The following is a 46982-nucleotide window of genomic DNA, read 5'->3' on the forward strand; positions in this document are numbered from 1 at the left end:
AGACATGAACCTCTAGGACATGAACCTCTAGGACATGAACCTCTAGACGGTCCGCATCCGGGTGGTGCCGTACGACGCCCGCACGGCACCACCCGATCCCGGCCGGTCACGGTACGGCGAGGCCGCACGACCGGCGACCGGCTCCGGAGGGTGGTCCCCGGCTCTCCCGCGATGGACCGGATGTCGGTGCGATACGGCACGATTGCCGCATCTGCCGGACGTCCGAGTCCAATGTCTGCATCCGAGGAGTGTCATGACCGCTTCCGCCGAAGCCGGATGGTCCGGCTTCAGCCCGTCCTCCTGGGAGGATCTCGATCTGGTCCGGGCCCGGCTGGACGCGGGCGCCGATCCGAACTCTGGCGTCTACCGCTTCGGCGCCTTCGGCGGAAGGCCGCTGCACCTCGCGGCCGAGTGGGGATCCCCCGAGGTGGTGGCCGAACTGACCGGTCGCGTCGACGACGTCGACGCCGAATTCGACGACCGCACCGCCTTGTGGACCGCCGTCTTCGCCGGTCGTCCCGACGTCGCCCGCATCCTGGTCGCCGCCGGAGCGGACCCGTGGCGGCCCATGATGGCCGGATGGTCCCCCGGACGGCTCAGCCTCGCCGGCCCGACACCGGACCTCTTCCCGCTCCCTCCGGGCGAACCCGGCCTGTCCGCGGCCGAGGCCGCCGCCGTGGCGGAGGCCCGGCGCCTGATCGCGGCGCTGGACGGCTTCGGCGACGAGGAGGACGGCTTCAGCGTGGCGTGCGTGGCGGGCGTCACCGCGGCCGAGGCCGTGCGGCGCCTGGGAGCCGAGCCCGCCGACGACGCCGACATCGAAGCGATCATGGATGATCCCTGGTCCGACCTCGACGGCAACCTGAGAATCGTCGGGATCACCGACGTGCCCGGCGGATGCGTCATCATCCAGCCCTGGGGAGGTGCCGCCTGCGACTCCGAGCCGATCACGCGCGTGTCTGCGGGAACCGTCTGCCACAGCATGTGTGCCAACCCCAAGAGCGGGAACCAGGGCGCCGTGGTCCGCGACGGCGTCGTCGAGGACTGGGACACACATCCCGGTGGCGGCGACGCCGGGGGGCATATGACGGCCGACGAGATCCTCGCCGAGTATCTCTACCAGGGCCGGGCCGTGGCCTACTGCTGCGCCGCCGCCGGGCTCCGGCTGCCCGACGCCCGGCCGGTCGCCGGTCCGCCGGACAGCTGGGTGCGCCTCACCGCGTGAGCGCGCACCGCCGCTTTCCGGCTCAGTCCACCTCGACGTCGTCGAGGAGGCGCAGGAGGCGTGAGAGCACGCGGACGCAGGCGGCGATCTCGGCCTCGGTGAGGTCGCCGCCGGCCTGGCGCAGCACCGCGCGCTCGCGGTCGATCACGGCGGTGATGGCGGCCCGGCCCCGCGGGGTCAGGCGGATGAGCGAGGACCTCTTGTGCGCCGGGTTGGGGACGGACTCGACCAGGTCCTGCGCGGCCGCGTCGTTGACCGTGCGCTGCACGAACTGGCGGCTCAGCGCCTGGGTCCGGCCCATCTGGGGGACGGTCATGGACCCGTGCTCACGGAGCATGTTGAGCACCGCCCGCACCCCCACCGACAGGCCCTCGATGGGCGCGTCCTGCTCCACCTTGCGCTGCGCGCGCCGGTACAGCGGGCCCACCAGGTCGAACACCTCGATGAGCCGGTCGGCCGGTTCTGCGGGCGCCGGCTCGCGGTCTGTCTCGCTCACCCCATCATGATGACACCTAAGTTGTCATTCCGCGCCAACAATGACACCTTAGTTGTCATGACTGATCTGTTCTGGCTTGACGCAGGCACCGGCCGGCCCATCGTCCTGCTGCACGGCGGCTTCGTGGACCACGGCATGTGGGAGGACCAGATCCGGACCCTCTCCCCGCGTCACCGCGTCATCGCCCCCGACGCCCGCGGCCACGGCCGCTCCCCCAACGCCACCGGGCCGTACCGGCCAGCCGACGACCTGGCCGCGCTGCTGAGGCACCTGGACACCGGGCCCGCGGTCCTGGTGGGAGTCTCCATGGGGGCCTCCATCGCGGTCGACACCGCGCTGGAGCATCCCGATCTGGTCGGTGCCGTGGTCGTCAGCGGCGCAGGCACCAGCGAGCCGTACTTCACCGACCCCTGGACCACCCGCGCTCTGGCCGCCTGGCACGCGGCGATGGCCGCTGGCGATCTGGAGGCCTCGATCGAGGGCTTCATGGCCTTCGCCGCCGGTCCGCACCGCACGCTGGACGATCTCGATCCCGAGGTCGCCGCCCGCCTGCGCCGGATGGCCAGGGCCACCATGTCCAAGCACGGCGCCGGCGAGGCCGACCCGATCGTCCCGGTGCGCGACACCTGGGAGCGCGCCGCCGAGATCGGCGTTCCCGTGCTGGCCGTCAACGGCGCCCTCGACTCCCCCGACCACATCGGCATGGCCGAACGCCTGGCCCGCACCGTCGCCGGCGGCCGGGTGACCTCGATCGAGGGAACCGCCCACTATCCCAATATGGAGCGCCCGGACGTCTTCGACGACATCCTCGAGGACTTCCTGCGCACCGTGTGACCGCCGGTGACCGGACACCCCTGCGAACCGGCCGCCGGCGGCGGATCTCACCCGCTCTCATCGCCCCCACCCGGTCTCACCCGGGGAACGGTGACCGGTGAGCCGGGTCAGAGGGTGCCCCACTGCGCGCCGACGCCGGCGCCGGCCCGCACCGCCGACGGCACGCCCGCCGGGTCGTCGACCGTGTACGAGTAGTAGGTGCGCGGCTCGACGACGCTGCCCGCCGTCTCGGGGACGCCCGAGTTCACGAAGACGTTGTTGCGCTGTACGGCCCGGCCGGGCCCGCTGTCGGCGTAGCCGCTCGCCGAGAAGAGCGGGTGGGGGACGTTCTGGAAGAAGTTGCCCTCCACCAGCACGCCGGCGTTCTCCGTCGAGGCCACGCCGTACAGCTCGTTGCCCAGGAAGTAGTTGTTGAAGACGTGGACCGGCTCGCCGAACCGGACGCGGGGATGGCGCTGGCGGCTGTTGTCGAAGAAGTTGTGGTGGATGGTCACCTTGAGCCGCCCGACGTCGGTGCCCGCGGCGCCGTCGGAGTGGCTGATCAGCATGCTCTTGTCGGAGTGGTCGAAGTGGTTCCACGACACGGTGACGTAGTCGGCGCCGCGCACCACGTCGATGGAGCCGTCGACCGCGCCGGAGAAGGTGTTGTGGTCGATCCAGACGTGGTGTGACTCGCGGCCGACGTTGACGGCGTCGTCCTCGGCTCCGGTGAAGCGGAGGTTGCGCACGATCACGTTGTAGGAGCGGTAGAAGTCCAGGCCGCCGCCGGTGATGTGGCCGGAGGTGCCGACGCCGATGATGGTCTTGTTGGGCCGCACGCCCTGCTTGCTGGTGATGGCGATGGTGCCCGCCACCCGGATGACGAGGGTCTCCTTGCTGTCGATGTACTCCAGGAACTCCTCGGCGGTGGTGACGGTGACCGTACGCCCGCCGGCGCCCCCGGTGGTGCCGTTGTGACCGAGGGCGTTGACGGAGGCGAAGCCGACGGGTCCTTCGGCCAGGGCCGTCGCGGCGGCCGGTGAGGAGGCGCCGGCGAGTGCGGGGGCCGGGACGCCGCCCGGGATGAGCAGCGCGGCGAGGACGGCCGCGACGGCGCCGAGCACGGTACAGCGGCGCGCCGCCCGGACGGTACGGCCGGTCGGACGGGTGATGCTGTCGGGCGGCCGAACGGCGCGGCCGGGCGGGCGGACGGTGCTGTCGGCCGGACGGATGGTGCTGTCGGGCGGACGGATGGTGCGGCGGGTCGTTCGGACGGGGACGGTCCGGGGCATGGGCCTGCCTTTCGGGTGGGGACGCCCCCTCCTCGGTGAGGAGTGATCTCGCCGAGGAGGGGGCCGGAAGCCGATCTCGCGAGGGGCGGGGTCAGAGGCCGATCTTGCCGACGCCCGCTCCGGCGGTGACGATCGCCGGGACGCTGCCGGGGTCGTCGACGGTGTAGGCGTAGTAGGTGCGCGGTTCGACGACCGTGCCAGCCGTCTGGGGCGTGCCGGAGTTCACGTAGCGGTTGTTCCGCTCGACGACCCGGCCGGGGCCGCTCTTGTCGTAGCCGACGTAGACGGGGTGGGCGACGTTCTCGAAGTAGTTGCCCTCCATCAGCACGCCGGCGTTCTCCGTCGAGGCCACGCCGTACAGGGCGTTGTTCCGGTAGTAGTTGTTGAGGACGTGCACCGGCTCGGCGAAGCGCACCCGGGGGTGACGCTGGTCGGTGCCGTCGAAGAAGTTGTGGTGGTAGGTCACCCGGAGCTTGCCGACGTCGGCGGTGTAGTTGTCGGAGTGGCCGAGCAGCAGCGTCTTGCTGTGGTGGTGGAAGCGGTTCCACGAGACCGTCACGAAGTCCGACTCCCGCTTGATGTCGAGCAGGCCGTCGTAGCCGCCGGAGAAGTCGTTGTGGTCGATCCACACGTGGTGCGCCTTGTTGGTGACGCTGACGGAGTCGTCCGAGGCGCCGGTGAACCTGATGTTCCGGATGATCACGTTGTTGCCCGGCCGGGTCGTCGAGCCGAGCTGGAGGCCGCCGCCGGTGATCTCCGCGGTGGAGCCCACCCCGAGGACGCTCTTGTCGGCGACCACGGTGATCATGTCGTCGATCGCGATCCGCCCGGAGACCCGGATGATGTACGGCCCGCGCCGCCCCACGTAGTCCTCCAGCTGGGCCGCCGTGGTGACGGTCACGACGGGACCGCCGGCGCCGCCGGTGGTGCCGTTCCGGCCGAGGGCGTCGACGGTGGCGAAGCCGACGGGGCCGTCGGCCGAGACGTGAGCCGCGGCGGCGGCCCGTACCGCCGCGGAGGCCTGAGCGGCGGGGGCCTGAGCGGCGGGGGCCTCGTGTACGGCGGCGCGGGCGGCGGGGACTGCGGCCCCGGCGAGGAGCGCGACCAGGGCGGCCACGCCACCGGCGAGCGTCACCGCCAGCCGATGGCGGTACGGGAGCCGGGGCGCCGCGAGACCCGCTGAACTTCCCGGCAGGGGAAAGGCCGCGGAACCGGCCGGGTCTCCCGGTGCGGGAACGTTCGCGGGAACGGCCACCGGGTCGGCCGGGCCTTGTCCGGAGACGGCCGCAGGACCCGTTCGGCCCGCCGGTGCGAAAACGGATGGTCTGGATGTCATGGATCGCTCTGCTTTCTGGGCACTCGCCGTACGCGACGCGGCCGTTCCATGGCGGTCCGGCCCACGACGCGCGGGGTCCATGGCTGTTCGACCCACGGCTGGCCGCGGTCACCGGACACGGCGACGGCGGCGGGGCACCATCCTTCTCATCGGGAGAAGAAAGGAAAGCGCTTTCCTTGACTAGCGCGAACGTACTTTAACAACTCACCCCAGTCAACGGTGAAGTCGCCGGAAAAATCCCCGCTGCCGTACCGGGGAGACGGCGCCGCTCTTCCCCGCCGCCGCTTGCCCGGCCATTCACCGCCCCCACCACCTGCGAGGACACCGGCTCCGCCGACCAGGCAGACATATGGCCGCGAACGGAGTTCTTGACCCGACCCGCCCGGAGGCGTACAAGTGCGGAAGACCCGGACAGCGCTTTCCCTGACTTCGTACCAGAGCGTCCGGCCGGGCTCGCGCACGGCCGCACGCACCGGCGGAACGGGAGGTTCCACAGTGCGAAGAAGGAGAGAGCGCGGAGCCGTCGCGCTGCTCGCCGCGTTCACGGCGGCCGTCGCGGCCATGCTGTTCGCGGCGCTGACGCTGGCCTCGGTGCCCAGCGCGTTCGCCGCCACGCTGTTCGGCGACGACTTCGAGGACGGCGACGCCGGCGGCTGGTCCAGGTCCGGCGGCAGCTGGTCCGTGGTCACCGACGGCTCCCGGGCCTACCGGCAGTCCGGCACCAGCGCGGACGCCCGGGCCGTGGCCGGCGCCGGCTGGGCGAACCAGGCGGTGCAGGCACGGGTGAAGCCGATCGCCTTCAACGGCACCGGCCGGCACGTCGCGGTGGCGGCCAGGGCGCAGAGCACCAGCAGCTACTACTTCCTCGGGCTGAGCAACGCGGGCTCGGTCGTCCTGGGCAAGCGGACCGGCGGCGCCCCGGTGATCCTCGACTCGGCACCGGCGACGGTGACCGCGGGCACGTGGTACACCCTCAGGCTGGAGGCCTTCGGCACGACGTTGCGCGGCTTCGTCGGCGGCGCGGAGGTGGTCTCGGCCACGGACACCTCCATCGCCTCCGGCAGGGCGGGCCTGACCGGTTACTACGCGAGCGCCTCCTTCGACGACGTGCTGGTCACCGACGTCGCCGGGCCGACCGGGCCGCCGCCCTCCCCCACCGTCACCCCCACGGTCACGGTGCCCCCGGGCTCCTGTGACACCTCCGGCTCGCCCCGCGGCTTCGCCTCGGTGAACGCCTGGGGCCAGAACGGCACCACGGGGGGCGCGGGCGGGCCGACCGTCGAGGTCGACACGGCCGGAGAGCTGATCTCCGCGATCGGACAGAGCGGTCCCCTGAACATCTGCGTGCGCGGGACGATCACGGTCCCGGCGGGGATGCACAACGTCACCTCGGACAAGACCATCGTGGGCATCGGATCCGGCGCGGGCATCAGCGGCGGCGGGTTCAACATCGGCCTGCCGGCCGACAACGCGGTCACCTCACCGCCCGCCGACGCGGTGCACAACGTCATCATCCGCAACCTGACCTTCCGCGGCGCCACCGACGACGCGATCAACGTGCAGATGTTCTCCCACCACGTCTGGATCGACCACAACGACCTGTGCTGCGGCTACGACGGCCTGGTGGACATCAAACGCGGCTCGTCGTACGTCACCGTGTCGTGGAACCGCACGCACGACCACACCAAGAACATGCTGCTCGGACATGACGACGGCAACGCCGTACAGGACACCGGCCGGTTGAAGGTCACCTACCACCACAACTGGTTCGACCGCACCCCGCAGCGCAATCCGCGCGTGCGGTTCGGCGAGCCGGTGCACGTGTTCAACAACTACTACGTCTACAACACCGACACCGGAGTGGCCTGCCAGGCCAACGCCGGCTGCCTGGTCGAGGGCAACTACTTCGAGCGGGTCGAGGAACCGGTGACGAACTCCTACGCCGGTCCGGCCGGCAGGTGCGTCGCGCGCGACAACGTGTTCGTCGAGGACTCGGGCGCACCCGACTGCAGCGGCAGCGTGCAGGAGGCCTCGGCCTACTACTCCTACACCCTCGACGATCCGGCCTCCGTGAAGGCGATCGTCACCGCGGGCGCCGGAGTGGGCAAGATCGGCGGCTGACGCCTCTCCCCAGGCCGGGCTCCGGCGGGCGGCGCGTCACCCGTCCGCCGGGGTCCGGCCGGGGCCCTGGGTCCGGTCTAAATCACTTTGACTCGTGCTATATCTGCATCACTTTGGGCAGATGGGCATGCATGGACGACACCGCAGATCACTTCGAGACCGGCGCTTCGTCTTCCGAGCAGCGCTGTAACCGGACTCCGAACGAGATGGCCATGGGCAGCGCCATGGCCGAGGCCCTGGCCCGTCATGGTCACCACGCACTGGTGGAGGCCCATGAACGCGCCGCCGACGCCCATCGCAGACTCGGTCAGGCCGGTGCCGGCGATGTGGACGAGCACCACCGGCTGGAGCAGTGGCACCGCTGGTGCGCGGTGGTGGAGGACCAGCTCGCCGCCGAGGCCGACGTCAACCTACCCCGCCCTCCCGGACCCTCCTGACCGCCTGAGCTGCCGCTGTCGCGCCGCGGGAGCCGGCGTGAAGGCGTAAAGGGTGAGGATCTCGGGGATCGGCGCGAGACCGGGACCGCCGGCGCCGATCCAGGCCGCGATGTCGTCGGCGGCGTCCGGATGGTTGACCAGGCCCAGCCAGACCGGCCGGCCGCCGGCGGCGCGTCCGGCCGGTGAGGGCTGCACGACGACGACGTTGGCCCGCTCGCACACCTTCAGGCAGTCGGTCACCCGCGTCTCGGCGACCTGCGACAGGCGGTGGAGCTGCCCGTCGTGATCGAGGCCGGGCACCGTACGGGAGCTGCCGCAGCAGCAGCCGCGGCAGACGGTGATCCTGCTCATGCGGGTACGGCCCGGCCGGCGGCGCGCTTCAGCGGGGCCGGGCCCCGGGTGAGGGTGTGGCTCATCAGGCTCCTCGGGAGTCGTTCACGGCGCGCACCCGCTGCGCGCGCCGTCTGGCGGGGTCGAGCAACGCGCAGTCGCCGCACATGCCGCCGCCGGGCAGGCGGTAGTACAGGCAGCAGCTGCGCCGGACGAAGAGCAGCCGGCCCGGAGCGGGCTCGGCAGGGTCGCCGGTCCCGCGCAGCGGTCCCCGTCCGAGCAGGTCACGGGCCAGTGCCGCGGCGGCGACGGCCGTCCCGGGCCGTTGGAGGGCCAGGACGCCGGCGGCGCCCACCAGGGCGGAGGCCGCGTTGCCCCACAGCAGGCCGGGAGCGATCTTCACGACCCGCCGGACGGTGCCGGCGAGCGGTTCGAGCAGCCCGGTGACCACCGTGCGGTACAGCGGCCCGGCGGCCGAGGCGGGGTCCGGGAGCCACCGCCCGGCCGGGCGGGACAGGCGCAACGGCAGCGGTCCGCCGGCGGCCGCCCGCCAGTGCACGGACTCCGGATCCACGCCGACGAGCAGGCCGTGGGTCACCACGGCGCCGACGGCGGGCGACCACAGGCGGGCGGCGAGCCCCTGGAAGCAGATGGAGGCGGCCACGCGGATCTGGTCGGTGCCCAGCCTGGCGGCCACATCGATGATCATGTCCTCCAGCACGGCCGGGCCGGTGAGCAGGTCGGCCAGGGGACGCCAGCCGCCACCCGCCGCTCCGGCCTCGGAGGACGGCCCCGCTCCTGAGGACGGCCCCGCTCCTGAGGGCGGCCCGCTGCCGGAAGGCGACTCGATGCCGAGGTGGAAGTAGCCGCCGATCGACGAGACGTCGGCGACCGCCCGGGCGACGGATATGCCGGGAGGGCCGCCCGCCGTACGGGCAGCGGGAAAGCCGGCACGCCGGTCCTGCGGCACAGTGGCCACCGTCCTCTCATGGGGAGATCCGCCCCAATTCTGCTGAGGAGGCGACCGCGTGAGTCTCCTGGCTTCCGGGTCATCGCTCGCCTGCGGCCTTCCCGCCCGTACCCGGGCAGTGGCCTCGTTCGCTGGTCCGCTCGCCGATCACAGTGGCGGGACCGCGCCGGATTCACACCGGCTTCCTCGTTCCGCCGTCGCCTTACCGGACATACTCCCACAGACCACACCGAGCGCGTAGGTTCCCAAGGTACGGCCCGGCAGCCGGGCCCCGTCCCCGGCCGAGGACAGGAGCGAGCGATGCCCGACCCGATACCGTGGCTGCCCGGCCTGCCGGTCATCCAGGCGCCGATGGCCGGCGGGGCGTCCACCCCCGAACTGGCCGCCTCCGTGTCAGGCGCCGGAGGACTGGGATTCCTCGCCGCCGGATACAAGACGGCCGCGCGGATGCGACAGGAGATCGAGCGGACGCGCGAGCTCACGTCCCGTCCCTTCGGGGTGAACGTGTTCATGCCCACCGCGGACGAGGCCGATCCGGCCGAGCTCGACGCCTACGCGCGGGTCGTCGAAGCGGAGGCGCGGCGGCTCGGCGTCGAGCCGGGGGTTCCGCACGGCGGTGACGACGACTTCGCGGCCAAGGTCGAGGACCTGCTCACCGACCCGCCCGCGGTGGTGAGCTTCACCTTCGGCTGCCCGGAGGAGGCGCTCATCCGGGCGTTGCGGAGCAGGGGCGCCGCCGTGGTGGTCACGGTGACCTCGCCGGCCGAGGCCCGGCTGGCCGCGGCCGCCGACGCGCTGTGGGTGCAGGGGCGGGAGGCGGGCGGGCACCGGGGCTCGTTCACCAACACCGACGACGAGGCGACGGACCTGGATCCCCTGCTGTCCCGGATACGCGAGGTGTCCCGGCTCCCCCTCGTCGCGGCCGGCGGCATCGCCTCGGCCTCCGACGTCTCCCTGGTCCTGTCGGCGGGGGCCGTCGCGGCGGCGGCGGGCACCGCCTTCCTGCTGTGCCCGGAGAGCGGCACCGGTGCGGTCCACCGCGCGGCGCTGACCGATCCGCGCTTCACCCGGACCGGCATGACCAGGGCCTTCACCGGACGTCCCGCGCGCGGCCTGGTCAACCGGTTCATGACGGAGTACTCCGGCCTGGCCCCCGCGGCCTACCCGCAGGTGCACCACCTGACGGCGCCGCTGCGCCGCGCCGCGGCGGCGCGGGGGGACGCCGAGACCCTGCACCTGTGGGCCGGAACCTCCTGGACCCGGGTACGGCCCGCCCCGGCCGCGAACGTCACCGCGGACCTGGCCGCGATCTGAATCGCTCCAGGTTCCGCGTACGGCCCGGGACGGCCGGGGGCATGGAGCGTGCAGCGGGCCACGTCGGCGCGGCAGACGCCCGCCTCCTCCGGGACGGGCGGTGCGGGCCCGTCCCGGAGGAGTCCGGTCAGAGCGTCTTGTAGTAGACGGCGATCGGGAGCATGGTGCACCCGAGCCTCTCGTAGAGAGCCCTGGCGGGTGCGTGGAAGGGGTCGCCCCCGGTGCCGATCTCGGCCACCTCGGCTCCGAGGACCCGCATCTCACCGAACGCGTGCTCGCACAGCGCGGTGCCCGTGTGGTGCCGGCGGTGCTGTGCGGAGACGGCGAGGTGCGTGACGGCTCCGTTCTTGCGGTCCGGGTCGACGTTCCAGGCCACGTACCCGGCGATGGCGCCGTCGATCTCGGCGACCGCGAGGTACTTGTGGTGACCCGGGTCGTGGAGCTCGGCGACCTGCTCGCGGTAGTCGTCGCGCCAGTGGCCGTGCTGGTTGGCGAAGACGACCTCGCCCACCAGGGGGCGGAAGTGGTCCTCGTAGAACGGCCCGAACGTCTCGATGGTCAGTTCGATGAGCCGCGCCAGGTCGTGCTGAACGAATGAGCGGATGAGCATGGAAGTGCGCCTTTCAGACTGAGGGCTTGAAACCGAACGGAAAAGGGCGTCGGTCGGCCCGCTCACGGCCTGATGTCGGCGGCGAGCCGGCCCTCAGTGGCGGATGCGCCAGGCGGCGAAGCACTCCATGCGCATCACGATAGCGCCCCGTCATGTAACGGCGCCGCCTGAAGCACCTCACCCCGGCGCGGCCGGGGTGAGGAACGGGGCTCAGGCCGCGTAGTTGCGCAGGATCCGCAGTGCGGCGGCCGCGTGGGGTCCGCCGGCCCGCAGGCCGGTGTCCCGCGGCGCCAGCCTGCGCGCGCCGACCCGGCAGAACTCGGCCGCGGACCCGCTGATCACGGAGGGGGCGTCCGGGTCGCCGAAGCGCCACAGGTCCCCGTCGGGGCCGGTGAGCTCGCACCGCACCGGGCCGCCCTCCTGCCCGGCCACCGCGAACGCGTAGGGCAGGGTGCGCTGCGCCAGCCGGGCGATGTGCCACAGCCGCGCGGTGTCGGGATAGTCGATGCCGAGCGGGACGGTGATGTCCAGGGCGTGGGCCCAGTGCTCGGCCAGCCTGGTCGTGGCGAGGGTGCGCGGGGACAGCGGGACGGTGGCCCACGGCAGCCGGTCGCCTGGCGCGCAGCCGGCCAGGGCCGCGGGGGTCGCGGCGGCGGCCTTGCGCCAGCGCTCGAAGACCAGGTCGGACGGGGTGTCGCGCTCCCGGGCGACCCACTGGTCGGCGAGCTCGTCCATCGAGACGCCGCCCGGCCGGGTGAAGGCGCCACGGTCTCCGGCTGCGCCGTGTTCTCCGGCGGCGCTGCGGTCTCCAGGGTCTCCACGGTCCCCGGCGATGGACGCGAGGACGAACTCTTCGGTCTGCGCCAGGTGCAGGACCACGTCGCGGACGCTCCATCCGCTCGCGGCGGACGGGCGCGCCCACATCTGCGGGGTCAGGGTCGCCAGCACGGCGTCGAGCTGCCGGTACTCGGCGACGAGATCGTCAAGGATGTCCGTTCCCTGCGCCATGTCCGCGACTTTATCGAATTTTATTCTGTTCCGCCCGGCCCTTTTCCACCCGGGCCCCCTTTCGCCGGGACGAGAGGGAGGAACCATGCGCAAGCTCATCGAGTCGACGTTCGTGACGCTGGACGGGGTCATCGACTCCCCGGAGCAGTGGGGCTCGCCGTACTGGGACGAGGAGCACGCGGGGTACGCCGGCGCCCTGTTCTCCGAGTGCGACGCCCTGAAGTACGGCACCGGCGAACTCGACAGGACGCTTCTGGAGAACACTCTGGTGGACGAGTACCACTTCTGGATGTTCCCCGTCGTCGCCGGTGGCGGCAGGCGCCTGTTCGAGGGGATCGACACGACCCACCTGCGGCTGGTGAGGTCGGTGCCGTTCGCCTCCGGCATCGTCGTGCTCGTCTACGAGCCCAAGCGGTAGGCCGGCCGGGCCCTTGGCCGAAGTTTTACCGGAGAGGACCCCGAGCGGAATTCGGTCTTCTCCGGTCGCGCCGCGGGCCGCCGATGTGAGGGGCGTCACCGTCTCACGAAAGGCCTGTCATGATCTCCCTGTTGCGCGCAGTGCGCCTCCGCACCCGGCTCCTGGCCGCTTTCGCGGTCCTGTGCGTCCTGCTGTCGGGCATGGCCGCGATCGGGATCAGCCAGTCCGACACCCAGCGCCGGCTGACCGAGCGGGTGGGTGAGATGCAGGTCCTCACCCGTGAGGTGATGGAGCTGAAGTTCCGCGACGCCGACGTCAGCGGATGGCAGGTCGCCTACGCCTGGGACGTGCCCTTCATCGGGGGCACGGCCGCGACCGCGGACGACTCACCCAACCGCAAGGGCTTCCTGGACTCGGCCGCGGCGCTGGAGAAGGACCTGGCGGCCGTGCACACCGGCTATCTGTCGCCGGGCGAGAAGGCGCTGTTCGAGAAGATCGCTTCCAGCTTCCGCACCTTCCTCGACTACGACGCCCAGGTCGTGGCGCTGTTCCGCAAGGACAGCGCCGCGGGGACCAAGGAGGGCAACGCCCTCATCATCGGCCCCGGCTACAACGCCTACTACGACATCATGGAGTCGACGACCAAGCTCATCGACTCGGTGAAGACCCGCGCCGACGCGGCCCACGCCGAGGCCGAGGACGCCGCGGAACGGACGCGCACGCTCCTGCTGATCGGTGTGGGCCTGGCGCTGGTCGTCGCCGTCGGGCTGACCTTCCTCATCACCGCCAGTGTGGTGCGCCCGGCGCAGCAGGTCGCCGACGGGCTGCGCACCCTGGCCCGGCGCGATCTGTCGCACACCCTGCCGGAGGACGGAAACGACGAGATCGCGGAGATGGCCAGGGCCTTCAACCAGGCCGGCGGGGCGATGCGCGAGGCGCTGACCGGCGTCGGCGAGCGCACCGAGACCCTCACCGCCGCCGGCCGGCAGCTGTCCTCGCTCGCGCAGCGCCTGGACACCCAGGCGGCCGGCACCAGCGGCAAGGCCGCGGAGGTGTCGCAGTCGGCCGCCGAGGTCTCCAGCCACGTCACCACCCTGGCCGCGGCGGCCGAGGAGATGAACGCCGCCATCGACGAGATCGCCCGCGGCACCTCCGCGGCGGCGACCGTGGCGGCCGAGGCCGTCACCAGCGCCCGGACCACCTCCCGCACGGTCGGGCACCTGTCCGAGGCCAGCGCGGAGATCGGCCAGATCGTCAAGACGATCACCTCGATCGCCGAGCAGACCAACCTGCTGGCGCTCAACGCCACCATCGAGGCCGCCCGCGCCGGCGAGGCGGGCAAGGGCTTCGCGGTCGTCGCGGGCGAGGTCAAGGATCTGGCCCAGGAGACGGCCCGCGCCTCCGAGGACATCATCTCCAAGATCGCTTCCATCCAGGACGAGACCGGCCGGGCGACCCAGGCGATCACCGAGATCTCCCGGGTCGTGGAGCGCGTGTCGGAGATCCAGTCGACCATCGCCGCCGCGGTGGAGGAGCAGTCGGCCACCAGCAAGGAGATCAACCGCAGCGTCGCCGAACTGGCCGGCGGATCCCAGCGGATCGCCGGTTCCATCGCCGACGTGGCGCACACGGCCTCCGCCACCACCGGCGAGGCCGACGCCACCCGGCGGGCCTCGACCGAACTGGCCGGCATGTCCGGCGCCCTGCAGGAGATCGTCGCCTCCTTCCGGTACTGATCTCCGCCACCGGCCCGGCCGCTCCCGCCGGCGGAAAATCGATGGACGGTCACGGCAGGGGCTGCGATAGTCCCTGCTGTGACCGAGACCGCCGTTTCCCCGTCCGTCCCGCTGACCGACGGCCTCGTCCTGAGGCAGGCGCGACCGGCGGACCTCGAACAGATCGGTGCGCTCCTGGCCGAGCGGGGTGAGCCCGTCGACGCCCTCGACCACCGGCTGGTCGTCACGGACCCCGACGCCGGCTGGTCGTCCTGCGCCGTGGTGGTCGACGGCGACCGCGTCGTCTCCACCGCGACGCTCCTGGACGAGGAAGTGCGCATCTGCGGCGTACGGCTCCCCGCCGGCCAGGTCGAGCTGGTCGCCACGGACCGCGAGTACGAACGGCGCGGGCTCGTGCGGGCGCTCATGCGATGGGCCCACGACCGCTCCACCGCCCGGGGCCACGTCATGCAGGTGATGATCGGGATTCCATACTTCTACCGGCTGTTCGGCTACAGCTACGCCGTCGACATCCCGCCCGCGCCGGTCGTGCGCGCCGTACCGGACGGCGACGGGACCCCGGCGCTGCGGGCCGCCCGGTCCTCGGACCTGCCGGCGATGGCCGCGCTGCAGGACGCGGCGCAGAGCCGCTTCGACGTGGCCGTGCCGCACTCGGCGGCGTGCCTGCGGTGGCTGCTGGCCCACGAGGCGAGCAGCAGCTGGGTGGTGGAGCGCGGCGGCGAGGTCGTCGCCACCGGGCGCACCACTCCCCCGGACGACGGAATCCTGCTGGCCGAGGCCGCCGCGCGTGACGAGGCGGCGGCGCGTGAACTGCTGCGCGGCGTCGCGGCCCTGGCGCCCGGTGAGGAGATCCGGGTCGTCGAGCGAGCGGGCACGGTGACCGCGGCGGCGTGGCGGGAGTTCGTCCCCGCCGAGCCGCGGACGCAGGCGGAGCAGTACTACCTCCGCGTCCCGGACCCGGTGGCGCTGCTGGAGCGGCTGCGCCCGGTGCTGTGGCGCCGCCTGGTCTCGGCCGGGATCGACCGCGCCGGCCGCGACGTCGTCGTCTCCACCTTCGGCGCGCACTACCGGATCCCGATCACCGCCGACGGCCTGGGCCCGGTCACCGCCGGCGGCCCGATGCAGGGCCCCGGGGCCGAGGGCGGCGCCGGGGTGGCCCCCGACTATCTGCCCGCCCTGCTGTTCGGCCCGCACGGGATCGCCGGGCTGACCCGGATCCGGCCGGACGTCTACCCGGGGCCCGACACCGAGCTGTTCGAGGCGCTCTTCCCGCCGCTCACCGCCGACGTGCTCAGCTACTACCTGCCCTACTGAGGGCGACGGGAAGGGGTCAGTTCGCCCGGGGCGGCCGGACCAGGCCGTGCCGGTAGGCGAGCGAGACGAGCTGGGCGCGGTCCCGGGCGTCGAGTTTGGCGAGCGCCCGGCTCACGTGCGTCTTGGTGGTCGCCATGCTGATGTGCAGCCGCCGGGAGATCTCCTCGTTGTCCAGGCCCTGCGCGACCAGCTCCACCACCTCGCGCTCGCGGGCGGTGAGCCGGTCGAACACGGCGTCGCCGGCGGCGCCCGACGGGAGGGCGAATCTGGCGATCAGCCTGCGTGCCAGGCCGGACGCGAGCAGCTCCTCCCCTCCGGCGACCACCCGGATCCCGTGCAGCAGCTGGGCCGGGTCGGTGGTCTTCAACAGGAACCCGGCGGCGCCGGCGTTGATGCCCTCGATCGCGTAGGCGTCGTCGTCGAAGGTGGTCAGGATCAGGATCCGCACGGTCTCCAGATCGGCCTCCGCCACGATCCGGCGGATGCCCTCCAGGCCGTCGACGCCGGGCATCTGGATGTCCATGAGGACCACGTCCGGCCGGGTGTCGCGGGCCAGCTCCGCGGCGGCCGCCCCGTCGGAGGCCTCACCGACCACCTCCATGTCCGGCTCGGAGTCGATGAGCATCCGGAACCCCGCCCGCACGAGCGACTGGTCGTCGGCGATGAGCACGCGGATCGGCCGGGACATCAGGAGCCCCCGCCGAAGGAACTGCCGAAGGAACTCTCTCCGGCGGGCAGCGAGCACCGCACCTCGAACGTCCCCTCCGGACCCGGAGCCGCGCTCAGCGTCCCGCCCAGGGCGGCCGCCCGGGCGCGCATGCCGCCGATCCCGTTGCCGCCGGCCGGCCCCGGCGGTACGGCGCCGGCCGCGCCGTCGTTGCGCACCACGATCTCCAGCACGTCCTCACCGTAGCCGAGCCTCACCTGGACGCAGGCGGCGCGTGCGTGTCTGCGCACGTTGGTGAGCGACTCCTGCACGATCCGGAAGGCGGCCAGGTCGACCGGCGCGGGCAACGGCCTGCGCTCACCCCGGACGGTCAGCTCCACCGGCGTGCCGGTCGCCCGGGTGACGTCCAGCAGCCTGTCCATGTGGGCCAGACCGCCGTGCGACGGCGTCGCCTCGTCGACGCGCAGCGCCCCGAGCAGGACCTGCACCTCGGCCAGGCCCTCGTCGCTGATCGTCTTGATGGTGCTCAGCGCGTGCGCCACCTGGTCGGGGCGGCGCTCCATCAGATGCGCCGCCACCCCGGCCTGCACGCTGATCGTGGCCATGGTGTGGCCGAGGACGTCGTGCAGTTCGCGGGCGATCTCGAGCCGCTGCTCGGCCGCGCGTGCGCGGGCCTGTTCGGCGCGGGCCTCGGCGGCCTGCTCGGCCCGCTCGCGGGCGCCGGCCGCCGCCGCCCGGTGATAGTGCACCGACGCGCCGAGGGCGACGGCGGCCAGCTCCAGGGACAGGGCGTTGACCGCCCGGTCGTCGAACCACCGCGCGTCGAAGGCCGTGTGCACCACGACCGTCGACACCGCCGCGGTGATCGCCCAGCCCGCCGCGCCCCACCACCGGCCGCGTTCGGCCGCCAGCGTGTAGCAGGCGATCAACGCCGCGAGTGTGGCCAGGCGGCCGGGATAGTCGAGGAAGTACCACGCCGCGGTGATCGCGTTGGCGGCCAGCAGCACCGGCAAGGGCGCGCTGCGCCGTACGGCCAGCACCGCGGCGAGCGCCCCGGCCAGCACGACCGCGCCGGCGTCCAGCGGTCCGGCCGGGCCGAGCGGACCGAGCCCGGTCACCCCGGCGGCCAGCACGAGTACGGCCACGCCCGCACCGATCGCGACGTCGGCGGCGGGGACGCGTGGTACGGGCACTGACATGATCCGGGACAACCGGGCCTCCATCACGGGGTCGAACCGTCGGCGGGAGTGATGTCCACCAGTTCGCGCATGCCCTCCTGCGCCAGCATCCGGCCGGTGCGCAGGTTCCGGACCCAGGTGACCAGCGCGTACTCACCGGGAGGCAGCGCGGCGGTCAGAAGCGCGGCGCGCGAGGGCGACATCGGCACCACCCCGGTCGGTCCCGCGGTGAACGGGTAGCCGCCGGTCCCGGAGAAGAACGCGTCCAGGTCGGCCGTGGTCGTGCCGGGGCGCACCGGCATCAGCATGGCCTCGTTGAACTGGCTCGACCTGTTCACCACCAGTACCGGTGACCCCGAGGTGAGCCGGCGGGGCGTCACGAAGCCGGAGTCCGTCGCCGTGATCACCGCCGGTGCCGGGGACGGCTGCGGCAACGAGGACGGCTGCGGCGACGGGGACGGCGAGGACGACCGCGGCGACCCGGCGGGCCCGGTGACCCGCAGCGGCCGGACGCGCCCGGCGAAGTCCGGCTCCTGGACGTCGCGGAAGTCGACCAGATGGTATTCGCCGGGCGTGACGACCGTGGTCACCGTCGCGGGGACGTGCCCGGCGGCCGCTCCGCCCAACATGACGACGTCCTCGGAGACCGCCCGGCCGCCGGCCACCGAGGTGCGCGGGTCGTCGTCCATCGCCTGCTTGAGATGGCGCAGGTACCGCTCGAGCCGGACTCCCGGGCGCAGCCGTACCAGCCCGACCCAGGCGCCCTGCGGGTCCTGCGAGCGCACGGTGAGGGTGAGGGTCCCGGCGCGGACGGTCTCCGGCGCGGTGAATCCCGAGGGGGTCACGGTGATGTCGACGGTGCCGCCCGCCGCGGCTCCGGCGTGCGCCGGAGCCGTGATCGCGATCGCGGCGAGGACGGCCGTTAACACTGTGATGCGAAGACGTCGTTTCATGGGGACGACTGTGGCCTCCGGAGGGGGTGTGCCGCGTCATGCCGGGACGGTGATCCGGCGACCCTACCTCGGCGGTAGGCCCCGTACCGTCACGGGATGACGCTACTTCCACGACATATGACGGCATATCGCGATTTGTCGCCCGACTGCCGTACGCTCCCCCGAAAACCGATCAAGGGAAGAGGCGGAAGATGGCGGCGCAGAGCACGTACCTGGAGCTGTCCGAGGACGGCGGCGGCTCGCACAAGTTCTACGAGGTCGTGCTCGACGGGACAGAGGTGACGATCACCTACGGCCGGATCGGGGAGTCCGGGCAGACCAAGACCTCCTCCTTCGCCACCCGGGAGAAGGCCGCGGCCGCCGCGGCCAAGAAGGTCGGGGAGAAGGTCCGCAAGGGGTACGAGAGCGCGGTCCGGGGTGTACGGCAGGCCCGGCCGGTCACCCGGCGCAGCATCGTCAGCTCCCGTTCCACCGCCCGCCAGGCGCCCGTGCTGTGGCGCTTCGCCAGCGGCGCGGCGGCGTTCGGCATCTTCGTCGACGCCGAGCGCTGCTGGGTGGGCAACCAGCGGGGCGACGTCTACACCGTCACCCACGACGGCACGGTGACCGGCCGCTTCCGGCTGCCCGACGGCGTCAAGTGCATCGTCGCCGACGACTTCTGGATCTACGCCGGCGCCGACGACGGCAAGGTCTACGACCTCAGCGGGAAGGTCCCCCGGGTCGCCTACGAGATCGCCGAGGACGTCGACATCTACTGGCTCGACATCCACGACGGCGTGCTCGGCGTCTCCGACCGGGCGGGGCGGATCACCACCATCGACCACGAGGACGAGTTCCAGTGGGCGCGCACCGGCCAGGGCGACTCCGCCTGGATGGTCCGCTGCGACGACGAGGCCGTCTACCACGGCCACTCCTCGGGGGTGGCCCGCTACGACGCCGCCGACGGCGCCCCCGTCTGGCAGACCGGGGTCCAGGGCGCGGTGCTGTTCGGCTGGCAGGAGGCCGGCTCGGTCTACGCGGGCACCTCGCGCGGCACCGTGCACCGGCTGCGCAAGTCCGACGGCCTCACCGAGGCGGTCTACCGCTGCGACGCCACCGTCTTCTCCTGCGCCACCGCCCCGGACGGCCGTTACGTCTTCGCCGGGGACAACCACTCCTCCATCTACTGCTTCGCCGCCGACGGCACGCGCCTGTGGAAGCTCGGCACCGGCTGCGGCTCGGCCTTCTCCATGCAGTACCTCGACGACCGCCTCTACATCGTCACCACCGACGGCACCCTGGCCTGCATCGACGCCACCGAGACGGCGATCAGGGCGGCGCAGGAGGGCACCGTTCCCGAGCCGGTGGACGTCAAGGCCGCCGCGGGGCTGGCCGCGGTGGAGCCGGCCGCGACGGTGGAGATCGTCTCGCCGGAGACGCAGGCGGACGGCGGGGTCGTCGTGGAGTGCTTCCAGGACGGCGGGCGCCTGCGGGTCCGGGTGGTCAGCGAGGGCTACGACTCCGGGTGGAACGTGCAGTTCCCCAAGAACGTGCGCGAGGCGGGCGCCCGTTATCTCGTCGAGGGCGTGCGCTCCTCCGGCCGGGGCGGGTTCTACCGGGCCTACGGCGACATCCGGCGCCTGCTCTAGCTTCCACCTGCGTGGGACCCGGGTGACGGGGCCCCGTCCGATCACCCCGACCGGACGGGACCCCTCCTGTCATCCGGCGTACGCCGGGCGCGGCGACAGGCTCCAGCCGGGCAGGTTCGGCAGCGGTCCGGACGGCCCCGGCCACGACCTCTGCCGGGCCTGCGCCTCGGCGGGCGGCACGGCCGGGCAGCGGGTGCCGCGGGCGGGCGGGGTCAGTCCGATCAGATAGCCGTCGAAGGCGCCCAGGGTGCACTCGCTGCGGTTGTAGACGCCGTGGCCCCAGCCCTCGTAGGTCAGCAGCACCGCCTGGCGGCCGAGCTGCCGGGCCGTGCCGAGCGCCCAGTCATATCCGGTGGCCGGGTCGTGCAGGGCGTTGCCCAGCAGCAGCGGCGCGGCGCCGCGGACCCGCAGCGGATGCTGGGGGTTGGGGATCGGGGCCGGCTGGCCCAGGCAGAACGCGGTCATGCTGAAGGCAAGAGGGCTGTACCGCATGTCAGGTGCGATCTTCGCCGAGCGGCGCAGGTGGGCGGCGTACTCCCGGTAGTCGCGGATCGGCAGGTGATAGTCCAGGCAGAACACCCGGGGCGGGAACGCGCTCACCTCGGCGCTCGCCCCAGCGCTCACCTCGGTGCTCCGTACCGCGGGCCGGGGCAGGACCCCGGCGGGCGGCTCGGTGCCGGTGTCGAGGGCGAGGAGCAACTCGGCCAGCTGCGCCCACTCGGGGCCGTAGAACCCGCCGAAGGCGATGCTGATCAGGCCCAGCTGGGTCAGCGGCGGTACATCCTCCGGTGCTCCCGGGAAGCGCAGCTCGCCCCGTCCGGCCCGGGTGAGCAGGTCGGCCCAGACCGCCCGCAGGTCCCTGCCGTGCAGCGCGCAGTCCGCCTCCCGCCCGCACCAGGCGGCGAACTCGTCGAAGGAGTCCTGCGCGGCGGCGCTCTCGGTGTCCAGGAAGGCCCGGGTGCCCAGGCTGTGGTCCATGTTGCTGTCCAGGGCCAGGGCGCGGACCCGGTGCGGGAAGGTCTCGGCGTACAGCTGCCCCATCAGCGTGCCGTACGAGCGGCCGTAGTAGGTCAGCCTCCGCTCGCCCAGGGCGGCGCGGACGGCGTCCATGTCGCGCACCACGCTGAGGGTGTCCACGTGGTCGTAGAGGGGGCCGGTGCGGGCCCGGCAGTCCTCGCGCAGCTGCCGGTTGTAGGCCAGCCATCCGTCGAAGTCGGCCTGGCTCTTCATGATCGGGTACGGCGCGCGGGCGAGCAGGTCGGCCGAGCACACGACGGGGTGGCTGCGGGCCACCCCGCGGGGGTCGAAGCCGACGATGTCGAAGCGGCGGCTGATCTCCTGGCTGAAGTACTCGGCGCCGGCCAGGGCGAAGTCCACGCCGGAACCGCCGGGGCCGCCCGGGTTGATCAGCATGGCGCCGATCCGGGCCGCGGGGTCGGTGGCCTTGCGCCGGGCCAGGGCGATCTCGACGGTCGGGCCGCCCGGAGCGGCCCAGTCGACCGGGACCGCCAGTCTGCCGCACTCGACGGCCGGGTCCTCGGGGCAGGGGCTCCAGGTGATCCCGCCCCCGACGGGCTTCTCCCGGCTCCCGGCGCCGGTGTCGGCCCCGGCCGGGGCGAGGGGAAGCAGCGCGGTGACTGCGAGCAGGATCGCGGTGAGCAGGGGGACCTTTCTTCGCACGCGGTCTCCAATCATCAGATCCCGGGCCGGGCATCCGGACCCGCGCGGAAGACCGGTCGTCCCGGCGCCGAGGCCCGGGCCGGCCCGCGGGTGGCGGGTGCGACGGCTCCCGGGGCACGCGGCTCTGGTGTGCGAGCCGACTCGATTGTCAGCCGGGTCGATCGCCTTGCCCATCGGGAGAAAGGACGAGAAACCACAGCCCCGATCATCCGGGCGCAGGAGGGGCGTCTCAGCCCCGAGTGCGGCGGGGATTCACACTCCGGACGCACACCGCCCAGGTCAGGGGCCGGACCCGCTGGTCAGGGCATGCCACCGCAGCTGTAATACTTCCTCGGTCCCCCCTCTCACGAAGAACTGGCACATGTCTCACGTCCACCATTTCTCCTCCGGCCTGCTCACCCCCGTGCTGGCCTACCTCATGTCGGCTGTGGGCTGCATGCTCGGCCTCATGCTCACCACCCGGGCGCGGGCGGCCGAGGGCGCCGCGCGGGTGCGCTGGCTCGTCGGCGCGGCGCTGTCCATCGGCGGCACCGGCATCTGGGTGATGCACTTCGTCGCGATGATGGGCTTCTCCGTCGACGGCGCGCAGATCCGTTACGACGTGCCCCTCACCGCGGGCTCGGCGGTCCTGGCGATCATCGTGGTCGGCCTGGGGCTCTTCCTGGTCTCCTACGGCGGGCTGAAGGCCGGCCCGCTGCTCGGCGGCGGCCTGCTCACCGGTCTGGGCGTGGCCGGCATGCACTATCTCGGCATGGCGGCCATGAACATGCAGGCGCACGTCTCCTACGACCCGGTGATCGTCGGCGCCTCGGTGGCGATCGCGATCGTCGCCGCCACGGTGGCGCTCTGGTTCACCCTGCGGGTGCGCGGCGTGCTCGCCACCGCCGGCGCCGCGCTGATCATGGGTGTCGCGGTCTGCGGCATGCACTACACCGGCATGCTCGCCATGGACGTGCGGCTGGCGGACTCGGTGGCCCCGCTCCCGGGCGCGCGGGGAGTCGACTTCCTGCTGCCGATCCTGGTCGTGGTCAGCCTGGTCACCCTGGGCCTGCTGCTGGCCGCCGTCCTGGCCCCCTCGGAGAAGGAGATGCGCGAGGACGCCGCGCTGATGTCCCGGTTGGAGGGCCACCAGACCGGGACCTTCACCGCCGTCCAGGTGCCCGCACCGGCCGCGGAGCCGCGGCGCCCCTCACTGTTCGACGCCCCCGAGTGAGACGTGCCCCGGCACGTCCGTGTCGGGGAACCAGGAGCCGTGGAAGCCGGTCGGGACCGCGCGGGGCAGCTCCACCGCGGCCACCGGCCCGGCGGGCAGGTCGGCGGCGTCGAGCACGATCAGCCTCGAGGCGCTCCCGTCGCGGCGGGTGGTGACGGAGACGAGCCAGCCGTCGTCCTCCCCGCGCGTCCCCGCCCCGGCGGGGACGAACACGGCCTCGCCGATCACCGTGTCGGCGTCGAGGTCGTGGCGGCAGGCCGTACCGGAGACCAGGTCGTACTTGACGATCGCGCACCCGCCGACGCTGCGCGGATCGGTGCCGGTGACGGTGTACAGATAGCGGGCCCGCCGCCCGATCCGCTCGTCGTCGACGGTGGGGAACTCCACCTCCTGCTCGTCCAGCGCCTCCTCGGTGACGCCGCCGGTCTCCGGGTCGAGGGTCCAGCGGTGCAGCAGGGCCTGCCCGGCCACCGCGCCGGGACCCGTCAGGGCGCCGCTGCGCGTCAGCAGGCTCCACAGCGAGGTGAACTCCCGCGGGGAGTAGCGCACGGCGTCGAGCACGACCCGGCCGGAGCCGTCCTCGTGGGCGTTGCCCACGTGGAAGACGAAGCACGGCTCGATCTCGAACCAGCGCACCGGCGCGTCCGGCTCGTCGCGGCGCATCAGGCCCAGCCGGGCCCCGTAGCGCTCGTCCCAGCCGTACGGCGCGCCGCCCTGACCGGCCAGTTCGAGCTGGAAGGTGACCGGCAGGTCGAGCCAGAGGGCGTAGTGCTCGGTGATGGCGAAGTCGTGCATCATGGTGCCCGCCCCCACCGCCACCTCCCGGCTGTGCACGAGTTCCCCCTTGGCGTCCAGGCGGTGGTAGGTCAGGTACGGCGGGAACATGCCGTACCCGAAGAAGTGCAGCTCGCCGGTTGCCGGGTCGCGTTTGGGATGGGCGGTCATCGCGGTGGTCAGGCGCCCGCCGAAGTCGCACGGGCCGACCGTGCCGAGGTCGGGTGTGACCTCGTACGGCAGACCGGCCTCGACCAGCGCGAAGACGCGGTCGGCGTGGCGGACCACGTGCGTGTTGGCGGGCACGGCCGTCAGGTCGATCCCGGCGGGGCCGACGAACGGGCGGCCGTGGAAGGCGGCCGTGCGCACCCACCGGTTGCGGTACCACTCGGCGCGGCCCTCGCGCAGCCGTACCCCGTGCAGCATCCCCGGCCCGGTCTGGAAGAGCCCGCTGCTCTGGCCCGGCAGCGCGTTGGGGCCGTTGCGGACGTAGCGGCCGGTCAGCTCCGGCGGCAGGACGCCGGTGACGGGCAGGCCGACGGCGTCGATCTCGTCGGGCACCGATCTCAGATGGCCGGGCAGTCCGTACCGCTCGACAGTGGCTGCGTCGATCATGAGCACTTCCCGCGGACGGGGCGGCGCGGACGCGCCACATGGTGCCCTCACAGTGCGCCTCCGTCGTCCTCCTGTCATCCGCTTCACCGGATCCGTCTTGCCGAGCCTATCGATTATCGATACATTTTAATCGTTAGTCGATCGAGGAGTTGTCATGGGAAAGCTGACGGTGCACGCGCTACGCGTCGTGCTCGCACTGCTGTTCGCCGGTTCGGTCTTCGTGCAGGCGGTGATGGTGCCGCTGCTGGCGAGCGACATGGAGGATCTCAGGCCGGAGTACGCCTACCTGCGCACCCCGTTCATCCTGATCATCGTGCTGGGCGTCCTGGCGGCCCAGGTCATCCTGGTCTGCGTGTGGCGGCTGGTGACGATGGTGCGGCGCGGGACCGTGTTCTCCAACGCCGCCTTCCGGTACGTGGACATCGTGATCGGTTCGCTCGTGGCGGCCTCCCTGGTGGTGTTCTCGCTCGCGGTCCTGCTGGCGCCGGGCGAACCCGTCCCGCCGGGCATCGTCCTGCTGATCTGCGGGGCCGCCCTGGCGGTCCTGGGCGGCGCGCTCGTCGTGCTCGTGATGCGGATGCTGCTCGCCCAGGCCGTCGCGCGCGACGTCGAGGCCAAGCAGATGCAGGCCGAGCTGGACGAGGTGATCTGATGCCGATCACCGTCGACATCGACGTGATGCTGGCCAAGCGGAAGATGTCCGTGGGCGAGCTGGCCGAGCGCGTCGGGATCACCCCCGCCAACCTGGCGGTGCTCAAGAACGGCCGCGCCAAGGCGGTGCGCTTCTCCACGCTCGCCGCGCTCTGCGAGGCGCTCGAATGCCAGCCGGGAGACCTGCTGCGCTGGGAGGCCGACGGCGCCGGCGGATGACGCCGCCCGAAACCACCGGCGGATGATTCCGCCCGGAACGCTCAGGTTCCGCCTCCCGCTGCCGATCCGGAGATCGACGTATCTCATCGGGCGACAGCAGGAGGCGCAGGATGGCCGAGGGCAGGACCGTTCCGGCCGCATCCCACGAACCGCGGCGGCGCGGGGTGCTCGGGCGAGGGCCGGCGGACCGTCCGGTACGGAGCGTCCTGGCGGCCGGGCTGCTGGCCGTCGGCCTCCTCACCCCCGCCCACGCCGCCGTGGCCGCCGCCCCGCCGCGGGGACCGGTCGCCGCCCCGGCCGGCGAGGCGGTCACCGGCACCGTCAGGGCCGTGGTGGCGGAGGGCCGCGAGGGGGAGCCCGGGGAGATCACGCAGCTCCTCGACACCGGTGAGGACCTGCTCCCCCTGGCCGGCGAGCCCCTGCCGCCGAGCGCCGAGGTGACGGTGGAGGTGACGCAGGCCCCCTCGGGCGACTATCAGGTCACCGAGGTCCTCGACGTCGCGCCCGCCGAGGTGTCCACCCCGCCGGTGGCCCAGCACCGGGTGTACGTCGCGTTCGTGAACCCCGCCGGCACGACGGCCGCCGACCCGGCGCCCTCGCTCTCCCAGGTCACCGACCGGATCGCCGAGACCGACGACTTCTGGTCCGACCAGACGGGCGGGAAGGTCCGCTTCAGCCTCGCGGCCACCGTCCCCGAGTACTCCAGCTCCTACACCTGCGACCAGCCGTTCGAACTGTGGGACGAGGCGCGCTCCAAGTTCGGCGGGCTGGGCTGGGGGCTGCCGGACGGATCCCACGTGCTGCTCATCCTGCCCGGCACGGCCGCCGACCGCGGGTGCTCGCACGGCCTGGGCACGATCGGCGACAACTACGCCAGCGGCGGCTACGCCTACGTCGCCGCGGCCGGGCCGCGCACGGAGGTCTTCGCCCACGAGTTCGGCCACAACCTCAGCCTGGAGCACTCCGACTCGCTCAGCTGCGACACCCGGCAGGACTCCACCTTCCACGACGACGGCGTGCTCCCCGACGACCCGGAGTGCGCGCGGCTGGCGTACGGCGACTTCATCGACGTCATGGGGATCGACGACGGGTCCCTGGGGAACCTGAACGCGGTGCAGCTCGACCATCTCGGCCTGAGCCCGGAGGCGTTCACCACGGTCCCGCGGGAGACGACGAGCACGGTGACCGTCCCGCCGCTGTCGGCGGGCCTCGCCGGGAGGCCCGCGGTGCGGATCCCGGTCGACGAAGGGGTCTCCTACTATCTGCAGTACCGCACGCGGGCGGGCCGGGACTCGACCGCGAGCCAGTTCTACCACTACGGCGTCCAGGTGTACCGCGGCCGTCCGCCCGGCGGGCCGTACGGCACCCGGGCGAGCCTGCTCCTGGACCCGACGCCCGAGGTGAACAACTACGTCAACAGGTCGTCGCTGCCGCAGGGGGCGACCTTCTCCTCCGCCGAGGGCGACGTCACCGTCCGCGTGCTGTCCCAGGACGCCGGCGGGGCGACCGTGGAGGTCGTCAACGCGGCCTCCGCGACCCCGCCTCCCCCGGTGTCCGCGGGCGAGCTGACCATCGCCGGACCGGCCTCGGCGGTCAGGGGCGCCCAGGTCACCTACTCGACGGTGGTCACCGGCACCGACGGGAACCCGTTCGCGGACCAGTTGGTCGAGCTCACGGCCGACTACGGTGACGGCGGCGGCCCGGTGCCCGTCGGGGCCGGGGTCACCGACGAGTTCGGCCGGACGCAGGTGACGATCGTGGCCACCCGGCCGATGGGCGTGCGGTGGCGGACCGCCGGCGGCGCGGACGAGGCCGCCGTCAGCAGCGGAGTGCGGTACCTGCAGGTGACCGCCCCGCCGGCGTCGGCCCGGCCGACGGCGGTGCGCATCGCCGCGCCGGCGTCGAAGGTGCAGCAGCGGCAGGCGTTCACCGTCTCCGCGGTCGTCACCGACCAGCGCGGCAAAGCCCTGCCCCGCTGGTCGGTCCTGCTGCAGAAGCAGGTGGGGGGCACCTCCCGGTGGGTCACGGTCGCGACCCGCACGACCGGCGGCACCGGCGCGGTGGCCTACCGCACCAGCATCCTCAAGCCGACCTACTACCGCTGGGTGACCGTCGCCAGGGCGGGGGCGCCGAGCAGGGTGAGCGCCCCGAAGCTCGTCCGGACGAGGTAGCACGGGGCCCGCGCCGGTCGTCCCCGAACGCTGATTGGGCCTTGTTGAGGCGGGAGGGCGGGATTACGATCCGCCTAATTGTTAGGAAACTTTCCTAAGAGAAAGGTTTCCACGTGCGCCGAACACCCCCCATCCTGTTCGCACTCCTCCTGGTGGCGGCCCTGACCGCCGCCCCCGCCGCCCCCGCCGCGGCCGCCGCCCGCCTGACCGCCGTGTTCACCCTGACCGGCAGCCAGGGCAAGTTCACGGTGAGCAACCCCGGCACCGCCCCGGTCACCGGCTGGTCGATCACCTTCGACCTGCCGCCCGGGGTCACCGTGGGCAATCCGCAGAACGCCACCACCACGCAGAACGGGACGCGGGTCAAGCTGACCCCCGCGTTCTACATCAACACCGTGCGGGCGGGCGGATCGACCGAGCCGTACAGCCCGGCCTTCACCCTCAGCTCCCCCGCCCAGCCGACCGGTTGCACGATCAACGGCGCCAATTGCGACGGGAGCGGAGATCCCCCGCCCCCGCCCGCGCCGGTCACCGCCACCTACACGGGCGGCGGGACCCGGGGCGGGTTCGTGATCGCCAACAACACCGCCGCCGCCCTCAACGGCTGGTCGATCACCTTCGACCTGCCCGCGGGGGTCACCGCGAGCGGGGCCCAGCACGCGACGCTCAGCCAGAGCGGCCGCCAGGTCACGCTCACTCCCGCCCACTACAACACCACCGTGCCCGCGGGCGGGTCGACCGAGCCGTACAGCCCGGCCTTCACCCTCAGCGCGCCCGCCGAGCCGGAGAACTGCCGGATCAACGACGTCAGATGCGACGGGTCGGCCGACACCCCGCCCGCCGCGCCGGGGAACCTGCGCTCCCCTGTCAAGACCACGAAAACCGTCTCTTTGACCTGGGACGCCTCGGCTCCGGGGAGCCTGCCGGTCGCCGGTTACGAGGTCTACAGCGGCGCCGCGCCCGCCGCGACGGTCACCGGCACGAGCACGACCCTCACCGGCCTGACCCCGGACACGGAGTACACCTTCACCGTCAAGGCCAGGGACCGCAAGGGGAACACCTCCCCGGCCAGTGCGGCGCTGAAGGTCAGGACGAACAACCCCGGTGACGACACCCGGCCGCCCACCGCCCCGTCCGGGCTGCGCAGCACGGGCAAGGGCCCGGCGAGCGTCTCCCTCGCCTGGGACGCCTCCACCGACAACACCGGCGTCGCCGGCTACGACGTCTACATCGGCGAGACCCTGAAGACGACCGTGCCCGGCACCACGGCCACGGTCAACGGGCTCTCGCCGTCCACCGAGTACACCTTCACGGTCAGGGCCAGGGACCTGTACGACAACGTCTCGCCGCCGAGCAACGCGCTGAAGGCGAGCACCGCCGACATCGTCGGCGACGGCTACGCACGGGTCGGCTACTTCGTGCAGTGGGGCATCTACGGCCGCCAGTACTTCGTGCGCAACCTCGACACCACCGGGGCCGCGGCGAAGCTGACCCACATCAACTACGCCTTCGGCAACGTCGACCCGGTCAACCTGACCTGCCTGCACGGGGTGACCAAGGGCACCTCGCCCAACCCGCAGGACCCGAACCAGGGGGACGGCGCGGGTGACGCGGACGCCGACTACGGCCGGCCGATGAGCGCGGCGCAGTCCGTGGACGGGGTCGGCGACACCGGCTGGGAGAAGCTGCGCGGCAACTACAACCAGCTCCGCAAGCTCAAGGCCAAGCACCCGCACCTGAAGGTGCTGATCTCCCTGGGCGGCTGGACCTACTCGAAGTACTTCTCCGACGTGGCCGCCACCGACGCCGCCCGGCGCAAGTTCGTCAGCTCCTGCATCGACCTCTACATCAAGGGCGACCTGCCGGTGTACAACGGCGCGGGCGGGCCGGGCACCGCCGCCGGGATCTTCGACGGCATCGACCTGGACTGGGAGTGGCCGGGGGCCGAGGGGCACCCGGGCAACCATGTCAGCCCCGCCGACAAGCGGAACAACACACTGCTGATCGCCGAGTTCCGCCGGCAGCTCGACGCGCTGACCGAGGAGACCGGCAGGCGCTACCAGCTGACCGCCTTCACCCCGGCGGACCCCGCCAAGATCGAGGCGGGCTGGGAGCTGGCCGAGGTCGCCAGGCACCTGGACATCTTCAACGTCCAGGGCTACGACTTCCACGGCGCCGGCAGCGACAACTCCTGGGAGCCCAACCGGACCGGCCACCAGGGCAACCTGTACGCCGACGCCGACGATCCGTACCCCTTCCGCTTCAGCGTCGAGAACGCGGTCAAGGAGTATCTGGACGCCGGGGTGAACCCGAGGAAGATCACCATCGGCCTCGCCTACTACGGGCGCGGCTGGCAGGGCGTCACCGACGGCGGCAGGAGCGGCGAGTGGCAGCCGGCCACCGGCGCCGCCCCCGGCCAGTTCCAGGAGGAGGCGGGCACCCGCGGGTACGGCAACCTCGTGGCGAGCGTGCCGGGCTGCACCGTACGGCATGACGAACAGGCGGTGGCCACCTACTGCTTCACCGGAAACGGCGGCCAGTGGTGGACCTTCGACGACACCTGGTCGATCGCCCGCAAGACCGCGTGGGTACGGCAGAAGGGCCTGCTCGGCGTGATGATCTGGGAGATGTCCGGCGACACCGGCACCCTGACCACCGCCGTCGACACCGGCCTGAGGTGATCTCCAGCCGGTCCTGGACGACAGGGAGTTACCGCGACCTCCCTGTCGTCCATGCTGGACGGGGCGACATGTTCGACGTCCACCTCCGGTCCGCCCCGTACGGCACCGCGTGGGCGACGCCCGCGGCCGGCGGCCGCTTCGGACCGTCAGGAGGCGCGACATGGCCCCACGCGACGCGATGCAGTTCATCAACGAGCAGGACGAGGCGGCCTTGCAGCGGTTCGTCGACCGGCTGGAGGCCCGCGGAGCCGACCCGACGTTCACCGGCTACCGCGAGGAGTACCTCGCGGCGCTGGAGCCGGGGACGGCCGGGGTCGTCGCGGAGATCGGCCGCGGCACCGGGCTGGCCGCCCGGGCGCCGGCGCGCCGGGACAGCTTCTCCGGGCACATCCTGATCAGCCACGTCGCCGACCCCCGGCAGGTGCCGGCGGAGGCCGGGCGCGTCGTCCGCCCGGGCGGGACGATCGCGGTCTTCGACGGCGGCTACGCGTCCCCGACCTTCGTCGGCAGGAGCTCTCGCGGTGCCGACGGGGGCCTGCTGAGGGTGCGCCACAGCCGTGCGGTGACGGCCACGGCGGGCCACAGGCGGGTGGCCAGGTTCCGTGCCAGGATGCCGGCCCGTGTCGCGGGGACGATGAGCGCCGACGCCTGGCCGATGTTCCGCTGCCTGGGGTCCACCAGGCGCCGGTGCGCGGCCTCGTAACGACGGAAGGCCGCCTGGGGGTCGTCCGCCGTGGACGCCAGTTCCCCGGCCAGGGTGAACGCCCCCGCCATGGCCAGGGTGGAGCCGTCGCCGAACAGCGACACGCAGGAGGCGGCGTCGCCCAGAAGCGCGACCCGGCCGTTCCACCAGCGGGGCAGGCGGACCTGGCTGACCGAGTCGAAGTAGAGGTCTCCGGCGGCGCGCACGCGCTCCAGCAGCTCGGGCGCCCGCCAGGAGACACCGGCGAACGCCTCGGTCAGCAGCCGCTTGTGCTGCTCGGTGTCGCGGTGGTCGAAGCCGGGCTCGGCGGGGCTCCGGTAGAGGAAGAACGCCAGGTCGCCACTCGGCGTGGGGCTGACGGCGACCGCCCTGCCGGGGGTGTTGTGCATGAGGACGTCCCGGCCGGCTCCGGCCTCGCCGCCGAGCGGTGCCGTGGCGACGTAGAGACCCATGTGGCGCACCAGCCCGCCCTCCGTCCCGCCCTCCGTCCCGTCCTCTGTCCCGAACGCCAGCCGGCGCGTCGTCGAGTGCAGGCCGTCGGCCCCGATCACCAGGTCGAAGCGGCGGGGAGCGGAGCGCTCGAAGGTGACCTCGACCCCGTGCCCGTCCTGGTCGAGGGTCGCGATGGAGTCGCCGAAGAGGAACTCGGCATGGTCGCGGCCGGCCTCGTACAGGATCGAGGCGAGGTCGCCGCGTGGCAGTTCGATCTCACCCCGCCGCTGTACGGCGCGCATGTCCATCCGGCCGACCCGTCTGCCCGAGCCGTCGACGAAGCTGAGCCCCGTCGTGCCGGTGGCGGCCTCCCGAAGGCGGGACGTGATGCCCATGCGTTCGGCGACGTCCACGGCCGATCCTCTGACGTCCACCGGGTTCCCGCTGGAGCGCAGCCCGCGGGCGCGCTCGACGACGGTGACGCGGAAGCCGTACCGGGCCAGCCAGTAGGCCAGTGTCGGCCCGCCGACGCCGGCTCCGGAGATCAGCACTGTCCGCTCGTTCATGACGCCTCCCTAAGTGGAGTGATTTCCTCCGCTTATCTGACGATATCCTAAGCGGAGGGAAAGCGTCCAGTTGCCGGTGGAGGAACAGTGGAGTCACACAGGCCCGCCGGGACGGAGCTGCGCGCCGACGCGCGCCGCAACCGGGACCTGATCGTCGCGGCCGCCCAGAAGCTGTTCCTGGAGCAGGGCCTCGACGTGCCGCTGGAGGAAGTGGCGCGCCGGGCGGGCGTCGGCGTCGGCACGCTGTACCGCCGCTTCCCCGATCGGGACGCGCTGCTGCGCGCCGTCAGCGAAGAGGGCCTGCGCCGTCTGATGGATCTGGCCGAGACCGCCTTGCGGGAGGAGCCCGACGCCTGGCACGCGCTGTGCCGATTCCTGCGCGCCTCCGTCGAGATCCGGCTGGGCGCGCTGTCGGCGAAGCTGGAACCGCACCTGCACCAGCGGCTGCGGGCCGGCGCCGACCTGCACGAGATGCGGCAGCGGGTGATCGCCGCAGTCCTGCGGATGACCGAGCGGGCGCAGGCGGACGGGACCCTGCGCGGTGACATCGGCCCCGGCGACATCGCCCTGCTGATGACCCTGAACGTCTACACGCCGCCGAGCATGCCCGGCGAACAGGCCATGGCCCGCGTGGTGGAGATCATGCTGAGCGGCCTGCGCGCCGACTCGGGACGCGCCCTTCCCGGGGCTCCGCTCACCGGCGACGACCTGCGCCGCTACACGGCCGTGGAACACCCTTCCGACGCCGGGGACGAGCGGCTCCCGGATCCCTGAGCCCCCGGATCCCTGAGCCCCCGGATCCTTGAGCCCGCCGGATCCTTAAGGTCGGGCCGTGCGGCGCCGATAGGTGTTCCGTCAAGATCGGAACTCGTGCGATGGGTGGGGTGGCATGGCGCCGAAAGGCCGGAGCGCCGGATGCGAAGGGCATGACGACCCGGCCGCGCTCATTCCGTGGCTGCTCGCGGAGCGCGCGGTCTCCCCGCTGTACCAGCCGATCGTCGACCTCTCCACGGGGAACATCGTCGGCGTCGAGGCGCTGGCGCGCGGCCCGGCCGGCTCGCCGCTGGAGTTCCCGGACGCCCTGTTCTCGGCGGCCGCCCGGGCCGGGATGATGCCGCTGCTGGACCAGCTGTGCGCCGCCCGGGCCATGGAGATCGCCAGGGACGCCGGGGAGGGGGTGCCGCCGCTGCTCTTCTTCAACGCCGAACCGGCCGCGCTGAACCAGCCGTACACCCCCGACCTGCTGGCCGTGGTGCTCTCCGAGCGGCCGTACCGGGCCGTGCTGGAGTTCACCGAACGGGCCCTGGCCGACCACCCGGCGGCGCTGCTGAACATCGCCGCCGACGTGCAGTGGACCGGCGGGGCGCTCGCCCTGGACGACGTCGGCGCCGACCCCCTGTCGCTGGCCTTCCTGCCGCTCATCGAGCCGGAAATGATCAAACTGGACATGCACCTGCTGCGCGACCCGTACGCGCCGGGCACCGTCGCGACCGCCGCGATCGTCGGCGCCCACGCCGAGCGCACCGGGGCGATGGTGCTCGCCGAGGGCATCGAGAGCGAGCAGGACGTGGCGACCGCGCGGGCGCTCGGCGCCCGGTGGGGACAGGGCTGGCTGTTCGGGCGGCCCGGCCCGCTCGACGCGCTCGTCGGCCGGCCGGTGGACCGCCACGCCCAGCTGCGCCCGCCCCGGCCGAAACTGCACCTGCCCGACGGGACCCCGTTCGGCATCGCCGCGGTACGCAACCACAGCCGGACCGGGGACCAGTCGATGATCGACGCTCTCACCGGCTATCTGCTGTCGACGGCGGCCGAAGCCGGCTCGCACGCGGTGGTGCTCGGCGCGTACCCGGACCCGGCGGTCGGCCGGGCCTGGCTGCCCCGCCTGGCGTCGCTGGCCGACAGGGTGGCCTTCACCGGCGTCGTCGGCCCCGGACCGATCGCCGCCGCCCCGCATCCGGTGCGGATGGCGGTGGCGCCCGCCGGCGGCCCGGCCGCCACCGAGACGGTCCTGGCCGTGGTCGGCCCGCACACCGCGGCCGCCCTGTGCGCACGGCCGGACCCGGACGACGGCGTGGACTTCGTCCTGACCCACGAGCCCGACCTGGTGCACGCGATCGCCCGCATGCTGATGCGGCGCCTGGACACCGCGGCCGAACGGCCGGCCCCAACCGTCATCGACCGGTGGGCCGACCCCGCCGCCGTGGCCAGGTGAGCCACGGCTGCGCGAACGCCGGGTGAGCCACGACCGCGCGGAGACCGGTCACCGGGCCGGTGTCCCGGGCCGGGTTCGGGGCACCCACCGGCCGTTCACCCCGGGCCTCGCTCCGAGCTGACGAGGCTGTCGGGCGTCAGGCGCCAGTACCCGTACGGGTTGAAGAAGAAGCTCTCCTCCTCGTCGTGGCACGGATGCCTGCTCAGCAGCCACCGCGGGCCGTCGGGAGACAGGCGGAACCCCTCGCCGTCGGAGATCGCCATTGCCCGGTCCTCGGTCAGCAGGTAGAACGCCAGGTTGTCCATCAGCTCCACGGCGTCGCCGACCTGCTGCCCGGTCGGCCGCCCCGGGTCAGGCCAGTCGACCTCGAGCTCCACGTCGGGCGCGCCCAGCAGGTGCATGCCGCAGCTGCGGAGCAGGTTCGCGGAGGCGATCGGCCGTTTGACCCAGGCGTTGAACAGGACGATGGACAGTTCCGCCCAGTCCGTCGCCTCGGCCGCCCGATCCGCCAGGAGAAGCCACTGGTCCCGGCCGTGCGTCAGGCCGCTGCTCTCGTTCTTCACGGCCGTGGCGCCGGAGCGCAGCAGCGCGCCCGCCACCTCCAGGGTCCGCCGCGAGACGTCGAACACCTCGCTCCACGCCCCTCCGGGCAGCTTGTAGCCGTGCTCCTCCCCGACCAGCACGCTCCGCCGCGGGTTGAACGCGATGTGCTGCGGCATCGGCGGCGAGAGCACGTACACCACGGAGTCGTGGGTCCGCACGGCCTCCTCGTCGGATTCCTCGAAGGAGTCGTCCATCAGGCAGGCCTCGAACGACCTGGGCATCCGAGGGTCGTGGACCCGTAGGAAGGCTTCGCGGTCGACGACGAAGCCGGGCCCGCCGGCTCTGCCGACGACCTCCTCCACCATGCGCGGGTCCAGGCCGGAGCCGAGCACGCAGAGCACATGCTGCGGAAGAATGTCGTAATTCTGATCGAACATGTGCAGGACCGTATAAGGCGTACACCGTCCTGGAATCATCCGCCAGGATGACCCCGCCGCTCGCCGGAGCCTTGAGGTTCGCCGGGATCCGCCGCACTATGGGGCGGAACAAAGTTCTATAGGCGGGACTTCCACAGGCGAGAGTTCTACAGGCGGGAGCGGGCATGACGGCCGGCACGCGGGACCACACCCTCCTGGAGCTGATCGGCGCGTTGATCGAACCGGCGGCTCGGCCCGACCCCTACCCGGTCTACGCCCGCATCCGGGAGCTGGGAGCCGCGACGCTGGACCTGCCCGTCTGGGAGACCCCCGGAGCCGTGATCTCCTCCTACCGGGAGTGCGAGGCGGTGCTGCGGGATCCGCGGATGAGCAGCCAGCGCGGGCGCGACCGGAGGCTGGCCGACATGATGCCGCCCGGCGCGCCGTCCTCGGTGGGGCAGCGCTGGTTCCTCTCGCTCGATCCGCCGGACCACACGCGGCTGCGGCGGCTGGTCTCGGCGGCGTTCACGGCGCGGCGGATCGCCCGGCTCTCGGGGCGGATCGAGGAACTGGTCGACGGGCTGCTGGACCGCGCCGCCGAGCGGGACCGGCCGTTCGACATCGTCGAGGATCTCGCCTATCCCCTGCCCATGACGGTGATCTGCGAGATGCTCGGCGTCCCGGCGGCCGACCACGAGCAGGTGCGCGAGTGGTCGTCCCGGCTGACCCGGCTGATCGACGGGTTCGGGGCCGGGCCGTCCGAGGAGTCCCTGGACGGCCTGCTCGCCCTGAACGTCTATCTGAACGAGCTGATCGCGGACCGCCAGGCGGACCCGGGCGACGACCTGATCTCCGAGCTGATCGCGGTCCGGGAGGGCGGCGACTCCCTCAGCCACGACGAACTCGTCTCCATCGTCGGCCTGCTCCTGGTCGCCGGGCACGAGACGACCGTGAACCTGATCGCCAACGGCGCGCTCGCCCTGCTGCGTCACCCGGCCTGCTTCGCCGAGCTGCGGGACGACCCCGCCCTGGCGGAGGCCGTGGTGGAGGAGACCCTGCGCTACGACCCGCCCGTGCACATCACCGCCCGGGTGGCCACCGAGGACATGGAGCTGTCCGGCGTACGGCTCCGCCGGGGCGCCACGGTGGTCCTCCTGCTGGCCGCCGCGCACCGCGACCCCGCCGAGGCCGAGAACCCCGACGTCTTCGACCCCCACCGCCCCGAGATCAGGCATCTGGCCTTCGGACTCGGCCCGCACTTCTGCCTGGGCGCCCCGCTGGCCCGCCTGGAGGCCCGCCTCGCCCTGACCCGCCTCACCCGGCGCCTCCCCGCACCGGTCCTGCTCCAGGACCCGCCCCCCTACCGCGAACACGTCAACCTGCGAGGCCCCCGGAGCATCCCGGTGCCCCGCCCCGCACCCCCCGCCTGATCGGGTTCTCCGCTCCGGCCGTCGGACGCATCGGACTGTCGGTCCGTCTCACTATCTTCGCCCCATGGAGTGCCTTGCCCCCGGAACCTCTGACATCAGAGGCGCGACGCCCCGCCACCGGTGCATCGTGGGCGCATAGCGGATCTATCAACCCGGGCGGACATGATGATCCCGGAACTCCTTACGGGCATCCCTAGCAGATGGAGACACGATGAGCACGACCACGGGGACGGGCACGCACCCGGCGGCCCCGCACGCCGCCGACAGCCACGATGTGATCCGGGTCCACGGCGCGCGTGAGAACAACCTCAAGGACGTCAGCATCGAGATCCCCAAGCGCCGGTTGACGGTGTTCACCGGCGTGTCCGGCTCGGGTAAGAGCTCGCTGGTGTTCGACACGATCGCCGCGGAGTCGCAGCGGCTGATCAACGAGACCTACAGCGCCTTCGTGCAGGGGTTCATGCCGACGCTGGCGCGGCCCGAGGTCGACGTGCTGGAGGGGCTGACCACCGCGATCATCGTCGACCAGCAGCGGATGGGCGCCGACCCCCGCTCCACCGTCGGCACCGCCACCGACGCCAACGCCATGCTGCGCATCCTGTTCAGCCGGCTCGGGCAGCCGCACATCGGCCCGCCCAGCGCGTTCGCCTTCAACGTCCCCTCGGTCCGGGCGAGCGGCGCGATCACCGTCGAGCGCGGTGACGCCACCAGGACCGTGAAGGAGACCTACAACCGCACCGGCGGCATGTGCACGCGCTGCGAGGGCCGGGGCGCGGTCTCCGACATCGACCTCACCCAGCTCTACGACGACTCCAAGTCGATCTCCGAGGGCGCCTTCACCATCCCCGGCTGGAAGTCGGACAGCTGGTGGACCGTACGGCTCTACGCCGAGTCGGGCTTCCTCGACCCGGACAAGCCGATCCGCGAGTTCACCAAGAAGGAGATGCACGACTTCCTGTACCGGGAGCCGACCAAGGTGAAGGTCGAGGGCGTCAACCTCACCTACGAGGGGCTGATCCCGAAGATCCACAAGTCGTTCCTGGCCAAGGACCGGGAGGCGATGCAGCCGCACATCCGGGAGTTCGTGGACCGGGCGGTCACCTTCACCACCTGCCCGGAGTGCGACGGCACCCGGCTCAGCGAGGCCGCCCGGGCGTCGAAGATCAAGGGCGTCAGCATCGCCGACGCGTGCGCGATGGAGATCAGGGACCTGGCCGAGTGGGTGCGCGGCCTCGACGAGCCGTCGGTGGCGCCGCTGCTGACCGCGCTGCAGCAGACCCTCGACTCCTTCACGGAGATCGGCCTGGGCTACCTCTCACTCGAACGGCCGGCGGGCACGCTGTCGGGCGGTGAGGCGCAGCGCGTCAAGATGATCCGCCACCTGGGCTCCTCGCTCACCGATGTCACCTACGTCTTCGACGAGCCCACCATCGGCCTGCACCCCCACGACATCCAGCGGATGAACAACCTGCTGCTGCGCCTGCGGGACAAGGGCAACACCGTGCTCGTCGTGGAGCACAAGCCGGAGACCATCGCGATCGCCGACCACGTCGTCGACCTGGGTCCCGGCGCCGGTACGGCGGGCGGCACCGTCTGCTTCGAGGGCACCGTCGAGGGACTGCGGGCCGGCGGCACCGTCACCGGCCGCCACCTCGACGACCGCGCCGCCCTCAAGAAGACGGTGCGCACGGCCACCGGCACCCTGGAGATCCGCGGCGCGAAGGCGAACAACCTGCTCGACGTCGACGTCGACATCCCGCTGGGGGTGCTGACCGTGGTCACCGGCGTCGCCGGCTCCGGCAAGAGCTCTCTCATCCACGGATCGATCCCCGCTGGCTCGGGGGTGGTCTCGGTCGACCAGAGCGCGATCCGCGGCTCGCGGCGGAGCAACCCTGCCACCTACACCGGCCTGCTCGACCCGATCCGCAAGGCGTTCGCCAAGGCCAACGGCGTCAAGCCGGCGCTGTTCAGCGCCAACTCCGAGGGCGCCTGCCCCACCTGCAACGGCATCGGCGTCATCTACACCGACCTGGCGATGATGGCCGGCGTCTCCACCACCTGCGAGGACTGCGAGGGCAAGCGGTTCCAGGCCTCGGTGCTGGAATATCACCTCGGCGGCCGCGACATCAGCGAGGTGCTCGCGATGCCGGTGGGCGAGGCCCGGGAGTTCTTCGGCTCCGGCCCGGCGCGCACGCCGGCCGCGCACGCCATCCTGGAGCGGCTCGCCGACGTCGGCCTCGGCTATCTCAGCCTCGGCCAGCCGCTCACCACGCTGTCCGGCGGCGAGCGGCAGCGGCTCAAGCTGGCCACCCACATGGCCGCCAAGGGCGGCGTCTACGTCCTGGACGAGCCGACCACCGGTCTCCACCTCGCCGACGTCGAGCAGTTGCTCGGCCTGCTCGACCGGCTCGTCGACTCCGGCAAGTCGGTCATCGTCATCGAGCACCACCAGGCGGTCATGGCGCACGCCGACTGGATCATCGACCTCGGCCCCGGCGCCGGCCACGACGGCGGCCGGATCGTCTTCGAGGGCACGCCCGCCGACCTCGTCGCCGCCCGTTCCACCCTCACCGGCGAGCACCTGGCGGCCTACGTCGGCGCCTGAGCGCGGCCCTCGCCGGCCTGCCCGGCGCCGGTCAGGGTGTCGGCGAGGCCGTTCCCGGAGCGGGGATGCCGTAGTCGTCAGCCAGGCCGCACACCTGCGCCAGCCCGGCCGCCGCGGTCAGGAGCCTGCGGGCCTGGGCGGCGGCCTCCGCGCCGCCCGCCCGGGCGCCGGTGTACGCCTCCGCCGCCGCGATGCCCTGCTGGATGTGCTCCAGTGTCGGCTCGACCGCGGCGGGAGCGGCGTCGAGCAGGAGGGTGAGCCAGCGGGAGACCGGGGCGCCGGCGTCCAGGCCGCCCGCGTCGGAGTGCCGCGCGACCTCGCTGAGGAAAGCACGCAGGTCCGGGTCCTCGCAGGCCGACCCCGGCCCTGTCGCCGGGACCGGAGTGGGCGCCGGGACGGAGGACGGCGGCGCGGCGGACGAGGCCGGCGCCGTGGTCGGGACGGGGGCGACGGGCTGGGAGTCGGAGCAGCCCGCCGCGGCGAGGGCCAGAACGAGGGCCAGGCCTCGTGATGTCACGCGGTGTTTTCGATACGACACATACGGTAGACGCAATGTGACGCCGCCCGGTTGCTCCGCAGCCCCGCGACAGCGGAAACACCCCGGCCTCCCCGCCCATCCGACGGTGGGCGTCCGCACCGGCAGATGGGTCATCACTGCGGCGCCCGGCCTCAGTCCACGCCGCGCCGCCCCGGCGCCCAGAACGGTTTCACCACGGTGTCCCGGCGGGGCCGACCGCACTCGCCCACGGGTGACCCCGCACGGCCTGGCGGGTGCGCGCCTCACCGGCGGGGTGGGGGACGCCCGGTTCGCCGGGAAGGTTCAGCGAGCGGACTGCGGCCCGATTCCACCTGCGCCCGGCCACGAGGCCCGGGACGGCCGGCGACGAAGGTGTGAGGCGCCTGTTGGAGGGCAGCCCGTTATCGCAGCTCAAGGCAGCCATGCAGGCGGTTGCCGGTCGGGGGTGGGCATGATGGCACAACGGCGTTCGGCGGCGCGGCGGTGCGGGGCTCGCGGGTTCCCCTCCCCCGCCGCGGCGCGATCGGTACGGCGCGGCTCGTCTTCCGTCATGGAAGTACCGCCGATGGGGGTGGAGGAGGAGTTCTTCCTGCTGGAGCCGCACACCGGGCAGACGGTCCCGGCCGTGGAGCAGATCCTGGCCGGGATCGGTTCCCATGAGCTCCTGCAGCGGGAGATCGCGGCCTGCCAGATCGAGACGGCCACCCACCCGCACACCGACCTGGCCACGCTGCGGCGGCAGCTGACCGGCCTGCGCGCCGAGCTGGCCGGCGCGGCACGGCAGACGGGCTGCCGGCTGGTGGCCAGCGGCACGGCCCCGCTGGAGCACTCGGCCAACGACGCCCTCCTCACCGACGATCCCCGCTACCGGCGCATCGCCCACGCCTACGGCGCCACCTCCCGCGGCGAGAAATGCTGCGGCTGCCACGTGCACATCGAGGTGCCCGACCGCGAGGAGGCGGTGCAGGTGGGCAACCATCTGCGACCCTGGCTGCCGACGCTGCTGGCGCTGACGGCCAACTCCCCCTTCACCGCCGGCGCCGACAGCGGGTATGCCAGCTGGCGGGCGATGACCTGGGGACGCTGGCCCAGCGCCGCCCTGCCGCCGTACCTGCAGGACGCCGCCGAGCACGAGACCGTCGTCGCATCGCTGATCGGCTCCGGCGCCATCCTGGATGAGGCGATGCTGTACTGGCTGGTACGGCCCTCCCATCACCTGCCCACGGTCGAGGTGCGGGTGGCCGACGTGTGCGCCACGGCCGCCGAGGCCGCCCTGTTCGCCGCGGTCGTGCGGGGGCTGGTGATGAGCGTGCTGAGCGACATCCGCGCCGGGCGGCCCGCGACGGGCTGGAGGGACAGGGGATGGAACCGGACTCGGCCCGCCTGGTCCCGGCCTGGCACCTGGTCGAGGACCTGCTCGCCCGCATCACTCCGGCGCTGGAGACGGCCGGGGACCTGGGCACGGTCCGCGACGGGCTGGCCCGGCTGCGCGTTTCGGGCTCGGGGGCGGCCCGCCAGCGCGCGGTCTACGCCCAGCGGCGCGCCATGGGCGATGTGGTGGCGTGGCTGAGCCGCCGGAGCGCCGGTGAGATGGCCCTGGCCGTCCGCTGACCTCGGCGGACCCGTCGTCCTTTTGGTAAAACGGCATGTCGCCGGGGTGGGGTCGGATATCCGCGCGCCTAGCCTCATCGTTATGACGGCAGATGGCGGTGATGAGGCGGTACGGCGGTTCCTGCGCGAGTGCCTGGAGGAGTTCCTGCGCGAGCTCGGTGACTGGGTGCGCATCGCCTCGGTCTCCTCCGAGCCCGAGCACGGCATGGACCTGCTGCGCTCGGCCAACTGGCTGACCGGCCGGCTGCGTGAGATCGGGTTCCCCTCGGTGGAGCTCTGGCAGACCGAAGACGGTGCCCCGGCGGTGCACGCCGCCTGGTGTGAGGCGCCGGGCGCGCCGACCGTGCTGGTCTACAGCCACCATGACGTGCGCGCCGTACGCACCGACGTCTGGGGCGAATCGCTGCCGTTCGAGCCGCAGGTGCGCGACGGCAAGATGTACGGCCGCGGCGCCTCCGACGCCAAGGGCCAGATCCTGGCCCACCTGTGGGGACTGCGCGCCCACCTGTCCGCCGACGGCCGCGACGCGCCGCCGGTCAACCTCAAGCTGCTCATCGAGGGCGAGGAGGAGATCGGCTCCCCACACCTGGCCGCGCTGCTGGCCGACCACCGCGACGAGCTCGACGCCGATCTGATCATGATGTCCGACACGCTGCTGTGGTCGCGGGAGGCGCCGGCGCTCTGCACCGGGCTGCGCGGCATGCTCAGCGCCAAGCTGGAGGTGTTCGGGCCGTACCGGGACATCCACAGCGGGACCGTCTCCGGAGTGGCGCCCAACCCGTGCGCCGAGCTGTGCAAGCTGCTGGCGCAGCTGTACGACGAGCACGGCCGGGTGACACTGCCCGGCTTCTACGACCGGGTGATCGAGCTGTCCCCGCAGGAGCGTGATGCGATCAACGCCCTGCCCTACAGCGACGAGGACTGGCTGGAGCGCACCGAGACCCGCACGGTCGGCGGCGAGGACGGCTACAGCGTGCTGGAGCGGGTCTGGACCCGCCCGGCGGCCGAGATCCTCGCCTTCATCGGCGGCGACCCCGACGGGCCCTCCCGGGGCGCGATCGCCTCGGTGGCCTCGGTGGACATGAACCTGCGGCTGGTGCCGGAGCAGAAGGCGGCCGAGGCGGCCGAGCAGCTGAAGAGGTGGGTCGCCGAGCGGATCAGCGACAAGGTCGTCTACGAGCTGAGCATCTCACTGGAGGCGGCCCAGGAGCCGTACCGCACTCCACCGGACCATCCGGCGCTGGAGGCGCTGGGCCGGGCGATGGAGCGGGGCTTCGGCGCCCCGCTGGCCGGGCAGATGCGCAACGGCGGCGGCGGCCCGGCCAGCCTGCTGTCCGACGCCCTGGGAGCGCCGGTGATCTTCTTCGGCACCGGCCTGCCCCAGGACCGCTGGCACGACAGCGACGAGCGAGCCGACATCGACACACTGCTCAAAGGCTCGGCCACGATGGCGTTCTTCTGGCCCGAACTCGCCGAGACCCTGACGGACGGGCAGGCCCGGCCCAGCCGGGCTCAAGCCGTTCGCAAGACGCCATCGCCATGATCGCCGTATGACCGGCAAGGTGACGACAGACCGCACAGGCACGGGTGACGGAACGGGCAAGAAGCCGACGGGCACGCGCGGCGAGACGGAGATCGGCTGGAAGGAGATCGGCCCGCTGCGCCTTCCCTGGCATCCGGCCTGGTGGCTGACGGCGTCGCTCGTCGTGGGGGCCGGGGTCGCGTTCGCGGCCGAGATCCCGAACGCCTCCGAATCGACCGCGACGGGGTTCGTCTCGCTCGCGCTGGCCCTCTACTTCTGGGGCTACGGCCAGTGGCGCCGCCGGTTCCATCCGGAGATCGCCTCCTCCTCCGCGCAGCACTGGCTGGTCCTGCTCTTCGGCCTGATCCTGGTACTGGTCCTGGCGCCCCTGGAGGCGGGAGAGGGCGGATGCGGCGGGCCCATCGGGACACTGATCCCCTGGTTCGGCGACAACCCGCCCGGCGACTGCGGCGACGCCCTGACCCAGCGGACGGCTCAGCTCGTCCTGCTCGGCCTGCTCGCCGTCCCCCTGGCGGTCTCGACGGCGATCAATCGCTCGCTCAGCGAGTAGCCCCGGAGGTTCCCGGTCCTCTCGTACGGGTTCGCGAGCCGCGATGCAGCAATATGCAACCGATGGTTGCGCGATGACGGTCCTTCACATAGCCTGATATGCAACCAAAGGTTGCAGGAGGATGTCATGGAGTTCGGAACCATCGAGCGGGAGATCTACATCGAGGCGTCGCCGGAGATCGTCTTCGAGGTGGTCAGCAGTCCCGACCATCTCAGGCAGTGGTGGCCGGACGACGCCCGGTACGAGCCGACGCCCGGGTCGACGGGCGAGATCGTCTTCGGCGACCGCGACGCCGACGGGACGGTGGTGTCCTTCACCGTCGTCGACGCACGGCCGCCGCGGGTCTTCTCCTTCCGCTGGACGCACCCGGCCGGCGAGGTCGCGGCCGAGGGCAACTCGTTACTGGTCACCTTCGATCTGACCCCGTCGGGCGGCGGGACGCTGCTCAAGATGACCGAGACCGGCTTCCGCGAGATGGGCTGGGAGGCCGCCCTCCTGGAGCAGCAGTACCGGGAGCACGTCACCGGCTGGGACTTCTACCTGCCGCGGCTGACGCCGTACGTCGCGACGCTGCGGGTGCGGTCATGAGCACCGCGGCGGCCGAGACGGTCGACGACGACCTGTGGTCCGCGATCGGGGACCCGACCCGGCGCCGGATGCTCGACCTGCTGCTCATCGAGGGCGCCGGCACCGCGACCACGCTGAGCCGGGATCTGCCGGTCACCCGCCAGGCGGTGGCCAAGCATCTCGGCGTCCTCGACCGGGCCGGCCTGGTACGGGCGACGCCGGCGGGCCGGGAGAAGCGCTACCAGGTGGACGAGGCCCAGCTCGCCCGCGCGGTGGCCCAGCTGGCATCGGTCGGGTCGGCGTGGGACGCCCGGCTGCAGCGCATCAAGCGGATCGCCGAGGCGATTCAGCGCACCCAACAGGACTGACGAGACCGAGGAGAGCCGAGATGGCGGACATTCTGCACAGGATCGGAATCAAGACCCCGGCACCGGAGAAGGTGTACGACGCGCTGACGACCGTCGAGGGCCTGTCCGGCTGGTGGACCGACGACACGAAGGGAAGCGGCGGCGACGTCGGCGGCGTCCTGGAGTTCCGTTTCCCGGTCGGCGGCTTCGACATGGAGGTCGTCGAGCTGCGGCCGTCCGAGCGGGTGGCCTGGCGGGTGATCGACGGTCCCGAGGAGTGGGTCGGGACCACGATCGACTGGGACCTCCGGCAGAACGGCGACTACACGATCGTGCTGTTCAAGCATCGGGACTGGAAGGAGCCGGTGGAGTTCATGCACCACTGCAGCACCAAGTGGGGCTCGTTCCTGATGAGCCTGAAGTCCCTGGTGGAGACGGGCGAGGGCGCCCCGGCGCCACGGGACGTGCAGATCAGCGACTGGCACTGAGCCGGCTCGTCCCCGGATGAAGCCGATCGTCCGGAGACGGACTCCGGACGGTCGGCTCGACGCCAACCGGGCGATGGGCCCGCCATGGACCTGCCTCACGGGCGGGCCGGGTGTCGCCCGCCCAAGCTGTGCCGTACGGCAGAACACCTTGGCCGCAGCGCTGAAGGGACAGGACTGCGGCGGTGGATGGAGACCGTTTCTCGGTGGGTTGGCGGATCGGACCGAGGTCGAGCCTGTCGATGCCGGGCAACCACGCGTTGCGGCTCGGGCCGGCCTTCGATCGTGAGGTACGGCGCGGCGGCGATCATGACGTACAGGGCGGCGAGAGGGACAGTGGGGTGTCGGTCGCGCCTCCATCCCCGGCGCTCTTCGTCGAGGGCAGACTTGTCCGCCGTGTGGCGCAGCTGGGGTGGGCGGCACACGGCTCACCACGGACGTGCCTCACGGGTGGGCAGCACCCGTCCTGCCACGGACGTGCCCATCATCAGTACGCGCCGCCGTACCCGCTCTCAGAGCGTCCACAGCCACCGCTTCCGGCGTTTCGTGGGCACGCGGGCCGTACGTTGTGTGATCATCGCCACCGTTGGTCCGTCCTTCTGCGCCGCCTTCCGCCGTTGCCTATGGTGATTCGGTGAGCATTCTGGCGATTCGCGCGGCACGGGTGTTCGACGGGGAGCGGCTGCTCGACGGGGTCACCGTGGTGCTGGTGGAAGACGGCCGCATCGCCGGTGTGGAACCGGGTCCGGCGGTGCCGGACGGGTGGCCGGTGCACGACCTGCCCGGCGGCACCGTGCTGCCCGGTCTCATCGACGCGCACGTGCACCTGTGCGCCGACAGCGGTCCCGGTGCGCTCGACCGGCTCACCGAGGCCACGCGGGAGCAGCTGGAGGCGACCATCGAGGCGTCGCTGAAGCTCCACCTGGCCGCGGGCGTCACCACCGTGCGCGACCTGGGCGACCATCACGACGCCGTACTGGCCTGGCGATCGAAGGCCCGAACGGGACTGCCGGCCGTCGTGGCGGCCGGTGCGCCGCTCACGAGCACGGGCGGGCACTGCTGGCCGATGGGCGGCCAGGCCCAGGGTGTGAGCGGGCTGCGCGAGGCCGTACGGCAACGGGCCGATCGCGGTGCCGACATCGTGAAGATCATGGCGAGTGGCGGGGTGCTGACCCCCGGCACCGACACCATGCGCCCGCAGTTCACCGACGAGGAGCTGCGGGCGGCGGTCGCCGAGGCGCACGCGCTCGGCCTGCCGATCACCGCGCACGCCCACGCGCTCTCGGCGGTACGGCAGGCGCTGGAGGCGGGTGTCGACGGGATCGAGCACTGCACGTGTCTCACTCCCGACGGTGTCCGGCTAGACGACACGCTACTCGCCGGGCTGGCCGAGTCCGGGATCGCGATCTGCGCGACCCTGGGGTCCGATCCGCGCGTCGTGGTGCCGCCGCAGGTCGTGGCGATGGCCGAGCGCGCCGGCATCACCGAGGCCGTCCTGCAGGAGGCCGTCGCCCGCCTTCACCGGGGCGGGGTGCGCCTGGTGGCCGGTTCGGACGCGGGCATCGGCCCGGCCAAGCCGCACGGGCTGCTGTCGGCCACCCTTGAGGAGTACGTCCGCTCCGGCCTGCCGGCGAGCTCGGCCCTGGCCACGGCGACCTCGGTCGCCGCCGATGCCTGCGGCATGGGCGGGCGCAAGGGCCGCGTACGGCCCGGCTACGACGCCGACCTGCTGGTGGTCGACGGCGACCCGACCCGTGACATCGCCGCGGTGGGCCGTCCCCTGTCCGTCCACCTGGCCGGTCAGCCGGTGGGCGGAGTGAAGAAGCCTGCCTGAGCGCGACACCGCTCACCGCAGAAGCCCTCAAGCGCAGAAGCCCTCAGCTCACCGCCTGCTTCACGAGCGCGCCGATCCTCTCCTCCACCTCGTCCGTCATCTCCGTCAGAGCGAAGGAGATCGCCCACATCGCGCCCTCATCCAGCTTCGCCTGGTCGCTGAACGAGAACGTCGCGTAGCGCGTCTTGAACTTCTCCGCAGGCTGGAAGTGGCAGACGATCTTGCCGTCCAGCGCGTAGGCGGGCATCCCGTACCAGAGCTTCGGCGCGAGGCCGGGGGCGTTGGCCGCGACGATGGCGTGGACGCGCTCGGCCAGGACCCGGTCCGCGCCCTTCATCTCGGCGATCTTCGCAAGCACGTCCCGCTCCGCCTGTGCCGCCTTCTCCGCCGGGCTGCGGCGCGCCGCCGCCTTCAGCTCCTTGGCGTGCTCCTTCATCGCGGCCCGCTCCTCGGCCGTGAATCCCTCATATGCGTTGCTCATCGTGCTCTCCTCCGTCGTTCCGGTGTGAGACCAGAGTGCTCGTCCGCGTTGATACATCCGCTATGCGATGACGATGCGACGACGGTGCGGCGGCCATGTCCCACAAAGCGGCCATATCTCACGAAACAGCCGTATCTCACGGATCCGCATCCTACGAACCCGCCGGGACCGGCAGAGAAACGCGGGGCCTGCTCTCCCGGACACCGGAGAGCAGGCGGCCCCGCCCCCGGAGCAGGGCGGCCGGTATACGGGCTCAGCGGACGTGCGCCTCGTCCCGGGACTGACCGGTC

Annotated in this window: 41 protein-coding genes and 1 riboswitch; of the genes, 25 read left to right on the forward strand and 16 right to left on the reverse strand. The window is 72.4% G+C overall.

Annotated elements, in window-relative coordinates; translation table 11 throughout:
• The first annotated feature begins 253 nt into the window (after window positions 1–253).
• Window positions 254–1225 carry an ankyrin repeat domain-containing protein gene (locus Psi01_RS39445; protein WP_204069308.1) on the forward strand — a complete coding sequence of 324 codons (972 nt, stop codon included), beginning with the start codon at window positions 254–256 and terminating at the stop codon, window positions 1223–1225.
• 22 nt (window positions 1226–1247) lie between these two features.
• On the opposite strand, the gene Psi01_RS39450 is transcribed toward Psi01_RS39445, so the two are convergent.
• Window positions 1248–1721 carry a MarR family winged helix-turn-helix transcriptional regulator gene (locus tag Psi01_RS39450; RefSeq protein WP_204069309.1) on the reverse strand — a complete coding sequence of 158 codons (474 nt, stop codon included), beginning with the start codon at window positions 1719–1721 and terminating at the stop codon, window positions 1248–1250.
• Between the two features lie 57 nt (window positions 1722–1778).
• Between Psi01_RS39450 and Psi01_RS39455 the strand changes: the two genes are divergently transcribed.
• Window positions 1779–2555, forward strand: a complete 777-nt coding sequence (locus Psi01_RS39455) for an alpha/beta fold hydrolase (RefSeq protein WP_204069310.1) — start codon at window positions 1779–1781, stop codon at window positions 2553–2555.
• A gap of 107 nt (window positions 2556–2662) precedes the next feature.
• Here the strand turns inward: Psi01_RS39455 and Psi01_RS39460 are convergent, their stop codons facing one another.
• Both Psi01_RS39460 and Psi01_RS39465 read right to left on the reverse strand, forming a co-directional pair.
• Entirely contained in the window at window positions 2663–3826 is a 1164-nt protein-coding gene (locus Psi01_RS39460) for a pectate lyase family protein (RefSeq protein ID WP_204069311.1), read from the reverse strand.
• A gap of 91 nt (window positions 3827–3917) precedes the next feature.
• Window positions 3918–4961 carry a pectate lyase family protein gene (locus Psi01_RS39465; protein WP_239128387.1) on the reverse strand — a complete coding sequence of 348 codons (1044 nt, stop codon included), beginning with the start codon at window positions 4959–4961 and terminating at the stop codon, window positions 3918–3920.
• Between the two features lie 696 nt (window positions 4962–5657).
• Between Psi01_RS39465 and Psi01_RS39470 the strand changes: the two genes are divergently transcribed.
• Complete coding sequence (locus Psi01_RS39470; RefSeq protein ID WP_204069313.1) at window positions 5658–7283, forward strand: pectate lyase family protein; 1626 nt, start codon at window positions 5658–5660, stop codon at window positions 7281–7283.
• 131 nt (window positions 7284–7414) lie between these two features.
• Window positions 7415–7720 carry a hypothetical protein gene (locus Psi01_RS39475; RefSeq protein ID WP_204069314.1) on the forward strand — a complete coding sequence of 102 codons (306 nt, stop codon included), beginning with the start codon at window positions 7415–7417 and terminating at the stop codon, window positions 7718–7720.
• On the opposite strand, the gene Psi01_RS39480 is transcribed toward Psi01_RS39475, so the two are convergent.
• Window positions 7694–8071: a hypothetical protein gene (locus Psi01_RS39480; RefSeq protein ID WP_204069315.1), complete on the reverse strand. Its 378-nt coding sequence runs from the start codon at window positions 8069–8071 to the stop codon at window positions 7694–7696. The genes Psi01_RS39475 and Psi01_RS39480 overlap by 27 nt on opposite strands.
• Before the next feature lie 64 nt (window positions 8072–8135).
• Entirely contained in the window at window positions 8136–9029 is an 894-nt protein-coding gene (locus Psi01_RS39485; protein WP_204069316.1) for a (2Fe-2S)-binding protein, read from the reverse strand.
• A 31-nt stretch (window positions 9030–9060) separates the two neighbouring features.
• A riboswitch (cobalamin riboswitch) is annotated at window positions 9061–9250 on the reverse strand.
• A 70-nt stretch (window positions 9251–9320) separates the two neighbouring features.
• Here Psi01_RS39485 and Psi01_RS39490 point away from each other — a divergent pair.
• A complete protein-coding gene (locus Psi01_RS39490; RefSeq protein ID WP_204069317.1) occupies window positions 9321–10334 on the forward strand; it encodes a nitronate monooxygenase in 1014 nt (337 codons plus the stop codon).
• A 127-nt stretch (window positions 10335–10461) separates the two neighbouring features.
• Here the strand turns inward: Psi01_RS39490 and Psi01_RS39495 are convergent, their stop codons facing one another.
• Window positions 10462–10944, reverse strand: coding sequence for a GNAT family N-acetyltransferase (locus Psi01_RS39495; protein ID WP_204069318.1), 483 nt, complete (start codon window positions 10942–10944; stop codon window positions 10462–10464).
• A 210-nt stretch (window positions 10945–11154) separates the two neighbouring features.
• Entirely contained in the window at window positions 11155–11952 is a 798-nt protein-coding gene (locus Psi01_RS39500; protein WP_204069319.1) for a maleylpyruvate isomerase family mycothiol-dependent enzyme, read from the reverse strand.
• Between the two features lie 85 nt (window positions 11953–12037).
• Between Psi01_RS39500 and Psi01_RS39505 the strand changes: the two genes are divergently transcribed.
• The 3 genes from Psi01_RS39505 (at window position 12038) to Psi01_RS39515 (ending at window position 15420) form a co-directional block, all read left to right on the forward strand.
• Window positions 12038–12370, forward strand: coding sequence for a dihydrofolate reductase family protein (locus tag Psi01_RS39505; protein ID WP_204069320.1), 333 nt, complete (start codon window positions 12038–12040; stop codon window positions 12368–12370).
• A gap of 140 nt (window positions 12371–12510) precedes the next feature.
• Entirely contained in the window at window positions 12511–14106 is a 1596-nt protein-coding gene (locus Psi01_RS39510) for a methyl-accepting chemotaxis protein (RefSeq protein WP_239128389.1), read from the forward strand.
• A gap of 78 nt (window positions 14107–14184) precedes the next feature.
• Window positions 14185–15420, forward strand: a complete 1236-nt coding sequence (locus tag Psi01_RS39515) for a GNAT family N-acetyltransferase (protein ID WP_204069322.1) — start codon at window positions 14185–14187, stop codon at window positions 15418–15420.
• 16 nt (window positions 15421–15436) lie between these two features.
• On the opposite strand, the gene Psi01_RS39520 is transcribed toward Psi01_RS39515, so the two are convergent.
• From Psi01_RS39520 to Psi01_RS39530, 3 genes are read right to left on the reverse strand one after another with little or no spacing between them, the layout of a single operon-like run.
• A complete protein-coding gene (locus Psi01_RS39520) occupies window positions 15437–16108 on the reverse strand; it encodes a response regulator (protein WP_204069323.1) in 672 nt (223 codons plus the stop codon).
• Window positions 16108–17280, reverse strand: a complete 1173-nt coding sequence (locus Psi01_RS39525; protein ID WP_204069324.1) for a sensor histidine kinase — start codon at window positions 17278–17280, stop codon at window positions 16108–16110. The genes Psi01_RS39520 and Psi01_RS39525 overlap by 1 nt, the downstream gene beginning before the upstream one ends.
• A gap of 29 nt (window positions 17281–17309) precedes the next feature.
• Window positions 17310–18194 carry a hypothetical protein gene (locus tag Psi01_RS39530; protein ID WP_204069325.1) on the reverse strand — a complete coding sequence of 295 codons (885 nt, stop codon included), beginning with the start codon at window positions 18192–18194 and terminating at the stop codon, window positions 17310–17312.
• Between the two features lie 215 nt (window positions 18195–18409).
• Here Psi01_RS39530 and Psi01_RS39535 point away from each other — a divergent pair, with 215 nt between their 5' ends.
• Window positions 18410–19846, forward strand: coding sequence for a WGR domain-containing protein (locus Psi01_RS39535; RefSeq protein WP_204069326.1), 1437 nt, complete (start codon window positions 18410–18412; stop codon window positions 19844–19846).
• A 69-nt stretch (window positions 19847–19915) separates the two neighbouring features.
• On the opposite strand, the gene Psi01_RS39540 is transcribed toward Psi01_RS39535, so the two are convergent.
• A complete protein-coding gene (locus Psi01_RS39540; protein WP_239128388.1) occupies window positions 19916–21526 on the reverse strand; it encodes an alpha/beta fold hydrolase in 1611 nt (536 codons plus the stop codon).
• Window positions 21527–21887: 361 nt separating this feature from the next.
• On the opposite strand from Psi01_RS39540, the gene Psi01_RS39545 reads away from it, so the two are divergent.
• Entirely contained in the window at window positions 21888–22739 is an 852-nt protein-coding gene (locus tag Psi01_RS39545; protein WP_204069328.1) for an MHYT domain-containing protein, read from the forward strand.
• On the opposite strand, the gene Psi01_RS39550 is transcribed toward Psi01_RS39545, so the two are convergent.
• A complete protein-coding gene (locus tag Psi01_RS39550) occupies window positions 22716–24128 on the reverse strand; it encodes a carotenoid oxygenase family protein (RefSeq protein ID WP_204069329.1) in 1413 nt (470 codons plus the stop codon). The two genes, Psi01_RS39545 and Psi01_RS39550, sit on opposite strands and share 24 nt — an antisense overlap.
• A 154-nt stretch (window positions 24129–24282) precedes the next feature.
• On the opposite strand from Psi01_RS39550, the gene Psi01_RS39555 reads away from it, so the two are divergent.
• The 4 genes from Psi01_RS39555 to Psi01_RS39570 all read left to right on the forward strand — a co-directional run bounded on the left by Psi01_RS39555 (window position 24283) and on the right by Psi01_RS39570 (window position 29850).
• Window positions 24283–24780, forward strand: coding sequence for a DUF2975 domain-containing protein (locus Psi01_RS39555; protein WP_204069330.1), 498 nt, complete (start codon window positions 24283–24285; stop codon window positions 24778–24780).
• Entirely contained in the window at window positions 24780–24998 is a 219-nt protein-coding gene (locus Psi01_RS39560; RefSeq protein ID WP_204069331.1) for a helix-turn-helix domain-containing protein, read from the forward strand. Before Psi01_RS39555 ends, Psi01_RS39560 begins: the two co-directional genes overlap by 1 nt.
• Window positions 24999–25108: 110 nt before the next feature.
• Window positions 25109–27169 (forward strand): zinc metalloprotease, encoded by a 2061-nt coding sequence (locus tag Psi01_RS39565; protein ID WP_204069332.1) that lies wholly within the window; start codon window positions 25109–25111, stop codon window positions 27167–27169.
• 113 nt (window positions 27170–27282) lie between these two features.
• Window positions 27283–29850 (forward strand): glycosyl hydrolase family 18 protein, encoded by a 2568-nt coding sequence (locus Psi01_RS39570; protein WP_204069333.1) that lies wholly within the window; start codon window positions 27283–27285, stop codon window positions 29848–29850.
• A gap of 483 nt (window positions 29851–30333) precedes the next feature.
• On the opposite strand, the gene Psi01_RS39575 is transcribed toward Psi01_RS39570, so the two are convergent.
• A complete protein-coding gene (locus tag Psi01_RS39575; RefSeq protein WP_204069334.1) occupies window positions 30334–31551 on the reverse strand; it encodes an FAD-dependent monooxygenase in 1218 nt (405 codons plus the stop codon).
• Window positions 31552–31638: 87 nt separating this feature from the next.
• Between Psi01_RS39575 and Psi01_RS39580 the strand changes: the two genes are divergently transcribed.
• Together Psi01_RS39580 and Psi01_RS39585 are read left to right on the forward strand one after the other, a co-directional pair.
• Window positions 31639–32325: a TetR/AcrR family transcriptional regulator gene (locus Psi01_RS39580; RefSeq protein WP_204069335.1), complete on the forward strand. Its 687-nt coding sequence runs from the start codon at window positions 31639–31641 to the stop codon at window positions 32323–32325.
• 115 nt (window positions 32326–32440) lie between these two features.
• Complete coding sequence (locus Psi01_RS39585; RefSeq protein WP_204069336.1) at window positions 32441–33763, forward strand: EAL domain-containing protein; 1323 nt, start codon at window positions 32441–32443, stop codon at window positions 33761–33763.
• A 95-nt stretch (window positions 33764–33858) separates the two neighbouring features.
• Here Psi01_RS39585 and Psi01_RS39590 read toward each other — a convergent pair whose 3' ends face one another.
• Window positions 33859–34743, reverse strand: a complete 885-nt coding sequence (locus Psi01_RS39590; RefSeq protein ID WP_204069337.1) for a hypothetical protein — start codon at window positions 34741–34743, stop codon at window positions 33859–33861.
• A gap of 164 nt (window positions 34744–34907) precedes the next feature.
• Between Psi01_RS39590 and Psi01_RS39595 the strand changes: the two genes are divergently transcribed.
• Window positions 34908–36152, forward strand: a complete 1245-nt coding sequence (locus Psi01_RS39595) for a cytochrome P450 (protein ID WP_204069338.1) — start codon at window positions 34908–34910, stop codon at window positions 36150–36152.
• Window positions 36153–36363: 211 nt separating this feature from the next.
• The gene (locus Psi01_RS39600; protein WP_204069339.1) at window positions 36364–38757 is read left to right on the forward strand and encodes an ATP-binding cassette domain-containing protein; all 2394 of its coding nucleotides are present in this window, start codon (window positions 36364–36366) and stop codon (window positions 38755–38757) included.
• Window positions 38758–38788: 31 nt separating this feature from the next.
• Here the strand turns inward: Psi01_RS39600 and Psi01_RS39605 are convergent, their stop codons facing one another.
• On the reverse strand, window positions 38789–39274 hold the full coding sequence (locus Psi01_RS39605) for a hypothetical protein (protein ID WP_204069340.1): 486 nt from the start codon (window positions 39272–39274) through the stop codon (window positions 38789–38791).
• A 550-nt stretch (window positions 39275–39824) separates the two neighbouring features.
• Here Psi01_RS39605 and Psi01_RS39610 point away from each other — a divergent pair.
• The 7 genes from Psi01_RS39610 to Psi01_RS39640 all read left to right on the forward strand — a co-directional run bounded on the left by Psi01_RS39610 (window position 39825) and on the right by Psi01_RS39640 (window position 46211).
• Window positions 39825–40844, forward strand: a complete 1020-nt coding sequence (locus tag Psi01_RS39610) for a carboxylate-amine ligase (protein WP_204069341.1) — start codon at window positions 39825–39827, stop codon at window positions 40842–40844.
• A 123-nt stretch (window positions 40845–40967) separates the two neighbouring features.
• Window positions 40968–42428 carry a M20/M25/M40 family metallo-hydrolase gene (locus tag Psi01_RS39615; RefSeq protein ID WP_204069342.1) on the forward strand — a complete coding sequence of 487 codons (1461 nt, stop codon included), beginning with the start codon at window positions 40968–40970 and terminating at the stop codon, window positions 42426–42428.
• 7 nt (window positions 42429–42435) lie between these two features.
• Window positions 42436–42978: a hypothetical protein gene (locus Psi01_RS39620; protein WP_204069343.1), complete on the forward strand. Its 543-nt coding sequence runs from the start codon at window positions 42436–42438 to the stop codon at window positions 42976–42978.
• A 126-nt stretch (window positions 42979–43104) separates the two neighbouring features.
• Window positions 43105–43566 carry an SRPBCC family protein gene (locus Psi01_RS39625; protein WP_204069344.1) on the forward strand — a complete coding sequence of 154 codons (462 nt, stop codon included), beginning with the start codon at window positions 43105–43107 and terminating at the stop codon, window positions 43564–43566.
• Window positions 43563–43913 carry an ArsR/SmtB family transcription factor gene (locus Psi01_RS39630; protein ID WP_204069345.1) on the forward strand — a complete coding sequence of 117 codons (351 nt, stop codon included), beginning with the start codon at window positions 43563–43565 and terminating at the stop codon, window positions 43911–43913. Before Psi01_RS39625 ends, Psi01_RS39630 begins: the two co-directional genes overlap by 4 nt.
• 20 nt (window positions 43914–43933) lie before the next feature.
• A complete protein-coding gene (locus Psi01_RS39635; protein WP_204069346.1) occupies window positions 43934–44380 on the forward strand; it encodes an SRPBCC family protein in 447 nt (148 codons plus the stop codon).
• Window positions 44381–45011: 631 nt separating this feature from the next.
• The gene (locus Psi01_RS39640) at window positions 45012–46211 is read left to right on the forward strand and encodes a metal-dependent hydrolase family protein (protein ID WP_204069347.1); all 1200 of its coding nucleotides are present in this window, start codon (window positions 45012–45014) and stop codon (window positions 46209–46211) included.
• 43 nt (window positions 46212–46254) lie between these two features.
• On the opposite strand, the gene Psi01_RS39645 is transcribed toward Psi01_RS39640, so the two are convergent.
• Window positions 46255–46692 carry an iron chaperone gene (locus Psi01_RS39645; RefSeq protein WP_204069348.1) on the reverse strand — a complete coding sequence of 146 codons (438 nt, stop codon included), beginning with the start codon at window positions 46690–46692 and terminating at the stop codon, window positions 46255–46257.
• Between the last annotated feature and the right edge of the window lie 290 nt (window positions 46693–46982).

It is taken from the genome of Paraplanobispora siamensis, assembly GCF_016863175.1.
GTDB lineage: Bacteria > Actinomycetota > Actinomycetes > Streptosporangiales > Streptosporangiaceae > Planobispora > Planobispora siamensis.

What these genes read in the sequence shown, in the direction of transcription:
- Psi01_RS39535 (WP_204069326.1), top strand. Translation starts at nt 18,410, where the DNA reads ATGGCGGCGCAGAGCACGTACCTGGAGCTGTCCGAGGACGGCGGCGGC.
- Psi01_RS39475 (WP_204069314.1), top strand. Translation starts at nt 7,415, where the DNA reads ATGGACGACACCGCAGATCACTTCGAGACCGGCGCTTCGTCTTCCGAG.
- Psi01_RS39500 (WP_204069319.1), bottom strand. Translation starts at nt 11,952, where the DNA reads ATGGCGCAGGGAACGGACATCCTTGACGATCTCGTCGCCGAGTACCGG.
- Psi01_RS39595 (WP_204069338.1), top strand. Translation starts at nt 34,908, where the DNA reads ATGACGGCCGGCACGCGGGACCACACCCTCCTGGAGCTGATCGGCGCG.
- Psi01_RS39565 (WP_204069332.1), top strand. Translation starts at nt 25,109, where the DNA reads ATGGCCGAGGGCAGGACCGTTCCGGCCGCATCCCACGAACCGCGGCGG.
- Psi01_RS39600 (WP_204069339.1), top strand. Translation starts at nt 36,364, where the DNA reads ATGAGCACGACCACGGGGACGGGCACGCACCCGGCGGCCCCGCACGCC.
- Psi01_RS39455 (WP_204069310.1), top strand. Translation starts at nt 1,779, where the DNA reads ATGACTGATCTGTTCTGGCTTGACGCAGGCACCGGCCGGCCCATCGTC.
- Psi01_RS39560 (WP_204069331.1), top strand. Translation starts at nt 24,780, where the DNA reads ATGCCGATCACCGTCGACATCGACGTGATGCTGGCCAAGCGGAAGATG.
- Psi01_RS39480 (WP_204069315.1), bottom strand. Translation starts at nt 8,071, where the DNA reads ATGAGCAGGATCACCGTCTGCCGCGGCTGCTGCTGCGGCAGCTCCCGT.
- Psi01_RS39520 (WP_204069323.1), bottom strand. Translation starts at nt 16,108, where the DNA reads ATGTCCCGGCCGATCCGCGTGCTCATCGCCGACGACCAGTCGCTCGTG.
- Psi01_RS39590 (WP_204069337.1), bottom strand. Translation starts at nt 34,743, where the DNA reads ATGTTCGATCAGAATTACGACATTCTTCCGCAGCATGTGCTCTGCGTG.
- Psi01_RS39615 (WP_204069342.1), top strand. Translation starts at nt 40,968, where the DNA reads ATGACGGCAGATGGCGGTGATGAGGCGGTACGGCGGTTCCTGCGCGAG.
- Psi01_RS39550 (WP_204069329.1), bottom strand. Translation starts at nt 24,128, where the DNA reads ATGATCGACGCAGCCACTGTCGAGCGGTACGGACTGCCCGGCCATCTG.
- Psi01_RS39460 (WP_204069311.1), bottom strand. Translation starts at nt 3,826, where the DNA reads ATGCCCCGGACCGTCCCCGTCCGAACGACCCGCCGCACCATCCGTCCG.
- Psi01_RS39505 (WP_204069320.1), top strand. Translation starts at nt 12,038, where the DNA reads ATGCGCAAGCTCATCGAGTCGACGTTCGTGACGCTGGACGGGGTCATC.
- Psi01_RS39575 (WP_204069334.1), bottom strand. Translation starts at nt 31,551, where the DNA reads ATGAACGAGCGGACAGTGCTGATCTCCGGAGCCGGCGTCGGCGGGCCG.
- Psi01_RS39495 (WP_204069318.1), bottom strand. Translation starts at nt 10,944, where the DNA reads ATGCTCATCCGCTCATTCGTTCAGCACGACCTGGCGCGGCTCATCGAA.
- Psi01_RS39645 (WP_204069348.1), bottom strand. Translation starts at nt 46,692, where the DNA reads ATGAGCAACGCATATGAGGGATTCACGGCCGAGGAGCGGGCCGCGATG.
- Psi01_RS39635 (WP_204069346.1), top strand. Translation starts at nt 43,934, where the DNA reads ATGGCGGACATTCTGCACAGGATCGGAATCAAGACCCCGGCACCGGAG.
- Psi01_RS39445 (WP_204069308.1), top strand. Translation starts at nt 254, where the DNA reads ATGACCGCTTCCGCCGAAGCCGGATGGTCCGGCTTCAGCCCGTCCTCC.
- Psi01_RS39545 (WP_204069328.1), top strand. Translation starts at nt 21,888, where the DNA reads ATGTCTCACGTCCACCATTTCTCCTCCGGCCTGCTCACCCCCGTGCTG.
- Psi01_RS39585 (WP_204069336.1), top strand. Translation starts at nt 32,441, where the DNA reads ATGGCGCCGAAAGGCCGGAGCGCCGGATGCGAAGGGCATGACGACCCG.
- Psi01_RS39625 (WP_204069344.1), top strand. Translation starts at nt 43,105, where the DNA reads ATGGAGTTCGGAACCATCGAGCGGGAGATCTACATCGAGGCGTCGCCG.
- Psi01_RS39610 (WP_204069341.1), top strand. Translation starts at nt 39,825, where the DNA reads ATGGAAGTACCGCCGATGGGGGTGGAGGAGGAGTTCTTCCTGCTGGAG.
- Psi01_RS39620 (WP_204069343.1), top strand. Translation starts at nt 42,436, where the DNA reads ATGACCGGCAAGGTGACGACAGACCGCACAGGCACGGGTGACGGAACG.
- Psi01_RS39630 (WP_204069345.1), top strand. Translation starts at nt 43,563, where the DNA reads ATGAGCACCGCGGCGGCCGAGACGGTCGACGACGACCTGTGGTCCGCG.
- Psi01_RS39490 (WP_204069317.1), top strand. Translation starts at nt 9,321, where the DNA reads ATGCCCGACCCGATACCGTGGCTGCCCGGCCTGCCGGTCATCCAGGCG.
- Psi01_RS39555 (WP_204069330.1), top strand. Translation starts at nt 24,283, where the DNA reads ATGGGAAAGCTGACGGTGCACGCGCTACGCGTCGTGCTCGCACTGCTG.